Here is a 57671-nt window from a genome sequence, read left to right as displayed (position 1 = left end):
TTTCAGGTCGGCGCGTTCCGCCGTACCGTCGTTGTAGCGCTGCAAGGCCTGCCGGAACAGGGGGTCGGACAGGGGGTCGGACGTCTCCACGACGTGCCAGCGTACGCGGCAGTTTGCGGAGACGCCCCTCTCGTCAGGGATAATCGGGCCGGAGAGAGGGAAGCGAGGTCGGGATGCTCACGCCCAGGCACCAGGCGCTGCTGATGACGCTGGCGGGAATGACCGTCGGCGTAGCGGTGTTCGGAACGGTCGTCGCCGTGAACGGTGGAAACCCGTTCACCGCCCACGACACGCCCGTGGGGTTCGTGAGTCCGACGCCCTCCGGCACGCCGAGCCGCGGCGACGGCCTCCAGGCCGACGGACTGCAGTACGTCGTGCAGAACTTCGGCACCGACGGCGACCCGGTGTCCGCCGAGGTCCCGGCCGGCTGGAAGAGCGCCCAGGACGGCACCCGGCCGAAGTTCCTCGACTCGACCGGTGTCTGGCAGCTCCGGTTCGACACCCGGGGCAGCAAGCAGTCGCCGGACCAGCAGGTCGCGAGCCGTGAGCGCAGCATCGACCAGCCCGGCCTGACGGTGATCAGTCGGGACAACGGCACGCTGATCTACACCTACACCGACAAGAGTCGCGGCCCCCGGATGGGCCTGTCACGCTGGATCTCGCTCGACAACGGCAAGACGTCAGCCGTCGAGATCACCGTCGGCGGCCGCCCGCAGGACGAGGCCGGCCTGCGCGCCATCCTCCAGCACGCCACCGAAACCATCAAACTCCCGGTGGCCGACGGCGACAACCGCCCGAACTAGGCCGGGAGACACGCCCTAACACTTGATGTCGGCGGCGGGTGTGTTGCCCTGTACGAGGTAGCTCTCGACGACGTTCTTCACGCAGGCGTTGCCGGACAGGTACGCCGTATGGCCGTCGCCGTCACGCGTGACCAGGATGCCGCTCTCGAGCTGGTGTGCCAGCCCGACCGCCCACTCGTACGGCGTGGCCGGGTCGCGCGTCGTCCCGAGGACCATGATCGGCTTCGCGCCGGCCGCCTTGATCTGGTGCGGCTTGTCCGTCGGCTTCACCGGCCAGTTGATGCAGGCCACCGATGACCAGGCGAGGAACTCACCGAACCGCGGCGACGCCGCCTTGAACTCCGGCACCTCCGCCTGCAACTGCGCGATCGACGCGGCATCCGGCCGGTCCGAGCAGTTGACCGCGATCTGCACCTCGTTCGAGTTGTCGGCGTACCCGGACGGCTTGCGATCCGTGTACTCGTCGGCGAGCGCGAGCAGCCGCGCCCCGTTCCCGGCGAGACCGTCGGCGACGGCGTCCTCGAGCCGCGGCCAGAAGTCCTTCAGGTACAGCGGGTAGACCAGGCCGAGGATGACCAAGGCCTGCGTGACCTGCCGCTGTCCGTCGCCGGGGAGCGGGTTCGCGTCGCTGGCCTTGATCAGCTGGTCGATCTTCGCCAGCACCTCGTTCTTGCTGCTGCCGAGCTTGCAGGAGCGCTGCGCACAGTCCTCGGCGAAGGCGTCCAGCGCCTTGTCGAAGCCCTTCGCCTGCGCCATCCCCATCTGCGCGGACGTGATCGCCGGGTCGACGGCGCCGTCCAGCACCATCCGGCCGACGTTCTTCGGGAACAGCTCGGCGTACGTCGCACCGAGATAGGTGCCGTACGACATGCCGAGATAGTAGAGCTGGGGGTCGCCGACGATGCCGCGCAGTACGTCGATGTCGCGGGCCGCGTCCTTGGTGTTCACATGCGGGAGCAGCTGGCCGGAGCGCTGCTCACAACCGGCCGCGAAGGCCTTCGCCTGCTTGTCCAGGTCGGCGATCTCGGCGGCGTCGTCCGGGCTGCCGTCCGCGGCGATCATCGCGTCCAGCTGGGCGGTGTCCAGGCACCGCACCGGCGTGGACTCGCCGACGCCGCGCGGGTCCCAGCCGATGATGTCGAACTTCCGCAGCAGCGACGACCCGAACAGCATCGGCACCTGCGCCGCGAACTCCTGCCCCGAGGCGCCGGGGCCGCCCGGGTTGATGAACAGCGTGCCGAGCCGGCCGCCGCGGTCCCGGGCCAGCACCTTCCGGGCCCGCAGCTCGATCGTCTGACCTGTGGGCTTGGTGTAGTCCAGCGGGACCTCGATGGTCGCGCACTGCTGGTTCGAACCGCAGCGCTCCCAGTCCGGCTTCTGCTGGTAGTACTTGTCCAGCCCGGCCGGGATCGGCCCTACCGGCCCGCTGGGCGGGTTGCTGCCGACACCAGGCGCCGTACCGTCGCCGGCGTCCTGCGCGCGGCTCGCGACCCCACATCCGCTCGCGAGCACCGCAAGACTTGCCACCAGTACGGTCGACCTGCGGAATCTCACTGCGCGGAATCTCCCTCGTCGTCATGGTGCAGGCGGCGCCGCCGGCGTGGTTTGCGCGCCCGCCGCTCCGCACGGGACTCGGCGCGCTCTTCGGTTACGTCGTGTGGCGGCGCCGGCGTTTCCTTCGTTTCCGGCGTTTCCCTCGTTTGCGGCATTTCCGGGGTTTCCGGGGTTTCCGGTACGGCGGGTGGTGCGTCCGGGGTCGTCGTACCGGAGGCTTCGTACTGCTGCCGCGGCGAGCAGACGTCCGCCCGGCTGCACGCGCACCGCCGTCCCGACGCCGCCAGCCGCACGACGACCGTGTCGCTCGGCACGTTGTGCCCGACCACCACTCCATCACCCGCGGGGGTCTCCACCGCGGACCCGACCGCGGGCGCCTTCGCGTTGAACTCCTGGTACAGCGGGTGCTCGTACTTCAGGCAGCACATCAACCGGCCGCAGGCGCCGGAGATCTTCAACGGGTTCAGCGGCAGGTCCTGGTCCTTCGCCATCCGCACGCTGACCGGCTCGAAATCCTTCAGGAACGTCGCACAGCACAGGTCCCGCCCGCACGGCCCGATCCCGCCCTGCAACCGCGCCTCGTCGCGCGCACCGACCTGCCGCAGCTCGATCCGCGCCCGCAGCGCACGGGCCAGATCCCGCACCAACTCACGGAAATCCACCCGGTGCGGCGCGGAGAAATAGACGATCACGAGCTGGTCCACATCCGGCCGCCGGTCGACGAAATCGATCCCGACCACCTTCATCGGCAGCCCGTGCTCCCGGATCGTCCGCTTCGCAATCACCCGCGCGTCCGCCCGCCGCTGCCGGTTCTTCTCGTCCCGATCCAGGTCGTCACCGGTCGCGATCCCGGCGCACAACGGCAGCCCGCCGACGTCCTCGGTCACGTACTGCGGCGCCCACACACACTCCGCAACCTCAGGCCCGTCGTCGGTAGGCACCAACACCTTGTCCCCCACCCGGGGCCGCAGTTCACCCGGATCAAGGTAGTAAAGCCGCCCATACCGCTCGAACGACACCGCCATCACCATACCCACGCCGTCAGAGTACTTCCCACCAGTCACCCGGGCGCCCCACACGGCCGCTTCACGCGCTCCCACCTGCCGTTGACCGGCCGGCGAGCCACGGCTCTCGCCGTCACCGTTGACCCCGCCGGGGCGAAACCACAGCTTCCGCCGCCACGCTCAACCCCACCGCGGAGCGAACCACCGCTCCCACCGCCACGGTTGAGCTGCCGAGGGGCGGCGGGCTTGTACTCGCACGCGAGCGGCAGCTCGCAACAAGTCGGCGACAGCCGGCAACCCGCGGCGCCAGCCGCAACTCGCCGGCGTAGCCGGGATTCGCCGGCGTAGCCGGGAGTTGATGCTCCGGGCGGTAGCCCGGGGTGGGTAGGAGCGCGCGGAGCGGGTGCGTTGAGGAGCGGAGCGACGAAGGAAGCGCTCGCGTAGCACGCGTGGGCTCGCCGTACTCCAGCCCGTACTCCTAGCGGTGGCTGTTCTTGACGGTTTTGGTGAGGGGTTCGTCGTCGGGGCCGTAGGCGGCGCAGACGACCAGTCTGTCCTCGTCGTTCCAGAGTTGCTTGGTGGGGGTCCAGAAGTACGGTTCGAGTTCGGAGGCCGACGGGGGCTTGCCGACGTAGTTGGTGAACAGGGGCGTGCAGGCGCGGTCGGCGGCCTTGTCGATGCCGTCCTCGCCGGGCCACGGGCCGTCGGGGAGGGTGGCGTTGCCGATGATCTCGCCGTCGTGGTCGGTGGTGCACGGCTGGCGGATGACCTCGTCCTCGTCGCGGCCGGCGTCGTCGAAGCACTCGCCGACGGCCAGGTCGTCGACCGTGACGATCGGGTCGTTCGAGTACGACGGCACCGGGTCGGGCGTGCCGTAGTCGTCGTCGGACGACGAGCCGAACGCGATCACAAGCCCGAACAGCAGCACGTACCCGATCGTCACCAGCGACCCGATCACGAGGCCGGCGATCGCCATGCCCTTGCCTTCTTGCCCGCGCCGTTTGATCTGCACCAGCGCCGCGATGCCGAGTCCGATCGCCACTGGCGCGGCCAGCCCGACGACGAGCCCGCCGAGCCCGGTGACGAGCGAGGCGGTCGCCAGCCCGTTCGTCCCACCCGAACCGCTGTACCCGTAGCCGCCGTACCCGTAGCCGTACCCGTACGGTCCCGGAGCCTGCCCGTACGCCGACGGATACTGCCCCGGCCCATAACCGGCCCCGTAAGCCGACCCCTGCTGCCCGTATCCGGTCTGCCCACCCGACGCCTGCCCGTACTGCCCGTACGCCTGCCCACCCTGCGCCGGCCCGTACGACGACTGCCCGTACCCGCTCTGCCCGCCGCCCGCCTGCCCGTACCCGCTCTGGTCGTACGGCGATTGCTGCTGACCAGGCGTCGCCCACGGCTCCCCGCCCTGCGCGCCGCCAGCACCGGCCGCACCGGCAGCACCGCCGTGCGCACCGGACGCACCATTGGCCGCGCCGGACGTCTCGCCCGGGCGCCCGTAGGTCGGGAACACCCGGGTCGGATCGTGCGGCCGGTCCTGTGGCCGTTCCGGCTCCTGGCCGTACGGTGGCTGAGTCACGCTGCTACCCCCACTGATCCCCCGCAGGCACTACCGCTGTGATCCGCGCATCGTACCCGTCAGACGGGTCCCGGGCATCCCGACCAGACACAGGACGTTGCCACTAGCAACAGCGCGGTCTTCCAGCACGACGTAGTACATGTCCAGCTCGGACTGCTCGTAGGGCTTCCCGACGAACTCCCGGAACGCGCCCGCGCACTGCTGCGTGGCGACCGTCCCGGTCTGGCCGGTGGACAGGCCGACGAGCGCCGCCTGCACCTTCGCGTACGCCTCGCCGGTGTGCGCCGCGGCGCAGTCGGCGATCCGGACCAGCCGGAGGGCCTTGGCTTCCAGGTCGGCGTCGAAGCACCGGCCGACGGCGACCTGCGAGATCGCCACGGTCCGACCGATGCCGCGCCGGTGCTCGCCGATCAGGTTGAGCGCGACCGCGACGCCGATCGCGATCACCCAGCACAGTGACACCACCAGGGCGCCGTACGCGAGCCGTTTCCCCTGCCCGCCGGCGCGCTTGATCCGCCGCAGCGCGACACCGGCCAGCACGACCGCGATCGGCACCAGCCCGGGCAGGCTGGTCGCGAACGCGGCGACGGCGTACCCGTCCTGGCGGCCCTTCGGTGCCGGGACGCCCTCCAGCCAGGACTCGGCCGACGGCAACGACGGCCGTGCCGGCTGAATCGGGGAGGACGGCTGGGTCATGGGCTTCCGTTTCGACAGGGCGCCGAGCGGTCTGCTCAGCTCGGACACCCAGTCATCGGACCCGCTGGTCTCGGTGTTACACCGTCCGCCCAGTTATCGGACGAGGTGATTCACGCCTCAGCGCGCCAGGCGCCGCGGGATCGTGAAGCCGTCGCTGCGGCCTTCGAACAGCGAGACCGTCATCGCCTCGAGCGCGACCAGCGGCGCCACGTTCGCCTCGATCGCCTCGCGGCTCGTCGCGATCGCCTCGATCCGGCGGACCGTCTGCTCGGCCGTCGTCCGCTGGCTCAACTGTTCGATGTTGCGCCGCAGCTCGGCGTTGATCAGCTCGCTGCCGGCGCCGGTCTGCACCACGAGGACGTCCCGGTAGAGGGCCATCAGGTCGACCAGTGATCGGTCGAGCACATCCCGCTCCCACCGTTTGGCGCGGGCTTTCTGCTGGTCCTCGAGCTCCTTCAGCGCCGCGTTCGCCTCCCGCGGCCGGGCGCCCTTCGTCCCGACCCCGAGCGCCTGCTCGAGCGCGGCCCGTTCTTTCTCGTCGACCTTCTCGGCGCTGGCCTTGGCCTCTTCCTTGGCCGCCTCGACCAGCCGCTGCGCCGCCTTCAGGCAGGCGCCGAGGTCACGCAGCGCGAACGGCACCTCGAGCACCTTGTTCCGCCGCTCGCGCACCGCCTCGTCGCGGGCCAGCGCCCGCGCCCGGCCGATGTGCCCCTGCGCGGCCCGCGCCGCGAACCAGGCCAGGTCCGCGTCCACGCCCACCTTCGCGCTCAGCATCTCCGCGATCGCGGCGACCGGCGGCGTCCGCAGCACCAGCAGGCGGCAGCGCGACCGGATCGTCGGTACGACGTCCTCGACGGTCGGCGCGCACAGCACCCACACGGTCCGCGGCGCCGGCTCCTCGATGCTCTTCAGCAGCGCGTCCGCGGCCTGCTCGGTCAGCCGGTCCGCGTCCTCGACGACCATCACCTGCCACCGGCCCTGCGTCGGGCTCATCGCCGCCCGGCGGACCAGCTCGCGCACCTCGCTGACCCGGATCGACAGCAGCTCGGTGCGGATCAGCGACACGTCTGGATGCGCGCCGGTGAGCGCCGTACGGCACTCGTTGCACTCGCCGCAGCCCTCGTTGGCGCACTGCAACGCGGCCGCGAACGCCCGGCCCGCGTTCGACCGGCCGGATCCCGGCGGGCCGGTGATCAGCCAGGCGTGGGTCATCCCGGCGACCGCGGCGCCCGTCTCGCCCCGCAGTACGGCGGCGGCGCCTCCGACGGCCTTGCGCAGTACGGCGACCGCGGGCTCCTGCCCGACCAGGTCGTCCCAAACACTCATAGGCCCACCTTCGGCAGCATCGGTTCCAGTCGGGCGCGGATCTGTTGCGCGATGGCCTCGCGGTCCTGCGTCGCGTCGAGGACCAGGTAGTGCTGCGGCTCGGCCGCGGCCAACTCGAGGAACGCGTTCCGCACCCGCTCGTGGAAGTCGTCGGCCTGCGCCTCGATCCGGTCCCGCTCCGTGAACCGGCCGAGACCGCCCTTCGGTGGCATGTCGAGCAGGACGGTGAGGTTCGGCCGCAGATCGTTGGTCGCCCAACGGTTCACCCGCTCGACGTCGGACAGGTCCAGGTCCCGCCCGGAGCCCTGGTAGGCCAGCGCGGAGTCGACGTACCGGTCGGTGATCACGACCGCGCCGGCCTTCAGCGCGGGTTTGATCACCGAGTCGACGTGCTCCGCCTTGTCCGCGGCGTACAGCAGGGCCTCGGTGCGGTGCGAGATGTCGCCGGTCGCCGGGTCGAGGACGATCTGGCGCAGGGTCTTGCCGATCTCGGTCGCGCCGGGCTCCCGGGTGAGCAGGACCTGCTGGCCCTGCTCCTCCAGCCACTTCACCAGCAGCGCGGACTGGGTCGACTTGCCGGCGCCGTCGCCGCCTTCGAGCGCGATGAACAGACCGGTCGTCGGATAGTCGCCACGGGTCTTGCCGAAGCTGCGCCGCACATCGCGCCAGAACGGCACCCCGGGGCGGTCGTCCATCTGCCGCCAGGCGAGCAGGCCGATCACGCCGGCCAGGATCGCGGCCGCGACCATCGTCATCGAGGCGCCGTTGTACGTCACCGAACGGCCGGCGATCGTCCAGGTCTGCCGGCCGATCGCGCCCGCGGCGAACGGCGCGATCGCCAGCGTGACCGCGAGCACCGTCCGGACCGCCGACTGCACGAACGCGAACGTCCGCCCGCGGACCGCGTCCGGCACCTCGAGCCCGAGCAGTGTGTACCCCGAGACCCACGAGCCGCCGGCGCAGAACCCGAGCAGGATCGCGATCATCGTGGCGATCTCGATCTGCTGGATCAGCGCCAGCCCGGCCAGGCAGATCCCCGAGCCGACCAGCCCGGCCGCGAACAACCGGCGCCGGGACAGCCCGGAGAAGATCCGCGGCGCGAACCCCATCCCGAGCGCCAGCCCGCCGAACACGGCCCCGAAGAGCAGGCCGTACCCGGGGTCGCCGGCGCCGAGGTCCTCGACGTACGTCCGGCCGAGTCCGATCACGACCGCGCCCGCCGCGAACGCCCCGGAGATACCGACCACCAGACCACGGACCACCGGCGTGCCGGTGACGTAGGACCAGCCCTCGACCATGGTCCGCCACAGCGTCGGGTGCTCGTCGTGCTCGTGCACCGCGCGGCCGATCTCGGCGACCGACACGATCGCGAACGCCGAGATCACGAAGGTCGCCGCGTTCACGTAGACGGCCAGGTCGATCGAGAAGTCCCCGGCCCAGCGGGTGACCAGCGTGATCGCGGTGAAGATCACCGCGGCCGGGAGGGCCGAGCCGTACGTCGTGATCAGGCTGAGCTGGTTGGCCGCCTCGAGCCGGTGCCGGGGCACCAGGTTCGGCACGCTGGCGTCCTTGGCCGGGCCCCAGATCAGGCTGACGATCTCGATCAGCACGGTCGCGACGAGCAGCCAGGTGAGCGTGCCGACGAGCGGGATCGTCACGAAGAACGCGGCCCGGACCAGGTCGCCGACGATCATCGTCCAGCGCCGGTCGAGCCGGTCCGCGATCCAGCCGGCCACCGGACCCATCACGAGCGCCGGCAGCACCCGCAGGAACAGCACCCCGCCGATCGCGAAGTTCGCCAGCTGGTAGTCGTCGCCCGCGAACGACTTCGCCATCGCGGTCAGCGCCAGCAGCCCGATCCAGTCCCCGAGGCTCGACAGCCCGAACGCGATCCACAGCCGCCGGAACGCCCGGATGCGCAACACCGCGCGCACATCGTGCGCCGGTGCAGGATCGGTCAACGGGTCATGAACCTCCGGCACACCGCAAGCCTAGTGGGCGGCGTGGACAGCCTCGCGCAGCGCATCCAGCGCCGCCTTGAGCTCCTCCTGCGGCAAGAACCCGAACCCGAGCCGGAAGACCCGCGGCTCATCCCCGAACCAGTCTCCGTCCGCCAGCCGCACCCCCAGCTCACCCGCCGTACGCCGGAACTCGGCCAGGTCCACCTGCGGCCGCAACCGAACCACGCACAAAGCCCCGGCAGAGGGACGAACCCACTCCACAACGTCACCGTTCGCCTGCACCCAGTCCTGGGTGATCAGGAGGTTCTGCTCGAGCCAGGTCCTGCGCTCGGCGAGGATGCGGGGCTCCTGCTCGAAGACCCGCACCGCGAGCGCCTCCGCCACCGGAGACGCGGAGACAACCGTGCTGAACTTCGCCGTCGTCAGCCGCTCGACGAGCCCTGCGTCCGTGCTGATCACCCATCCGATCCGCAACCCGGCCGCCCCGTGGCACTTGGACAACGACGCCACGGACACCACCTTCGGCCCCAGTCCGAGTGCCGTGCCCGCCACCGGATCATCGCCGTACGACGCGGTGCGGTACGTCTCGTCGACCATCAGGTACGCCTCCGGGCAGACCTCACTCATCGCGTCGGCAATCTCGCTCAGGGTCTCCCGCGGAACGGCGACGCCGGACGGGTTCTGCGGCGTCGCCAGGCTGACCAGCCTGGTCTCGGGCGTCAGCTGCGCACGTACGGCGCCCGCAGTCACCCGATAGCCGTCGTCGAAGCTCAGCGGAACAACCCGCACCGACGCCCCGACCGTCTCGAACGCGTTCCGGGTCATCGGGAACTCCGGCGCGGTCGTGACGACCTGACCACCCTGATCCGCCAGCAGGTACGCGAGCAGGAAGATCCCGTGCATGCCGCCGACGGTGATCACCACGTCCTCCGGCCGTACGCCGTGCCGGTCCGCGATCGCCGTCCGGAGCTGAAGGCCTCCGGCGGCGGTGCCGTAGCCGAGTTCGAGGTCGGCCAACTCCGGGGTGAGCAGGTCCGCGAGCCGGAGGTCCGGCCCGTAGCTCTCACCGAGGTCGTGCCGGGGTTTCGACGCGGTCAGGGACATGATCTCGTTGCGCGGGAAAGTGGCCATACCGCCATCGTTCTGGGCGACGGCTGGTCACCCCAGAGCCAATCCGGCAGAATTGGTTCGCGGATGAGACCAATCGAGGTGGTTGACCGGTTGGGCCGCTGGTCGTCCGGCCGCGGCCCGCTCTACGTGCTGCTCGCGGCCCGCCTGCGGCAGCTGATCGACGACGGCGAGCTGCCGCCGGGCGTGCTGCTCCCGCCCGACCGCACGCTGGCCGGAGCCCTCGCGGTCGGGCGTACGACGGTGGTCGCCGCGTACGACCTGCTCCGGGCCGAGGGACGGATCGCCCGCCGCCAGGGCAGCGGGACCCGTGTCGCCGGCGTTCCGTCGGACGTACCGGCCGAGGACGCACCGGTCGATCCGATCTTCCTGGACTCGTTGGAGGCGCGCGACGACGACGTACTGCTCGCCGTCTGTGCCGCGCCGGGTGATCCGCCGCCGCAGCTCGCGGACGCGTTCGCCGCGATCGCGCCGGAGCTCGGCCGGATCACCGACGACATCGGCTACTACCCGTACGGCCACCCGGAGCTCCGTGCCGCGCTCGCGGACCGCTACACGGCTCGCGGCGTACCCACGGCGTACGAGCAGATCCTTGTGACCAATGGCGGTCAACAGGCGCTCTCGCTGCTCGCACATGCCCTGTTGTCGCCCGGTGACCAGGTGCTCGTCGAGGCGCCGACGTACCCGGGCGCGCTGGAGGTGTTCCGTGAGGAGGGCGCCGTCCTGCGCGGATTACCGGTGGGACTCGAGGGCATCGAGGCGGCGGTGCGGGAGCGGCGTCCGGCGCTCGCCTACGTCATCCCGACGTACCAGAACCCGACCGGCGCGGTGATGTCCACGCTCGCGCGGCAGCGGGTGGCCGGCGCCGGGATCCCGGTGATCGAGGACGAGGTGCCGGCCGACCTCGGGTTTCCCGGTGCGGAGCAGCCCGTGCCGATGGCGGCGTACGGCGACTCGGTGATCTCGATCGGCTCGCTCAGCAAGAGCATCTGGGGCGGGCTGCGGATCGGCTGGATCCGCGCGGCGCCCCCGCTGATCAACCGGCTGGCCCGGCTCCGCGCTGTTCGCGACCTGGGCGGCAACGTCCCCAGCCAGCTGGCCGCCGTACACCTACTCCCGCTCCTGGACGGCCCTGACCTCTCTCGCACACTCAAGGCAGGACACGACCACCTGTACGGTCTGCTCACCGAGGCGCTCCCCACCTGGGAGATCCCGACCGTGGCCGGCGGCCAGTGCCTCTGGGTCCGCCTCCCGCACGGCGACGGCGTCTCCTTCGCCCAAACGGCCCTCCGCCACGGCCTGGCAGTGCTGCCCGGCGCGGGCCTCGACGTCACCGGCGCGGGCGACCCCTACATCCGCCTCCACTTCAGAGCCCGCCCCACCGACCTCACCGAAGCAGTCCACCGCCTGAAATCAGCCTGGACCGACTACCGCCCCTCAACCACCCGCCAGCACCCCCGCCCCACCATCGCGATCTGACGGGCTGGTGTAGAACATAACGTTCTACACTGGTCCGCATGGACAGCATCCCCGTACGCGAGCTCAACCAACACACCAGCGCCGTACTGGCGCGGGTCGCCAGTGGCGAGACTCTCGAGATCACCGTCAGCGGCCGCCCCGCGGCGCGCATCGTGCCGATCGACGCTGCCGAGTCCACGGTTGCGGAGCTGGTGCGCCGAGGTCGGCTGATCCCGGCGAGCGATCCGACGCCATTTGCCCTGCCGACGGGGCCGACCGACGTGACGATCGACTCCACGGACGTCGTCTCCGACCTGCGCGAGGAGCGCCTGTGATCTACCTGGACTCCGCCGCGATCGTCAAGCTGATCCGGCCGGAGAAGGAGACCGGGGCTCTCCACGCCTGGTTGGCCGGCGAGCACGACAAGACCCTGGTCGCCTCGTCGCTGGTGACGACCGAGGTGCCCCGTGCGCTCCTCAGGGCCGACCCCGGCCGCCTTGTGGCGGTACCGACGATCCTGGCCAAGCTGAACCGCGTGCCCATCGACGACACCGTGCTCGCGACTGCAGCCGCGTATCCGGACCCGATGCTCCGCACGCTGGACGCCATCCACCTCGCGAGCGCCCAGACGCTCGTGCTCGAAGGCATCCCCCTCACGGCGTTGGTGACTTACGACAAGCGCCTGCTGGCTGCGGCGGCGGAGGCTGGCCTACCGACCGCCGCTCCCGGGGCGATCTGAAAGCGGACGTGAGGCACTCACCAACCCGGTCGTCGGGGCGCGACCGGGTTGGTGATGAGCGTGGGATCAACCGGTTGGTGAGTGCCTCAGGTCCGCTCAGGCGGTGGTGAAGCGGAGGGTCAGTGCGGCCGGGGCCGTCTTGAGCTTGTCGCGGTCCGGGAGGGCGGGGCCGCAGGCGGCGGTGCCGACGCCGGTCTGGGCGAGGTCGAGGGTGACGTAGGTGGTGTCGCCCGGGACCAGGTCCGCGGTGTGCTTCGCGTTCTCCAGGTCGGCCGACGTCCAGTCGCGGACGGTGAGGCCGAAGAGCTGGTCGACGGCCTCGATCCGCAAGCCGTCGAGCTGGGCCCAGCGGGTGTCGATGCGGTGGCCGTTCTCCTGGGGGCGGACGTACGGCGTCTGCAGCTCGGCGACCGTGGCGGCGTACTTGCCCACCGCGGCAGCTTCGCGCGTGTCGACGTACGCCTCGTTGGGGCCGGTGCCGAACCACTCGACCTGCTGGACCTTCGGCAGCTCGAACGTGATGCCGAGCCGCGGCAGCACCTCCGGGAACAGCCCTTCCGGTACGACGCTCAGCTCCAGAACAACTCCGCCGTCCACAGCGGTCCAGCGCCAGGTGCTGCGCAGACCCCACTGCAGCGCCGGCGGCGCGGTCCGAGTGACGACCTCCCAGGCACCGTCGCGCTCGCCCTGCGACACGACGCGGTGCTGCACCCGGTGCAGCCCGTCCTCACGCCAGCCCGCCGCGACCCCCGGAATCGCGTCGTTGTCGATCGGCGCCCGCCAAACATCCAGCCGAGCGTTCTGCACGCCGGCCACGCTGATCCCAGCAATACCGGCGTCACCGACGGCCGGTGCACCGCTGACCACGCCATCGGCAGCAGCCGGCTCGTCCAGGCGAATCTGGCCCCAAGCGATGCGGTGTCCTGCATCGGCCCAGGACGTCGCCTCGCTGAGCTCAGCGGTGACCGTCACCCAGGTCTCGGGCTTCGAGGCATCCACCGACGGCAGATCGACCGTGACGGTCTCCCCGGCCGCGATCACCGGAACCGTCAGCGTCCCGGAGTCCACCTGCGAACCCTCGGTCTCCACCGCGTAGCGGAAGGTCAGGTGACCGGTGTCGAGGACCTCGTAGCGATTGCTGATCGACACCCGGTTGCCGTCGGCAACGATACGCAGCGGCTCGATCACCTTGATGTACTCGTGCATACCCGGCGACGGCGTCCGGTCCGGGAACAGCAGGCCGTCGCAGACGAAGTTGCCGTCGTGGATCGTCTCGCCGAAGTCCCCGCCGTACGCGTAGACCTCACGCCCGTCGATGGTGGTCCGCAACCCGTGGTCGATGAACTCCCAGATGAACCCGCCCTGGCAGCGCGGGTACTTCTCGAACACCTCGCGGTAGTCGACGAGCCCGCCCGGACCGTTGCCCATCGCGTGGCCGTACTCGCACAGGATGAAGGGGATCCCGCGGTAGAGCGAGCTGTCCGCGCCGATCTCCGCGCAGCCCTCGGGCGAGGTGTACATCCGTGAGTAGATGTCGACCCACTCAGCCTCGGTGTCGCGCTCGTAGTGCACCGGCCGCGACGGGTCGAGCTCCTTGACCAGGTCGTACATCGCCTTGAGGTTGTCACCCATGCCGCACTCGTTGCCGAGCGACCAGATCACGATCGACGGGTGGTTCTTGTCCCGGTGCACGGTGCGCCGCATCCGGTCGACCAGGTCGTCGCGGAAGCGCTCGTCCATCACCGGGTTCGGCAGCTTCGGCGGCTGCGGCTCGTACCCGAACCCGTGGGTCTCCAGGTCGCACTCGTCGATGACGTACAACCCGTACTCGTCGCACAGCGACAGGAAGTGCGGGTGCGGCGGGTAGTGGCTGGTCCGGACCGCGTTGATCCCGGCCCGCTTCATGATCAGGACGTCGTCCAGCATGTCCTGCTCGGTCAGCGAGCGACCCCGGTCGGGGTGGAACTCGTGCCGGTTGACGCCGTTGAACAGCACCCGGTTGCCGTTGACCGTGAAGATCCCGTCGACGATCGCGACCGTCCGGAACCCGATCCGCAGCCGCACCTCGCCGCCCGCGGTCCGCAGTACGGCGTCGTACAGCCGCGGCGCCTCGGCGCTCCACGGCTGCACGCCCTGCACCCGGGTGTGCTCGCCGGTCGGCAGCTCCAGCCCGAGCTCGGGGACGGTCACGGTGCCCGGTACGTCGGACTCGACGAGCAGCGTGCCGGCGCCGTCGACGTGGTCCCACGCGGCCTTGACGAAGACGTCGGTCGGCGCGTCCGGGCGCAGCGCGAGCAGGTTGACCTCGCGGAAGATCCCGGACAGCCACCACATGTCCTGGTCCTCGACGTACGAACCGGTCGACCACTGGTGCACCCGCACCGCGATCCGCGCTTCCTTGCCCGGGGCAACCAGGTCGGTGACGTCGAACTCCGACGCCAGCCGGGAGCCGGACGACCAGCCGACCCACTCGCCGTTCACGTACACCGCGAACCGCGAGTCCACGCCCTCGAACCGCAGCACGACCTTGGCGCCCGCGAAGTCCGCCGGCACCGTCACGGTCCGGACGTAGTCGCCGGTCGGGTTCTCGGTCGGCACGTACGGCGGCTCGAGCGGGAACGGGTAGACGATGTTCGTGTACGCCGGCGCGCCGTACCCGTTCAGCTGCCAGTGGCCCGGGACCGCGAGCGTGTCCCAGCCGGAGGTGTCCGGGTCCTTCAGGTCGTCCGGCGCGTCCGCCACGGTCGGGGACAGCCGGAAACTCCAGTCACCCGACAGCGGCAGCCGCCCGGAGTCGTCGTCCAGCCAGGCGCGCGGGGGCAGGACGTTGGCGCCGGAAGCAAAGTCCTCGACGTAGCTGTGGTCATGAGTCACAACTCAGGAGCCTAAGCCCTCCCTGTTCATGAATCCACACCGATCAACAGATATGGACAGCCCTGACCTGATCAGGCCAGGGCTGTCCGGGACTCTCCTAGCCGGTGGTGGCGCTGAAGATGTCGTTGTTGCCGAACGTTGCCGGGCAGTCTCCGAGCGGCCACGGCGCCGGCAGCACGACCTGGCCGGCCGTGGCGGACGCCTGACGCCATGCGTCGATCGCGGGGCAGTCGGCGGTACGGCGGACATCGGTCCACACGCCGGCCCCATAGGTGCGAGTGGCGATGGCGTACACGTAGTCGCCGAGGAACTCGTTGTACAGGATCCGGCCCTGCGACGTCCCGCGGGCGTCACCGTCCGGCCCCGAGTAGTCCGTCGTCCAGACACCTGGCGCACCACCTGCCCCGACCGCTGCACTCTGCAGCACTCCGTGCTCCGGCCGCGGGTTGGCCGTGGTCGTCTGGAACGGCTGCGTGAACGCCTGGGACACGACGTAGATCCGCGCGCCGTTCGGGCTGATGGCCGGAGCGGCGTACGACGTGATGTCGCCGGGCGGCGAGATCGGCACCGCTGGACTGAACGAGTTCGCGCCGTTGGTCGAGTAGGCGAGGAACGCGTGCTCGTGGTCCGGGCCGTCGCGGCCGTCGACCCAGACGTCGACGATCTCGTTGGTCGCGTCCGCCCCGGTCGGCGCCCCGTTGGCGATGTCGACGCTCGGCATCGCGGCCAGGTCCGTGCGGGCACCGGCGACACCGTCGATGACGCACCGCCCGCTCACCGGGTCGGTGTGGAAGCACGGATCCGTGATCCGCACGACGTCTCGCGGCTGCCGCCAGGTCTGGCCACCGTCGTACGAGCTGATCACGGTGTGGAACCCGGACAGGCTGGTCCCGCCGAAGTGCGTGAAGAACACGTGGACGACGCCGTGGCTGTCGGTCCGGACGGTGCAGCCGTCGTACGCCCCCTGCTTCGCGTTGGCGATCGCCGGTGCGACCTGGTGCTGCTTCCAGGTGACGCCGCCGTCACGCGACGTCGACACCATCGGCTTCAGCGGGAACGCGTTGCCGCCGCTGAAACTGTGGAAGTCGGAGTAACAGACGTAGACGTTGCCGAAGAACGGGCTCGAGGATGCGTTGTCCGCCCAGACCTGCTCCTTGTCGAGGCCGGAGCTGAACGCCGCGTGCGGCGCCGCGAAGTACGGCTGCGACCAGTTGCGCTGATCGGCGATCCGGGCCGGTGTGACGTTGTCGATGTGCGACACGTTCACCCCGAAGAAGCCGTTCTGGCTCGCGCCGGTGTTGCGCATCACGGTATCGGTCAGGTTGGTCGACAGGCTCGAGAAGTACAGCCGGTCACCGTTGGCCCAGGAGAACCCGTTCGGCCCGGGCGCCGGACCGAAGGCGACGCCGGTGTCGCTGCGCGAGCGCAGTCCGTTCTCGTAGTAGTTCGGCACCGTGTGGATCGGTCCGAGGTGCGGGACACACGGCTCGATCGTGGGACTGCAGTCGGCCGCCGTCAGGCCGCGGTACGTCGGCTGGATCCAGGTGTGTCCGCGGTCGAACGAGAAGTGCACCCCGGACAGGCCGACGCCCAGGTTGAAGGTACCCAGCGGGAACGAGCAGGCCGCGTGCTCGGTGGCCGCGAGCCGCGAGCAGGGCTGCATGTCGACCAGGTCGTTGGACCCGGCGGCGAGCACGTCCGCCCGGATCGCGCTGACCGCCAGGGACGGCTCGTTGGACGAGTTCCGCGGGTGAAGGTTGGTGGGACTGGCGACGCTGACGAGAGCGTCCACAGCCGGGGCGGAGTTGGCTGCCGGTACTCCGATCGCGCCGAGTGCCAGAGCAGCTGCCAGGATCAGACATCGTCGCAGGGAACGCACGGGGGACTCCTCTCCGCGCGGCCCAGGTCCGGGCAAGCGGAGCGTTCACCACAGGTTTGGCCTGGGCCGTGACAAACGTGTCCGGCGCCAGCGTAAATCCGCGACGGCCCCGCCGCGAAGAGGTCGCTCAGGTGTTCTTGGCGCAGTTCTGGCACACGCCGATCAGGGCCACCTGTTCGGGGGCGAGCTGGAAACCCAGCTCGCGGGCGACCTTCTTGCGGGCGGACTCGAGGATGTCGCCGGGAGCGTCGTACACCGTGCCGCACTCGGAGCAGCGCAGGTGGAGGTGCCGCGGCGCGAGGTCGCCGGCCAGGTGGTACGTCGTCCCCGCCCGGCCGAGATGCACGTGCGTGACCAGGCCGAACTCGCCCAGCGCGTCGAGCGCCCGGTAGACGGTGGCGCGGTGGATGCCCGGCCGGAGTTGCTCCGCCCGCTCGCCGATCTGCTCGGCGCTCAGGTGCTCCTCGGTCCCGGCCAGCACCTCCACGACCGCGAGCCGGGCAGGCGTGACCCGCTCGCCCCGCTCCCGCAACCGCTGCGCGCTGACCTCGACCGCACTCGTCATGGGCGCCGCTCCCTCAGGACCTCTTGGCTGCCGTCTTCTTGGCCGCCGTCTTCTTCGCAGCGGTCTTCTTCGCGGCCGTGGTCTTCTTGGTGGTCGTCTTCTTGGCGGCGGTCTTCTTGGCCGCCGTCTTCTTCGCGGCCTTCTTGGCGGTCTTCTTCACCGGGCCGCGGGCGCGCTTCTCCGCGAGCAGCTCGGCCGCGCGCAGCAGCGAGATGGTTTCCACCGAGTCGTCCTTGCGGAGCGTCGCGTTGGTCTCCCCGTCGGTGACGTACGGACCGAAGCGGCCCTCCTTCACCACGACCGGCTTCTTGGACTCCGGGTCCTCGCCCAGCTCCTTCAGCGGCGGGGCCGCAGCCCGGCGACCGCGCTGCTTCGGCTCGGAGTAGATCTTCAGCGCCTCTTCGAGGGTGATGTCGAACATCTGCTCCTCGGACGACAGCGACCGCGAGTCCGTGCCCTTCTTCAGGTACGGCCCGTAGCGCCCGTTCTGCGCGGTGATCTCGTCACCGGACTCCGGGTCCTTGCCGACCACACGCGGCAGCGACAGCAGCTTCATCGCGTCGTCGAGCCCGACCGACTCCAGCGTCATCGACTTCAGCAGCGACCCGGTCCGCGGCTTGGCGCCCTTCGGCGCGTCCTCCGGCAGCACCTCGGTCACGTACGGCCCGAACCGGCCCGCCTTCGCGACCACCTTCAGGCCGGTGTCCGGCGCGTTGCCGAGCTCGTGCTCGACACCCGACGGCTGCGCGAGCAGCTCGTGCGCCTTGTCGACGGTCAGCTCGTCCGGCGGCAGGTCCTCCGGTACGTTCGCGCGGCGCTCGTCCTTGTCCTCGACGTACGGCCCGTAGCGCCCGACGCGCACCACGATGCCGCTGTCGTCGCCGCCGACAGCGAACGTCGACATCTCCCGGGCGTCGATGTCGCCGAGGTCGGTGACCATCGACTTCAGGCCCTCGAGGTCGTCGTCGCCGAAGTAGAACCGGGACAGCACGCCCTCGCGCTGCAGGTCACCGGCCGCGACCTCGTCGAGCACGTCCTCCATCGTCGCGGTGAACGCGTAGTCCACCAGCCGGGTGAAGTGCTCCTCGAGCAGCCGGACGACCGCGAACGCCAGCCAGGCCGGCACCAGCGCCTGGCCCTTCTTGTAGATGTACTTGCGGGCCTGGATCGTGCCGATGATCGAGGCGTACGTCGACGGCCGCCCGATCTCCCGCTCCTCCAGCTCCCGGATCAGCGTCGCTTCCGTGAACCGCGCCGGCGGCTTCGTCTCGTGCCCCGAGGCCAGCACCTCGAGAGCGGGCAGGACGTCGCCCTCCTCGACGTTCGGCAGCCGGGTCTCCTGGTCGTCGGTGCCCGCGGACGGGTCGTCCGCGCCCTCGACGTACGCCTTCAGGAACCCGTGGAACGTGATCACCCGGCCGGACGAGGTGAACTCGCACTGCTCGCCGGTCGACGCGGTCGCGTCGATCCGGATCGAGACGCTGTTCCCCGCGGCGTCCTTCATCTGGGACGCGATCGTCCGCATCCAGATCAGCTCGTAGAGCCGGAACTCGGCGCCGCTCAGACCGGTCTGCGCCGGAGTCTGGAAGGTCTCACCGGCGGGGCGGATCGCCTCGTGCGCCTCCTGCGCGTTCTTCACCTTCGAGGTGTAGACGCGCGGCTTGTCCGGCAGGTACGACGCGCCGTACAGCTCCCGGACCTGGGCTCGGGCGGCGGTGATCGCGGTGTCCGACAGCGTGACGCTGTCGGTACGCATATAGGTGATGTTGCCGTTCTCGTAGAGCCGCTGGGCGACCTGCATGGTCTGCGACGCGGACATGCCGAGCTTGCGGCCGGCCTCCTGCTGCAGCGTGGTCGTCCGGAACGGCGCATACGGCTTGCGGGTGTACGGCTTGGACTCGATCGACCGGACCGTGAACTGCGAGTCGCGCAGGGCGCCGGCCAGCGCGGTCGCGGTCTCTTCGTTCAGATGGACGGTGTTGGCGCCCTTGAGCTCACCCGTCGAGCTGAAGTCGCGGCCCTGCGCCACCCGCTTGCTGTCCACCGAGACCAGGCGGGAACCGAACTGCCGCGGCGTCCGGCTCTCGCCGGCGTCCAGGGTTGCGTCGAGGTCCCAGTACGACGCGCTGCGGAAGGCGATCCGCTCGCGCTCGCGGTCCACCACCATCCGGATCGCGACGGACTGCACCCGGCCCGCCGACAGCCTCGGCATGACCTTCTTCCACAGCACCGGGGAAACCTCGTACCCGTACAGCCGGTCCAGGATCCGGCGCGCCTCCTGGGCGTCGACGAGCGCCTCGTCGATGTCCCGGGCGTTGCCGACCGCGTCCTGGATCGCCTTCGGGGTGATCTCGTGGAACACCATCCGGCGGACCGGGACCTTCGGCTTCAGCTCCTCCAGCAGGTGCCAGGCGATAGCCTCGCCCTCGCGGTCCTCATCGGTCGCCAGGAAGAGCTCGTCGGCGCCCTTGAGCAGGTCCTTGAGCTTGCGGATCTGCGCCTTCTTGTCGGCGGGCACGACGTACAGCGGGTCGAAGTGGTCCTCGACGTTGACGCCGAGCCGGGCCCACGGAAGGCCCTTGTACTTGGCGGGGATCTCGTCCGCCCCGCTCGGCAGGTCGCGGATGTGGCCGAAGCTGGACTCCACCACGTACCCGGACCCGAGGAAGCCGGCGATCATCCGCGCCTTCTTCGGCGACTCGACGATCACCAGGCGGGTCCCTGCCGCTGTCTTCGTCCCTGCTGCCCCTGCCACTGCGCTCCCTACTCTCGTCCTGCCGACAACGTCTCGTCCGCGACGTCTGTTCCCCCGAGCACAGACCGACCCTGCCCGAGGACAGGGTAAGGCCGACGGCAACGCGTTTTCTCAACGCACGGTAACCGCTGACGGCCCCTGCATACCTCCGAGGGTGCCAGAAAGTGTCGAACACCCCACCGTCACCGCGCGTTGCCACACCGCCACAGTGTGCCCCGGGCGACGGCTACGAGCGTACGCCGTCTCAGCGGGCGAAGCGCACTTCCGGGAATTTCGGCGACTCGCCGCGGAGCAGCAGCGCGGGGCGGCGGCGCAGCGTCTGGTCGAAGAACGCGGCCAGGTACTCGCGCTGGGCGAGAACGCTGCGCGCCGGTTTCGCGCTGCCGACGAGGGCCTTCATGACCGAGGTGATGATCGGGTCCTCGCCGTAGATGTCGTGGAACAGCTGGGAGAAGACGAACTGGTAGTCGGTGAACGCCTTCTGCTTGGTGCTCAGCAGGGTCAGGTTCAGCTTGCCGCCGCGCTGGGCCTCCCAGAAGGTGGCCCATGACTTGTCGTAATGGTCCTTGCCCGGATCGGTCCGCTGCGTCTCGGCCGAGCCGAACAAGAGGAACGGCCGATCCAGTCCGCGCTCCGCGACCTCGCCGAGCGGCCCCTCGAGCCGGTCGTCCTGCAGCGTGCCGTCCAGGTCGACGCCGGCCAGGAACCGCTCGTCCTCGAGCATCGTGGTCGCGGCCGCGTATCCCCCGAGCCCGAACCCGAAGATGCCGGTCTTCCGGAGGTCCAGCGCCGCGGCCAGCCCGCCCGGCAGGTCGGCGCCGTCGGCATCGACGTTCTGGCCGCCGGCGATCCGCTCGAGCTGGTCCAGCACGAACCGCGCGTCCGCGGTCCGGGTCGCGACCGCCTTCCGGATCGCCTCCGGATCGGCCGGCTCGGGCGCCGGCGCCCCCGGCAGGAACCGTCCGCCCGGGAACTCGACCGGCGTCTCGTGCGTGTGGTCCATCGTCACCACGACGTACCCACGGCCGGCCAGGTCCTCGACCTGCGCGGTGTTCACGAACCGGCTGTACTGATAGCCCGGCGAGAACAGGACGACGGGATGCCGCAGCCGCTGCACCGGTACGCCGACCCGCGCGTGCGTCTCGGTGTTCGCGAAGTCGAACGACCCGCTGGGCAGCGCGAGCCCGTACTCACCGGTCCACGCGGCGTCCACCTCGACCGCCGTCTTCGGCGGCAGGTACATCGCGAGCGGCGCCGCGCCGAACATCCCCGCCGGGTACCAGAGGCTGATCATCAACTCCCGCTGCCCGCTGGGCATGCTCGGGTCCGGGCGCGACCGGTCGACCAGGTGGATCGCGGTCGTCCCGAGCGCCTTGCGCCCGGTCAGCTGCGGCAGCCGGAAGCGCACCGGGTGGAAATCCGGGTCGCCCTGCGGGCCAAGGCCGCCTGGGTTGAGACGGTGGGCGGCACCGTCGTCCGGGTAGATCGGCGAGGCCTCTGCCAGGCCCGGGACTGCCGCTGCTGCACCCGCGGCCAGCGCGGCCGTCAGGCCGGCCCGCAGGACGTGCCGCCTGGTGAGGCCGTGACTGCTGTGGCTGATGGGACGCGAGTTCGCCATGCGCTCATCGTCATCGGCCCGATTCACCCCGTGATCGCGACACCGTCTCAACTTGATGAAGCTGACCTGATGACAATCCCGATCAGGTGAGCTTCAATGTGCCCATCTTTGTTCATTGATGCGTGAAGTGAGGCAGTCGTGAGCATCTTTGTCCGCATGAAACGTTCAGTAGTCACCTTGGCCTTACTAGCAGGTGCACTTGTGCACACGGCCGGTTCCGCACAGGCCGCCGGCACCACGCTGGGTGACGTCACCGGCTTCACCGCCGACCAGGCGACGTACACCCTCAGCGCCGGGACCGCGAAGGTCCGGGTCGTCTTTCTCGAGGACGACGTGTTCCGGCTGTGGATGGCGCCGGACGGGAACTTCACCGACCCCGCGACCACCGGCGAGGGCTCGAAGATCGTCACCAAGACCGACTACGGCACCCCGCGGACGTCGTGGCGGGATCGTGGCTCCTACTACTCGCTGACGACCGGCAAGATCGAGGTCCGGGCGCAGAAGCAGCCGCTGAAGTTCTCGCTGTACCGCTCGAACGGCCAGCTGGTGTGGTCCGAGGCCGCGCCGCTGTCCTGGACCGACACCTCCACCACGCAGACCCTCGGCCGCGGCGCCGACGAGCAGTTCTTCGGCGGCGGCATGCAGAACGGCCGCTTCTCGCACCGCGACCAGACGATCAAGATCTCCCGGGACTTCAACTGGGAGGACGGCGGCAATCCGAACGCCTCGCCGTACTACATGAGCACGGCCGGGTACGGCGTACTCCGCAACACGTTCAGCCCGGGCAGCTACGACTTCAGCAGCCCGGTGGCGACAACGCACGACGAGAAGCGGTTCGACGCGTACTACTTCGTCGGCGACCTCAAGACCTCACTCGACCGCTACACCGAGCTCACAGGCCGGCCGTTCATGCCGCCGATCTACGGGCTCGAGTACGGCGACTCGGACTGCTACAACCGCGGTCACTACGCGACGGACCCGGACCCCAGCAACGACTGGAAGGTCAACCCGGACAAGGTGACGACGCTGGACGCGGTCAAGGTCGCGCAGCGGTTCAAGGACGAAGACATGCCGGGCGGGTGGATGCTCGTCAACGACGACTACGGCTGCGGCTACTCCGACAACACCGAATCCGAGCAGGTCGACGGCACCTGGTGGGGCAAGCGGGACATCCCCGCGCTGAAGCAGGCCGGCGACGAACTGCGGGCGCGGAACATCCAGATGGGCTTGTGGACGCAGTCCAACCTGGACCGGCAGCCGGCCGAGGTCGGCGACGCCGGGGTCCGGGTGCGGAAGCTCGATGTCGCGTGGGTCGGCCCGGGGTACCGGTACGCACTGACTGCCTGCGACACCGCGCACGACGGGATCGAGCAGTACAGCAACGCCCGCGGGTTCGCGTGGATGGTCGAGGGCTGGGCCGGCGCGCAGCGCTGCGCGGTTCAGTGGACGGGCGACCACAGCGGCTCGCTCGACGCCATCAAGTGGCAGATCCCGGCGATCACCGGCTCCGGCAACTCCGGGATCGCCTACAGCGCGGGCGACGTGGACGGCATCTTCGGCGGATCGGCGACGTCGTACGTCCGGGACCTGCAGTGGAAGGTGTTCAACCCGGCGTTCATGAGCATGTCCGGCTGGTCGACCCCGGCGTACAAGCAGCCGTGGGCGTACGGCGACCCGTACACGTCGATCAACCGCAAGTACCTGAAGCTCCGCGAGCGGCTGCTGCCGTACTTCTACAGCTACGCCGCCGAGGCGCACCGGACCGGCGCACCGCTGAACCGGTCGCTGGTGCTCGAATACCCGACCGACCCGAAGACATGGGACGACACGACCAAGTACGAGTTCCTGGCCGGTAAGGAGTTCTTGGTCGCGCCGATGTACGGCGCGGACGAGGTGAAGAACGGGATCTACCTGCCCGCGGGCCGGTGGATCGACTACTGGACGGGCCGGGTGTACCAGGGCCCGACGACCGTGAACGGGTACCACGCGCCGCTCGACACCCTGCCCCTGTTCGTGAAGGCGGGCGCGGTGGTGCCGATGTGGAAGTCCGGGATCAACACCGCCGCCGAGCAGCGGCCCGGTGACCCGATCGGCGTCGACATCTACCCGTCCGGCAAGTCGTCGTTCAGCATGTACGAGGACGACCGCGTGACCCGGTCGCCCAAGTCCGCCACGCAGACGTTCGCGGTGGACGCGCCGACCACGGGCCGCGGCGACATCACGGTCACCATCGGCGCCAGCGTCGGCTCGTACGACGGCAAGCCGACGGCCCGCCCGTACGACCTCACGCTCCACACGGGCAGCGCTCCGCACAACGTCTCTGTCGACGGCAAGCCGGTCAAGTGGACGTACGCGGACGGAATCATCCGCATCCAGACCGCGGCGATTTCCACTGCACGCAACGCCGTCGTCCAGATCAGCGGCACGTCCGCAGTCGGCGGCCCCGACGTGACGAACACCTTCGGTACACCTGAGCTCAGCACGCCGTCGCTCTGGAACGCTCCGGGCCAGCCGACCGAGGTGACCGCGACCTTCCGCAACGGCACCGCGACGACCGTGCGCAACGTCCGGCTGGACGTCCAGGTGCCGTCCGGGTGGAGCGTCGCGGGCGCGAACACCTTCGCCTCGGTCGATCCCGGCCGGACCGTGACGACCAAGCTGCAGGTCACCCCCGGCGCGGACGTGAAACCGGCGAGCTTCACATTGACGTTGAAGGCGTCATACGTTGCTCAGGGCAATAACTACGCGACCACCGCGACGGGGACGGCGCAGTTGCCGTACGCATCGGTGTCGCAGGCCGCGAACGTGGTCGGCGTGAGCGACGCGTCGACGTACAAGCAGGGCAACTTCGACGGGTCGGGCAACAGCTTCAACGGTGAGGCTCTTGCGGCGGCCGGATACACGCCGGGCGCGACCGTGAACGTGCAGGGCGCCGACTTCACCTGGCCGAGCGGCGCACCCGGTACGCCGAACCTGGTCAAGAACCAGTCGGCGCCGATCCTCGTGTCCGGCACCGGATCGCATCTCGCTCTGCTGGGTGCGGGCGCCAGCCTGAACGCCCGTGGGACTGTGACGATCATCTACACCGACGGGTCGACGTCCGAGGGGACGTTCCAGCTGCCGAACTGGTGCTGCCAGGACCCGACCACGGGCGGCGCGAAGCTGGCCGTCTCGGTCAAGGGCCGGTACACCGCGGCCGGATTGAGCAACACGACGATGGACTACCGGGTGTTCTACACCGCCGTACCGCTCGATCCCGGGAAGACCGTGAAGGCGATCAAGCTGCCCGGCGGCGGGCTGGGCTTCTTCGCTGCGACGATCGCCGACAAGCCGTTGCCGCCGGCACCTACCGGGGAGAACTGGGTCAGCGACCTGGAGTTCCTCGACTCCACCAACGGGTGGGGGCCGGTCGAGCGTGACCACAGCAACGGCGAGGACGCGGCCGGCGACGGCGGGCCGATCACGCTCGACGGCGTCCAGTACGCGAAGGGGCTGGGCGCTCATGCACCGTCGTCGGTCAGTGTCCGGCTGGGCGGCAACTGCACGAGCTTCACCAGCAAACTGGGCATCGACGACGAGATGGAGGACCGCGGCAAGGTCACCTTCAAGGTCCTGACCGACGGCACCGCCAAGTACACGTCGGACCAGCTCACCGGTACGTCCCCGACCGCCACCACGACGGTCGACGTCACCGGCGCCCAGACCCTCACCCTGCAGGTCACCGACGGCGGCGACGGCAACACGAGCGATCACGGCGACTGGGCCGACGCCAAACTCACCTGCAACCCGTAGTGGAGAGAAAGAAAAGGAAAGAGAAGAAGGATATCAAGAGAAAGAACTGAAGGGAGATAACAGAAAAGATAGAGAGAGAATTGAATTAGATTGGTGGCTGGGTCGGCCTACAGGTCACCTTCGAGAACCGACAGGGACTGGCGTGGACGTCGCAACGGCGTTCGCGCCAGTCCGTGACGGCGGCCGATCCCACTGTCACCTGATGGTTTCCCAGGGAGCAGGGCCCACAGCGGCGTACGTGGCCAACTCCTCGGTTTCCTCGGTGCGATAGTCAGGAGGTACAGAATCCAACAGATCGCGCACGCCGAGGCCGACGACACGCATGGTTGTGCGGAGACTCGGGCCCAAGCTCCGGGCGGCATCCAAGCCAACTCGAATGCCATCTGCAACGTCGCCGGAACGCACCAACGCACGTCCGTACGAGATGCTCGCATCGGCATGCCACACAGGCAGCGAACGCGTCACGTCATCTGCCTCGGCAAACGCGGCATCGGCTGCAACGCGGGAGCCGATACGGCATTCCAGATCGCTGCCCAAAGGCACGAAGCTGACGGTCTACTGGCCCGGAGGCCATAAGGTCTACCGTGGCAACGGGAAAGGGACAGGATGAGCGTTCTGGAAGCCACTTACGACTACGAAACTCTGCAGGTCAACTCTGTGGATGACCTGTCCGCGCTGCTCGACACGGTGGCATCGTTGCCGCTGCCAACGTGGCTGGAGCTGGCAACGCCACAGGGCGACGTTCTCCTCATCGGACTCGGAGCGGATTTCAGTTCGCTGCGCTTCACCGAGGCGCGCGATGACGGGCGGACCTACCACTCATCCGCGACACTGGACTCACCCCAGGACGCCGAGTTCCAGTTCGGCACGGTGCCGACGGCGATGGACACCGGCAGCGCCCTGACCGTGACTGAGGCGCGGGCTGCGGCGGCCGAGTTCCTGCAGACCGCACGGCGACCGGAGCGAGTTGCGTGGAAACTCGTTGACGGACATACCTGAAGTCCACCGAGCCATTCGCGTGGGACGAGTCCTTCGACTAGCAGTTGCGGCGGCCGTGGATGCCGGTGCATTTGGCTCCGTGAGGACCTCCACACTCATCAGAATTGTCGATTCGGGTGCGAGAATGCGTCCATGCACGAGCTGACGGGGAACGCGGCGGAGATGTTGCGGACAGCGTTCGAGTCCGCCGGGTACACCGTAGAGGGAGTGGCCGAGCGGCTCGGGGCGCAAGCGGGCGCGGCACTTGATCGGAACGAGACTGTCCCGGCAGCAAGCCGTACCCACTCCGGGGATGCCCTGGACACAATGATCCAACTGTTCCGCCTGCAGCAAACGATCCCGGAAAACGCCGTGAACAGGGCGATTCCGGGGGTCGACCTGATTGCCCTGGGCATCGCCGAACGCAGTGGCGGCGATGTCAAAGCGGCCCTCGACATTCGGCCGTTCGCGGAGGACGGGCGGGAGTGGTGGGTGGTTGCCGACCTCACGCCGGGGCTCGACGGGCGCCGGGAAGCGATGCGGTCGGACTATGTGCTGGGGATCGCGCCGGCCAGCCTGAGCCTCATCCAGCTCACCGTCCCGATCAAGGCCGAGCGGGCTCTCGACATCGGCACCGGGTGCGGTATCCAGTCGCTGCACCTGGCGGATCACGTCAACCAGCTGACAGCCACCGACGTCAACCCGCGCGCGCTCCAGCTGGCGCGTGCGACGGCGGCCCTCAACCACCTCGACCTCGACATCCGCGACGGCAGCCTGTACGAGCCGGTCCGCGATGAGCGATTCGACCTGATCGTCAGCAACCCGCCGTACGTGATCTCACCGCCCGGCGGCGACCTCACCTACCGCGAGACCGGATTCAGCGGCGACGCCGTGGTCGAGCAGCTCGTCCGCCAGGCGCCGGACCACCTGACCGACGGCGGCTGGTGCCAGCTGCTCGCCAACTGGACCTGCGTACGCGGCCAGGACTGGCAGGACCGCATCGCCTCCTGGACCGCCGACCGCTCCGCCTGGGCGGTGCAGCGCGAACAGCTCGACCCGTCCGAGTACGTCGAGCTGTGGCTCCGCGACGCCGGCCTGCACGGCTCGCCGCAGTACACGACCCGGTACGACGCGTGGATGCGCTACCTGGACGAGCACGACGTCGAGGCGATCGGCATGGGCTGGATCACCCTGCACAACGTCGAAGGATCGCTGCACGCGGAGTCCTGGCCGTACGAGATCGAGCGCCCGATCGGCCCGCACGTCCTGCACCGCTTCGAGCGCCTCGAAGGCCTTCCGGCCGACCTCACCGCGCTGCACCTGCGCGTCGCCGACGACGTCGTGCAGGAGACCGCCGGGCAACCGGGAGCCGAGGACCCGGCGACGATCGTGCTCCGGCGGCAGCGGGGCATGCGCAGAGCCGAGCAGGTCGACACCGTGCTGGCCGGCTTCGTCGGCGCCTGCGACGGCGACCTGAGCACCGGCCAGATCCTCGCCGCCCTGGCCGACCTGATGGACCGCCCGGTGGTCGACGTCCTGTCGGACTACCTGCCCCAGGTCAGGCACCTGGTCGTGGAAGGCTTCCTGGACTACTGAGCGCCCGCCGGCGCCGGCGCTTCTCGGCGTACATGCGCCGATCGGCCTCGGTCAGCAGCTCGGCGACCGGCGTACCGTCGGTGCTGCTCGCCTGCCCGACGCTCAGCCGCAGCATCGCGAACCACGGCTGCTCCGCGCGTGCCGCCTCGCGATCGGCCGCGCCCTTGATCCGCTCGACCAGCTCGGGCGCACCGCGCTCGTCGGGGTTGTCGAGGACGACGACGAACTCGTCCCCGCCCGCCCGCGCCACGACGTCCTCCGCGCGGCACTGCTCGGTCAGCAGCGTGCCGACCCGGCGCAGGACGTCGTCGCCGCTGGCATGACCGTAGCTGTCGTTGATCACCTTCAGGTTGTCCACGTCGATCGCGAGCACCGCGATCGAGCGGCCGGAGTCCTGCGCCACCGACATCCGCTCGTCGAGCGCGCGCCGGTTGCCCACGCCGGTCAGCGGATCCTCCCGCGCCGCCCGCCATTCGGCGTCGTGCCGGATCGACAGCTCGTGGCTGGCCAGCGCGCTCCGGACGGCGTACAGCCCGCGCAGCCGCTCCGCCCACCATCCGCGACTGATCGCCCGCGCGTACTGCAGCCCGGTCACCGCGCCGGGGTCACCGGACTCCGCAATGATCTGGACGGCGGTGTGCCGGATCAGCGCCTCCACCGGCGGATCGGACGTCGGCGGCAGGTCGCTCGCGGCCCGGTCCGCCGCGTCCATCGCGTCCCCGTCCCGGCCGAGCGTCAGATACGCCTTGGCCAGGTAGGTGCCCGCGATCGCGGCCAGCTCCAGGTCGCCGAGCTTGGCCAGCTGGTCCCGGCAGTCCTTCAGGATCACCGCCGCCTCGTCGGCCTCCGCGGCGTCGTTGCTCGCCGCGAGCCACATCCGTCCGGCGATCGGCCAGTACCCGAGCAGGTCGGCGGCGAGGATCACGTCGACCGCCGCACCCGCCCAGCGGTGCGCCTCCCGGCGGCGTTGCCGGATCTCCTCGTCGTACGACGTGTCGCCGAGCCGCTCGAGCTCGTGCGCCCAGCGCAGATTCGACTCGGCCAGGTTCAGCCGGTTGATCGCCGGCGCCTCGGACAGGCCGAGCGGGTCGTGGTCACCGTCGGCGGCGAGCTCGAAGTGCGGGATGCACAGCTCGTACAGCCGGAGCAGGTCGTAGGCGTAGCCGAGACCGGTGTGCGCCCAGCCGGCCAGGCCGAGGTCCCGGGTCCGCGACAGCGCGTTCTCCGCGGCGACCAGGTCGGCGACCGAGTCACCGCCCTCGCCGGTGCGGATCAGCGTGACGATCCGCAGCGCGATCGCGTTCGCCTCCCAGCCCGGTTCGTCGATCGCGCGGGCGACCCGGATACAGCCGTCGACGGCGTCCAGCGCCTCGACGGAGTCGGTGGCGTGATGCGCCGCGACGGCCCGGACGTACTCCGCGGCGGCCCGCTCGTGACTCGGCTCCGGGCCGAGCTCGGTGAGCAGCGCGTTCAGCTCCAGCGCCGCCTCGGCCGGACTGCCCGACTGCGCCCGCGTCATCGCGTCCGCGATCCGCGTCGTCACCCCCGACGTCTCCCGCACCACACCGCCCGCCCTTCGTCACTTCTTGCGGCGCTTCTCCTCGTACAGACGCTGGTCCGCCCGGGAGATCAACTGCTCCACACCGATTCCTTCGGCCGTCGCGGCGTACCCGATGCTCACCCCGAGCCGACGCAGCCACGGCCTGTCCGTCGTCGCCGCGATCGCGTCGAGGGCGATCCGGATCCGCTCGGCCAGCTGCGCGCCGCCCTTGGCGTCGGGCTGGTCGAGGACCACGAAGAACTCGTCGCCACCCGATCGAACCACGGCATCGGTGGCCCGCGCCTGTTCTACCAGGAGATTTGCCACAACCTGCAGCAATTCGTCCCCGCAGGCGTGCCCGAACGTGTCGTTGACGAGCTTCAGTCCGTCGACGTCGAGCGCGAGCAGCGTCACCGCCCGGCCCGAGTCGCGCGCCGCCGTCAACCGCTCGTCCAGCGCCCGGCGATTGCCCAGGCCGGTCAGCGGATCCTGCCGTGCCGCGTGCCATTCGGCGTCGTGCCGGGCCGGCAGATCGTGCACGGCAAGCGCATGCCGTACGGCGTTCAGCGCGCGCTGCCGCTCCTTCCACCAGCTCCGCGCGACCGATCGGGCGTAGGCCAGGCCGGCCACCGCTCCCGGCGTACCGCCCGCCGCCTCGATCTCCGAACGGGTCTGCAGGACCAGCACGTGGGTCGATGGATCGGCCAACGGAATCAAGTCGTCGGCAGCCCGGTCCGCGGCAGCCTTGGCCTCGTCGGGTTTCCCCTGCGCCCGCAGGGCCCGGGCGAGGTAGGCGCCGGCGATCGCGAGCCGCTCGGTCTCCCCCAGCTTGCTGATCTCGTCGCGCAGCTGGGTCAGGTCGTCGACCGCGTGGGCCGGGTCCTCGGCAGTCACGGCCGCGGCCAGCCAGAGCCGGGCGCTGAGTCTCCAGAACTCCTGGGTCTCGTCGTCGACCAGAACGTCTTCGGCCTCCCGCGCCCAGTACGCGGCGGACGCCAGGCGGTCTTCGATCTCCTTTGTATACAAGGGATCGCCGAGCCGCTCGAGTTCGTGCGCCCAGCGCAGGTAGGTCTCGGCGAGGTTCAGGCGGTCGATGGCGAGCGACTCGGCCAGCTCGAACACGTCGTCGTCCAGGCGGGTGGCGAGCTCGTAATGCGGAATGCACAGCTCGAAGAGCCGCAGGACGTCGTACGCGTAGCCGAGACCGGTGTGCGCCCAGGCGGTGAGGCCCGGGTCGTCGGTGCGGTTCAACGCCGCTTCGGCCGCGACCAGGTCGTTGACCGTGTCACCGCCGCGGCCGCTGCGGGCGAGGTTGATGATGCGGATCGGCAGTGCGTTGGCTTCCCAGCCCGGTTCGTCGATCGCGCGGGCGATGTCGATGCAGGCGTCGACCGCCCGGAGCGCTTCGTCCGCGTCACTGGCGTGGTGCGCCGTCACTCCCCGGACGTACTCCGCGGCGGCCGCCTGGTAGCTCGGCACCCCGCCCAGCTCGGCCCGGATCGTGTCGATCTCCGCGGCCGCCGTCGCATGCCCGCCCGACTGGGCCGCCGTCATGGCAGCGGCGATCCGAACGGTCAGCGGGTCGTCCGCCGCCATCTCGCCATTGCCCATACCGCCGACGGCCCTTCCCTGATCCGTCACCCGCACCTCGGGCCGGACCGCCCATTGTGACCACCTACACCACATCCTGTCACGACCCGATCAGGCCAACGGCCACCTAGTGCCACCCGGACCGTACTCGGCGTATCGCTTTTCACTTGCTGTCATCGCCGCGGCACTGGCCCGAGGACCTGCGTCACCTTAGGGTGAGCAGTCGGGTGCCGAGCGTTCTGGGGGACGCGTTGGAAGATCACATGCGCAGGCTGGACGAACTGGCGGCGGCCGATGCTCGACGAGGCGGCGAGCGGATCGCCTTCGATCGGGAGTGGGACGAGCTGCTGGCGGAGATCCGGCGCATCGACGGCTTCTCGGGCTTCCTCCGGCCACCGGGCCTGGACGAGCTGCGGCGGGCCGCGATCGGTGGGCCGGTCGTGGTGGTCACGGTCGGCCGGCTGCGGTCCGACGCCGTGATCGTGGCGGCGGACGGCGTCGAGCGGGTGATCCAGCTGCCGGCGACGTACGACGACACCGTCGAGGAGGCGCTGCGCTACCTGCAGACCGTTCACGACTTGGAGGTCGCGCGGCAGGTTGCGGCCGAGGCCCAGCGCCCCTTCCTGGACGGCGACCGGTCGCTCGCGTCCATCCAGGCGTTCCACGCCGCGGCGGCACAGTTGCACGCCGAGCGGATCCGCGGGGAAGGAACCATCCTCGAGGTCCTCGACTGGCTCTGGACAGCGATCGCGGAGCCGGTCCTCAGGGCCCTCGGACACACGACAACCCCCGAGGGCGACACCTGGCCGCGGCTGTGGTGGTGCCCGTCCGGCCTGCTCACCGCGATGCCGCTGCACGCCGCCGGGCGGTACGCCGCGGACGCCACCGGCGACACCGTGCTCGACCGGGTCGTCCCGTCGTACACGCCGACCGTCCGGGCGTTGCTCGAGGCAACGAAATCGCCGGTCGGCACGGTCGATCCGGGGCTCCTGGTGGTCGCGGCCCCCGACGTTCCCGGCCAGACTCCGCTCCCCAACGTCGAGCGCGAGGTCGAGCTCCTGACCCGCCTCTTCGCAGGCAGCAGCACGGTCCTGTACGGCGAGGCGGCCACCACCACCGCCGTACGGGCCGAGCTGGGCCGCCATCCCTGGGTGCACTTCAGCTGCCACGGGAACCAGGACGTCACCGACCCGTCGAACGGCGGCCTGATCCTGCACGACGGCACCTTGACCGTGCACAGCATCACCGGCGGCACCTATCAGGGCGAGCTGGCGTTCCTGTCGGCCTGCAAGACGGCGACCGGTGGAGTCGAGCTGCCGGACGAGGTCATCACGCTGGCGGCCGCCATCCACTACGCCGGCTACCGCCAGGTCATCGCCACTCTCTGGTCCGTCTACGACCCGACCGCCGCGGATGTCGTCGAGGCGGTCTACACCGAACTCGCGGGCAACGGCGGCCGGCCGGACAGCACCCGTGCCGCACAGGCTCTGTACCGCGTGGTCCGCCGCTTGCGTGACCGCTACCCGACCAGCCCGAGCGTGTGGATGCCGTTCATCCATCTCGGGCCCTGACCGATCAGCGGCGAAGGAGAGACCGTGACGACAGACGACGCCGTGCGGAACGGACCCGTTCCGTATCGCGAGGTGAGCGAGCCCGGATACGCCGAGCAGGCCGCCGGGACGTTCGTCATCGAGAACTTCGGAGTCGGTACGTCGCTGCTCGGCGGCCGCTGCCCGCGCTGCGACGCCTCGATCGAGATCCCGTTGCTCGACGACGTCTTCCGCGGTGATCTCGGCAGCCGGCCGGGCGGCGGGACCGGTGCACCCGGCGGCATCCGCTCGGTGCCGATCATCTGTACCTGCGCCGAGGCGCACCCGGGCCGGCCCGCGGACCGGGTCGGCTGCGGCGCGTACTGGATCTTCGACGTCCCGGCCGGCTCATGACCGACCGTCCGGCCGCCGGCCGCGCGGCCACACCGGCCGATCTCCGGCGGGCCCAGCAGCTCGACGCGATGCGCCGTACCGAGCTCCTGCGGGTCCGGACAGCGGCGACCCAGTGGCGCAACGGCCTTGCCGGCCTGCTCGTCGCACTGATCGGCTTCAGCCTGGTGAAGGGCCGCTCGGATATCAGCGAGCTCGCCTCCGGGGCAGCCGTCGCAGTCGGCCTGCTGCTCCTGCTCGCCCTGGCGGCCGGTGCCTCCGGTGCGCTCTACCTGCTCCGGGCGGCCAACGGTCGGCCATCGGTCGTGCAGGTCAGTACGCTGCCGCCCGGCCCGATCGCGGACCATCGCGAGGCCCAGGACGCCGCACGCGCACTGCGCCGCGGCATCGCGCTCAGCCTGACCTGTGCGGCGCTGCTGACCGCCGCGGTCGCTACAACCTGGTACGGCCCGGCCAAGGACCAGCCGATGGTCGAACTCACGACCGACAGCGCTGTGCTCTGCGGTGCGGTGATCCGGATCGACGACGGCCAGGTCACGCTCCGGACCAGTGCGGGTGAGCGGCTGATCGAGCTGGGCAAGCTCCGGGCGATGCGGGCGGTGGGCTCATGTCCCGGCAGCTGATCGACGCGCTGCTCGCACGGGTGGCGCGGTGGGAGCGGGATCCGGCCAGTGACGCCGTACTCGGCCCTGCGGTCGACGACGAGCTGGAGCGGCTGACCGCGCTCCCCGGCTTCCCGCAGGACCTCGAGGCCCGGTACGCGGTCGGACTGGTGCTCTGGTGCCGCTGCGTCGCGCTGGGCCCGGACGGCGAATTCGCCCTCAGCAAGGCCGTCGACATGCTCGCACCGATCGCTCATCAGCTGCCGTACGCCCTGCCGGAGGAGCTGCGGCACTGGGTGCGGATCCGCGAACAGGCCGTCGCGGAAAGTGTCGAGGCGATGCAGGAGGTCGACCGGTACTACGAGTCCAGGAACCTCGAGACCCTCGACCGGGCGATCACCCTGCTCACCAACGCCGCGCATCGGCTCGACGACACCAGACCCGCCACGGCGACGTTCCTGTTCGACCTCGGGAACCTGTTCTGGATCCGCTATCAGCACACCGGTCTTCCGATCGACCTGTTCATCACGGCCGATGCGATTACCAAGGCGACCGCGGCCGACGAATCGGGGTACCTGCTCGGGCGCGACGGGCTGCTCAACGATCAGGCCTCCCAGGTCTATGCGGTGTGGGAGCGGGACGGCTCACTGGAAACCCTGCAGGCCGCGGTCGACCTGCAACGCTGCGCGTTCCGGCTCGCCACGACGGACCGGCCGTCCCAGGCCGCATCCCTGGCGTATCTGGTGCAGATGGGGTACGAACGCACCGGCCGGCGGGAACTGCTCGACGACGCGATCGCCACGTCCCGGTGGGCGGTGGCTCAGGAGCCGGCGAACGGATCCGCGCTGCTCAACCTCGCCTATGCCCTGACTCATCGCGCCCGCGCCGACCAGGACAGAGCGGTCGCGCACGAGGCCGTCGACCACGCACGGCGGGCGGTCGGCGCCGTCCCCGCCGCCCACCGTGGACGCGCGCTGCAGATCCTCGGGAACGCCCAACGCGTCGTCCACACGCTCGCGCCCGATCCCGCTGTGCTCGCCGAGGCCGTGGAGACGCTGCGGCAGGCGGTCGCCGAGACCGATCCGGAGGACCCGGACCACGTTCGGCGGCTGATGGCGCTCGCCGACGCGCTGCGGGCAGCGGCAAGCGACGAGTCCGAAGCTGCGGAGGCGGTGGCACTGGCACGACGTGTTGTCGCTGCGACGGCCCCGTCCGCACCGGAATTCCACGTCCGGCGCGCGATCGTCGTCACGGCCCTCGTCAAGCAGCACGAGCTGACGAGGGACGCTGCGGTCCTGGCCGAAGCGGTCAGCGAAGGCCGCGCGGCGCTCGAGGTCACGCCCTCTGACTCGGTCGAGCTGCCCTCGGTCGTCCGCGCTCTCGTCAGAGCGCTCGGCTCCGGCCGGGTCACCGCCGACCGCTCCGCCGTACTCCAGGAAGCCGTCGACCTCGTCCGCGACTGCATCGGCCGGATCGCGCCGTCGCACCCGGAGGCCGACGCGCTGGCCGGTGATCTGGCTGCCCTGGAGGCCGACCACGCCGACGCCCAGTTGCTGCGGTACGTCGAGACGCCCGACGACGCCGCCCTCGACCGGATCATCGCCTCGGCGGAAGCCGGTACGGCGGCAACCAGCACCGCACTGACGACGCTGTGCGAGGCGCTGCGCCTGCGGTTCGAGGCGTACAGCGAGGTCACCGACCTGGACCGATCCATCGAAGCCGGTCTGCGGGCGATCGACGAGCTCACCGACCAGCCGGAGCCGCTGAGTCGTGCGCAGGTCGCCGTTGGTTTCAGCCTGCGGCTGCGCTACGAGCGGACCGGGCACCTCGCCAGCCTGGACGACGCGATCGAGCTGCTGCGCCGGTCAGCGGCGGCCGCCGAGGCGCAGCCCGGCAGCGCGTTCCTGGCCGCACGGCTCAACATGCTCGGCAACGCGCGGTGGGAGCGGAGTATGCGCGCCCAGGACGCCGGGCTCCTGGAGAGCGCGATCGCCGACCTCCGACGCTCGGTGGAGCTCGGGAGTGCGGCCGGTGCCGTCGATCCCGGCCACCTCAGCAACCTCGCGCTCGCCGTGCGAACCCAGTACGAAACGACCCACGAGCCGGCGCTGGTGGACGAGCTGGTCGAGATTCTCCAGCGCGCGGTGCGGGAATCCAGGCCGGACAACAACCGGCTGCCGGTGTTCCGGTCGAACCTCGCGATCGCGTTGACCGACCGCTACGGGCGCGACGGGGATCTCGCGGATCTCGACGCCGCGATCGCCGTCCATCACGAAGTCCTCGCCGCACCGACGGCCGGGCCGGCGTTCCGGGCGGGGAGCCGGACGAACCTGGCGCACAGTCTGGTCCAGCGGTACCGGCGTACCGGGGACCGCGCGACGCTGGGATCGGCGTTCGCCGAGTACCGCGCCATCGTCGGCGAGACGTCGCACCCGCCGATCGGGCGCTGCCAGGCGGCCTTCGCGTGGGGTGCGCTGGCGGCCGAGGTGCAGGACTGGGCGGAGGCGCTGGAAGCGTACGCGGCGGCGATCGCCCAGCTTCCGCTCGTGGCTCCACGCTCGCTGGATCGCGCCGACCAGGAACACGGTCTTCGCCAATTCACCACGCTCGGCCCGGACGCCGCAGCCGCCGCCCTCCAGCTGGCCGACGCGGCGAGCGATCCGGCAGTCGCCGGCGAGCTTCGCGCCCGCGCCGTCGAGCTCCTCGACCAAAGCCGCGGCATCCTGCTCACACACCAACTCGAATCCCGCAGCGACCTCTCCCGCCTCCGCACCCACGCCCCCACCCTCGCCACCCGCTTCGAGAAACTGCTGGCGCTGCGCAATGAGGTCACCTGACGCGCTTGCCGTGCTCGCAGAGTACGACCACGCCCTCCTGGGCCGCTTCGACCGCGGCCTCGAGACGGTCCGCGAGCAACGGCTTGCCGAGCGTGCGAACCTCGGCCGGCGTGTACAGGCCGGCCGACAGGATCTCGCCGTCGGCGAAGCTGAAGGCCGCGACGTCGGCGTCCGTCACGACACCGCCGTCGAAGACGAAGATCATCCCGTCGGGTCTGCCGTCGTACGCGTGCACGTGATCGACGACCAGCAGCCTCCCCACCGGGCGCTCGCTGCCGAGCTCCTCGCGCAGCTCGCGCGCCGCCCCGGCCCACGGCGACTCGTCGGCCTCGACGATCCCGCCGGGGATCTCCCAGTTCGGCTTGTACGACGGCTCGACCAGCAGGACCCGTCCGTCCACCGCCCGGAACAGGACCCCGGCCGCCATCCGCTTCTTCGGCAGGTCCACGAAGGCCCTGACGCCGTCAGCCGGCGGCTTGTTCGGTGGTGGCGCGGTGTAGCTGGACCGGGAGGGACTCGACGCCGTAGACGATGGAGAAGTCGCGGAAGCGGAGCTGCTCCTCGGGAACGGCCAGGGCCAGGTCGGGGAAGCGGTGTGCGAGCGCGGTGAACGCGGCGCGGAGCTCCATCCGGGCGAGTTCGGCGCCGACGCAGCGGTGCATGCCGTGGCCGAAGGCGAGATGCGCGGCGGACACCGTACGACGGGGGTAGAAGTCCTCGGCGTCCGACCCGAAGACCACCTTGTCCCGGTCCGCGCCGGACAGCGACACCGCGACCAGGTCGCCCTTCTTCACCGGGTGCCCGAACAGCTCGTGGTCGTGCCGGGCGAACCGCGGGAACGCGACCTGCACCACGGTCAGGTACCGCAGCAGCTCCTCGACGATCCCGTCGACGGCGCCCGGCTCGTTGCGGATCCGCTCGAAGTTCTCCGGATCACGCAGCAGCACCAGCGTCCCGAGCGCGAGCATGCTGGCCGACGTCTCGTACCCGCCGAGGAACACACCGTCGGCCAGTCCGCCGAGCTCCACGTCGTCGAGCGCGTCGCCCTGGGCGCGGATGATCGACCCGATCAGCCCGTCGCCGGGGTTCACCCGCTGCTTCCGGACGATCTCGAACAGGAACTCCCGCGACTCCGAAGCCGACCCGAACAGCCCGATACCGCCGCCGGACATGTCGAACCGGGCCGGACCGAGCGCCCGGAACCGGTCGCGGTCCTGCTCCTCGACGCCGAGCAGGTCCGCGATCAGCAGGAACGGCACGTTGAAGGCGAAGTCGGAGACGATGTCGGCGACCGGCCCCTTGGCCTCCATCAGGTCCAGCTGGTCGTTGACGATCTTCTCGATCGCCGGCTCCAGCCGCGCCAGCCGGCGCTTGGTGAACTCCGGCGTCAGCAGCTTCCGCAGCCGGGTGTGGTCCGGCGGGTCGGTGAAGCCGAGGCCGCCGATCCCCTCCGACGGCTTGTTCGGGTCCGAGCCGACCAGCGGCCGGATGTCGTGGCTGTAGTCCTCTTCGTTGGACAGCACGTACTTCGCCTCGGCGTGCCCGCTGACCACCCAAACGTTCAGCCCGAACAGGTGCGCCAGCTTGTGCACCGGCTCGGTCTCCCGGACCGCGGCCAGCTCCGGCACCGGGTTCACCCCGTGCCGGCGCAGCGGCATCGAGACCGCACTGGGGAACATCCGCATCTTCGACAGGTCGAGACCACCCTTGCGGGTGGACCTGTTGAGGATCCGGCTGCCGACCCAACGCTTCAGGTATGTCGCAACCATGACTTCTACGCGCCCTCTCTCAACTGCGCCCCCAGGCTCTTGTCGGTAAAAGCTAACCTCGCGGGGGGACCAGATCTGATGGTGTTGGCACTACTCCGGTAGTGGCGTTGGCACCACCATGGGAGGGGGCCACGGCATGCCAGCAGAGACATTGTCATGCACAGAGGCTCCGTTGCCACCGGAACCCACCTGTACTGCGCCCCGGACTGTGACATGGCGTCGCTCAGGGAGTTTTCAGGGAAACCAGCGACGAAAGTCGGATGCGCGATCCGTCCGCAGATCGTTGCCTGGACGCTCAGAGGTAGTACGGAGTCACGATCCGGAGTACGTCGGCCAGCTTTGTCTTGACCTGCTCGCGTTGCGGGACCTGTGTGAGTTTCTTCGCATCGCCCACCCGCAGACCGTGATCGGCCAGGACGTACACCACCCGCAGCGTCCGGATGGTGTTCGTCACCTCGGGTGTGATGCCTTCGGCCGGCGGGTTCGACAGCGCCCGGATCGCCGGGTCCAGCCAGTCCGTGGCGTCGCTGCCGCTCAGGTCGGAGCGGGTCAGCGTGGCCGCGAGCGCGTACCCGAGGCGGTCGTCCTCCATGTCGCGCAGCACGTACGACGTCGGCGTCAGCAGCCGCCCGATCCCGAGCCGCAGCATCTGCACCGGCTCGACCGCCTCGTGCAGCCCGAGCGTCCCGAGCAGGTCCGCACCGTGTGCGACCGCGTGCAGCCAGCCGAGCTTCTCGTCGTACCCGCGCAGGTCCTCCTCGCCGACGTACCAGCGCTCGAAGGGCGGCACCCAGCTCGGCTCGAAGACCCCGGCCGCCACGATCGAGTCCAGGATCAGCGGAGCGAACGTCCGCGCCTGGATCTCCGGGTCGCCGAACCGCGGCACCATCAGGTCGCCGAGCGCCCGCAACTCGTCCGCGGACAGCACGCCACGCCCGATCCAGGTCGCCAGGACGGCGTACGCGTGCCGGTCCCGGACGACGGGATCCGGCGACCGCAGCATCCCGGCCAGCTCGGCCACCAACTCGCCCAGCGGCCGTCCTTCGGGAACCGCGTCATCGGTGTCGCGCACCTGAGCCCAATCGGTCATGCGCGGCACGGTAGACGTTTGCCGGGCCACCGGCCACCCCAGGACCGGAAAGGGAAACGGCCCGCGGTCCATCCGGAGACCGGATGTACCACGGGCCGTCGCGGCCAGGACCCCTCAGCCCGGCCGGGCCCCTGCCCCGGTCAAGGGCCCCTCAACCTCCGACCGGGGTGGACTTGTCAGGCGTCGCGCTTGCTCGCCGAGAACAACGCGATCGCCATCAGCGCCGCGGCCCAGGCCGCGAAGTACAGCAGCGCCCACCACGGACCCATCGCGTACTGCGCGTCGGCCGGCGGACCGTTGACGCCGAAGTCCTGGCCCTGGTTCAGGAACGAACCGGCGTTCTGGAACGGGGACCAGCGCGACATGTCGTCGCCGACCTTCGGGATCAGGTTGAACAGGTTCTCGACCAGCAGCGGCCACAGGATCAGGATCGCGATCGCACCGGCGCTCTGCCGGATCAGGATGCCGACCGCCACCGCGATCACCGCCGACAGCGCGAACACCAGACCCTGGCCGGCCAGCAGCCGCCATTCACCGGCGGTGTTGATGGACAGGTCCGCGCCGTCCTTGAAGATGTTGCCGATCCCCCAGGCGCCGAACGACGCGATCAGCCCGACGAGAGCGGACAGCGCGGCGACCACGGCGGTCTTGCCGAGCAGCAGCGCCGCGCGCTGCGGCACGGCCTGGAAGCTGGTCCGGATGGTGCCGAACCGGTACTCGGTCGTCACCGCCAGCGCGGCCATCACCATCATCACCATCTGGCTGAGCTGCGCTCCGCCCTGGGTGAGGCCGATGGTCACCGGGCCCTCGGAGAAGCCCGCGGCCAGCGCCGCCAGACCGAGCGTCAGCACTGCGGCGACGACCATGCACCACCACGGTGAGCGGGTGGAGAAGAGCTTGATGCGCTCGACTGCGATCACCGACATGTCAGTTGTCCTCCTTCGGACCCGCGGCCACCTCGGCGGCGTCGGGGGCGTCGAGCGAGGTCACAGCGGCGATCTCCTCGTGCGCGTGGTACTCGACCGAGTCACCGGTCATCTGCATGAATGCCTGCTCCAGCGAACCGCGCTGCAGCGTCAGCTCGTGCAGCACGATGCCGTGCGCGGCGGCGGCCTCGCCGATCTGGTCGGTGGTCAGGTCGCCTTCGACGAACAGCACCTTGCCCTGGTCCTCGACGTCCTCGATGCGGGTGGCCAGCTGCTGCTGGCTCAGGACGGCGGCGAACTGGTCGAGCTGCGGCGTCCGCACCTTCACCGTCGTACCGCTGGCGCGGTCGACGAACTCCTGGGTGCTGCTCTGCGCGATCAGCTTGCCGCGGCCGATGACGACCAGTTCCTCGGCGGTGAGCGCCATCTCGGACAGCAGGTGGCTGGAGACCAGCACGGTCCGGCCCTCGTCGGCCAGTCGGTGCATGAAGGTCCGGATCCAGACGATGCCCTCCGGGTCGAGACCGTTCACCGGCTCGTCGAACAGCAGCACCTCCGGGTCGCCGAGCAGCGCGCCGGCGATGCCGAGCCGCTGCGACATGCCCAGCGAGAAGGCCCCGGCCCGCTTGTTCGCGACCGAGGTCAGGCCGACCATCTCGAGCACCTTGTCGACCGATGACTTCGGCAACTTGTTGGACGCGGCCATCCAGGTCAGGTGGGCGCGCGCCGAGCGGTTCGGGTGCACCCACTTGGCGTCCAGCAGCGCGCCGACCTTGGTCAGCGGCCGGTGCAGGTCCCGGTACCGCTGCCCGTCGATCGTGACCTCGCCGGACGTCGGCGTGTCGAGCCCGAGGATCATCCGCATGGTGGTCGACTTGCCGGCCCCGTTCGGGCCGAGGAAGCCGGTCACCTTGCCGGGTTTCACCTCGAAAGACAGGTTGTCAACGGCAACTGTAGTGCCGTATCGCTTGGTGAGGCCCTTTGCCTCGATCATCGCCGTGCTCCTCGTCAGATGGCGTGAAATCGTCCCCGGTCGGGCGGGATGTGTCGTGATGAGATCAGTATCGAGGCCCACACGGTGCTGAGCATCGGACCCCGGGCGGATCCGGTGTGTCCACCCGTGGGTTGATTCTGCCGTCGGCACCCGAACGACTGCTATCGGTTAACTCCCTGACCACGACCCCGACGATCCCCCATCCCGCGGGGGAGCACATCAGCCGAAAGTCGACGGCGGGCGTACTTCGGTCGACCGTTGCTGGAAGTGACTACCAAAAGATCAGTCGACCGGCACGCCGTAGAGCACCAGGTTCTGGCTGTAGCGGTGCGCCGCACGGTCGTACGAACCGGTGCAGGTCACGAGCGCCAGCCGGGGCTTCGCCGCGCCCTGGAACAGGTCGGCGGGCAAGGCCTCCTGCTTGTACGTACGGCGCGCCACGATGCGGTACCAGTGCTCCTCGCCGTCGCCGCTCGTCACGCCGACGGTGGCCCCGACCGGCACCTCGGACAGCGCCGCGAACACACCACGCCCGCGGGTGGTGTCCACATGTCCTGCGAGCAGCACGGTGCCGCCGTCAGCGCCCGGCGCCGCACCCGCGGCCCACCAGCCGACGTCTGCGCTCGACGTGGGCACCTGAAGCTGGCCGTCGGCTCCGGTCCCGACCGGCCGCACCGACGCCTCCAGGACACCGGGCAGCTTCAACCGGACAGGCGGTACGGCGGCCTCGCGCTCCGCGGCGGTCTTGCCGGCCGCCGGGACCTTGCCGGTGTTGGCGGGCTGGCCACCGAACAGCATGACCAAACCGGCTCCCAGTGCGATGACTCCGGCCAGGCGTCGCCGTACGGAGATCGACTTGCCGATGAAAAGCAGCACCGCTCCGATGCCGAGCAGGATCACCGCTGCCCGGGCACGGGCCTTCTCCGCGTCCGCGTGCTGGCCGCCGTCGCCGGTCGGCACTACTGGGGTGACGGACGTGGTCTTGCAGGTGCCTGCCACCAGACGCTGATGCATCTGGAGCACTGGCTTGGCACCCTCCGCCAGTGACTCGACGGCCGGTGACGCGCTGATCGGCAGCTCGCCGTTGACCAGCGCCAGGTACTGCTGATGCTCCTGGCGCTGCAGGGCCAGCCAGGCAGCGTCGTACCCGGCTGTCCCGGCTTTGGCCGCGACAGCGTTGAGTTGCTGGCGCTGCGTCGCAGAGGGCTCTGTCGGCAGCAGGATGTTGAGGCGCGTGGCGACGTCGAGCTCCTGCGCCGAGAGCTTGCTGTGGTCGCGCTCGAGCTGCGCGGCGGCCCGTCGTACGCAGGCGGTCTTGCCCTTGGTCGTCGCGGCGTGCGCGGACTCGATGATCGTGAGGTTGATCTGGTGCGCGGCGTTGAGGTACGCGACATCCGGTTGCGGCGTTGCGGCGTTCGCCGGCTGCAGCGCGCCGAGCACGCCCACCGCAACCAGGAGCAGCAGCGCGGGCACCCGGGCGATCCTCACAGGACGACAGTAGAAGAGTCGACGGCCCCGGGTCCAGACATGCGAAACGGCCCGCCGGACAGGCCGGCGGGCCGCTTCGGAAGGTACCGCGAATCAGGCGGCGGCGTTCACCTCGGCCGGCGTGTCGGCGATGACCGACTCCCGGCGCTTGGAGACGAACACGGCGGCGGCCAGGATCACCACGGCCACGACCGCGATGATGATCCGCAGCGCGGTGTTGGTGTCGTCGCCGATCGCCGACATCCCGACGACCGCCGGAGCGATCAGCACCGAGACCAGGTTCATCACCTTGATCAGCGGGTTGATGGCCGGACCGGCGGTGTCCTTGAACGGGTCACCGACGGTGTCACCGATGACGGTGGCCTCGTGCGCGGGCGAACCCTTGCCGCCGTGGTTGCCGTCCTCGACCAGCTTCTTGGCGTTGTCCCAGGCACCACCGGAGTTGGCCAGGAAGACCGCCATCAGGGTGCCGGCGCCGATCGCACCGGCCAGGTAGCCGGCCAGCGCCGAGGCGCCGAGGCCGAAGCCGACGGCGATCGGCGCGGTCAGCGCCAGCAGACCCGGGGTGGCCAGCTCCCGCAGCGAGTCGCGGGTGCAGATGTCCACGACCTTGCCGTACTCCGGCTTGCCCGTGCCCTCCATGATCCCGGGGATGTCGCGGAACTGGCGACGGACCTCGTAGACGACCGCACCGGCGGCGCGACCGACGGCGTTGATGGCCAGACCCGAGAACATGAACACGACCGCGGCGCCGAGGATCAGACCGACCAGCGTGCCCGGGTTGAACACCAGGGCGTCGGCCTCGAACTTGGCGTACTGGTCGCCCAGCGAGGACCGGATCGCGTCGGTGTAGGAACCGAACAGCGCGGTCGCGGCCAGCACGGCGGTGGCGATCGCGATGCCCTTGGTGATCGCCTTGGTGGTGTTGCCGACGGCGTCCAGCTCGGTGAGGATCTGGGCCGCCTCGCCGTCAACGTCACCGGACATCTCGGCGATGCCCTGCGCGTTGTCGGAGACCGGGCCGAAGGTGTCCATCGCGACGATGACGCCGACGGTTGTGAGCAGACCGCAGCCGGCCAGCGCGATCGCGAACAGCGCGACCACACCGGAGCCGCCGACCAGGAAGGCGCCGTACACGGCCGCCGCGATCACCACGGCGGTGTAGACGGCGGACTCGAAGCCGACCGAGATACCGGACAGGATCACCGTGGCGGCACCGGTCAGCGACGACTTGCCGACGTCCTTGACCGGCTTGTCCTCGGTGCCGGTGAAGTACCCGGTCAGCGCCAGGATGACGGCCGCCAGGACGATACCGATGATGACCGAGATGGTCGCGATCAGCCGCGGGTCGCCGTCGGTCGCGGCGATCGACTCGCTCGCGCCGGTCAGGTCCTTGAAGCTGCTCGGCAGGTAGACGAACGCCGCCACCGCACACAGCACACCGGAGATCAGCGCGGAGATGTAGAACGCCCGGTTGATCGTGCGCAGGCCGTTCTCGCCGGTCCGCGGACGGGTCAGGAAGACGCCGACGACGGCGGTGAGCGCGCCGATGGCCGGCACGATCAGCGGGAAGATCAGGCCCTGCTCGCCGAACGCGGCCTTGCCCAGGATCAGCGAGGCCACCAGCATCACGGCGTACGACTCGAACAGGTCGGCCGCCATACCGGCGCAGTCGCCGACGTTGTCACCGACGTTGTCGGCGATCGTCGCCGCGTTCCGCGGGTCGTCCTCAGGGATGTTCTGCTCGACCTTGCCGACCAGGTCGGCGCCGACGTCGGCGGCCTTGGTGAAGATACCGCCGCCGACCCGCATGAACATCGCGAGCATCGCGGCGCCGAAACCGAAGCCCTCGAGCACGGTCGGGGCGTCACCCTTGAACAGCAGCACGACGAGCGCGGCGCCGAACAGGCCGAAGCCCACGGTCGCCATGCCGACGGTGCCGCCGGTGCGGAACGCGACCCGCATCGCCGGGTTGCGGCCCTCGTCCCGGGCGGCCGCGGCGACCCGGACGTTGGCGCGCGTCGCGAGCCACATGCCCAGGTAGCCGATCGCGGCGGAGAAGCCCGCGCCGACCAGGAAGAACACCGAGCGGAAGATCTTCAGCGTGGTCTCGTTGCCGCCGTCGGTGTGGGCCGGCAGCAGGAACAGCAACAGGAACGCGACCACGGCGAAGATCGACAATGTCCGGAACTGCCGGTTCAGGTACGCCGAGGCGCCTTCCTGAACCGCCGCGGCGATCGTCTTCATGTTCTCGGTGCCATCGTTCGCGGCAAGCACCTGGCCCCGGAAGACCATCGCGATGACGACCGCGAGAATCGCGATCACCCCGACAACGATCACCAGTGTGGTGTTGCTCGACGAAAGATCCACCGCTTGTGGAGCAAGCAGCGCGGACATCCGTCCTCCTTGTAGGCAACCCATCCAGGCTTGACGGCCCCCGTCTGCCGCAACCGAAGGGTTGGGGAAATACGACACAGCGCCAATGGGCTGGCGCGGTGGGTTACTCTAACGGGTTCCCGACCAGACCTGACGACAGGGTGGTCTACGCCATACCGGGTCGGCCCGGCAAGACCCCTGCCGGAACCTGGGCGGAACAATCACCGAAAGTAGCGAGGCGGACACCGTTTCGCTTCATCAGATCGCCGAGGCGACGTCCGGGTGGATGTCGAAGACCTTGGTCAGGCCGGTGATCCGGAAGATCTTCAGCAGCCGTTCCTGGGTGCAGACCAGGGACAGGGATCCGTCGTGGGTGCGCACGCGTTTCAGGCCGCCGACGAGGACGCCGAGACCGGTGGAGTCCAGGAACTCCACGCGTTCCAGGTCGATGACGATGTCGTAGACGCCTTCTTCGACGAGCGTGGCGATCTTCTCCCTGAGCTTCGGTGCGGTGTAGACGTCGATCTCCCCCGCAACCTCGATGACGGTTCGCCCGCCCTCGGCGCGCGCGGTCAGCGACAGATCCACTTCAGCCTCCGATCCCATGAACTGCTGCATTCAACCATGTACGGACCGTGAGAAGACCCGTTGCCGAAAACTCTTTCATCTCACCCACCCGAAGTCGATTCCCCTCCGGAAAAAGCCGCGTGCATCCGCGCGTGCATTCTCAGCGGACTCTCAGCGGCAAGCCCTTGTCCGTGCAGGGCACTACGCTCACCGTATGCGTGCAGGTGGTGAGGCGGCTGCCGTCCTGAAGCGCCTGGCCGCCGGTCGTGACGACCGGTTGACGCATGTCGAGGCGGTGCCGCCGCGGCTGGGACAAACGTGTGATTGGCCGCGGTGGGTTCCGTCCGAGGTGCTCGACCAGTTGCGGGACTCCGGCATCACGGCCCCCTGGACCCATCAGGTCGCGACCGCCGAGGCGGCGTATTCGGGCAGGCACGTCGTCGTGGCGACCGGGACGGCATCCGGCAAGTCGCTCGGGTACCTGCTGCCGGCCTTCGCCACGTTGAGCATCGCGCAGGCCGCGTCGCCACACCGTCGTACGGCGTCGGTGCTCTACCTGTCTCCGACCAAGGCGCTCGCCCACGACCAGTTGCGCGCGGTCTCGGCGTACACCGTGCCGGGTCTGCGGGCCACGACGCTGGACGGCGACTCGGAGCGGACCGAGCGGGACTGGGCGCGCGACCACGCGACTTACGTGCTCAGCAACCCGGACATGCTGCACCGGTCGGTCCTGCCGAACCATCAACGCTGGGCGCGGTTCCTGGGCTGCCTGCAGTACGTCGTGGTCGACGAGTGTCACCACTACCGCGGCGTCTTCGGTGCGCACGTCGCCGGCGTACTGCGGCGGCTGCGGCGGGTCTGCGCGCAGTACGGCGCCAATCCGATCTTTGTCTGCGCCTCGGCGACAGTGGCCGAGCCGGCGCTGTCAGGTGAGCGCCTGACCGGGCTGCCGATGGTGGAGGTGGTCGAGGACGGCTCTCCACGCGGCGGCATCGCCTTCGGCCTCTGGGAGCCGCCACTGACGGCCCTGCACGGCGAGAACGGCGCACCGGTACGACGGTCCGCCACAGCCGAGGTGGCCGACCTGCTGACCGACCTGGTGGTCACAGGTGTCCGCACGGTCGCGTTCGTCCGCTCGCGGCGTGGAGCCGAGACGGTGGCGATGACAGCCCGGGACAACCTGGCCGAGGTCGACCCGGCGCTGACAGACCAGGTGTCGGCGTACCGGGCCGGGTATCTACCGGAAGAGCGGCGGCGGCTCGAGGGCATGTTGCAGAGCGGCGAGCTCACCGGCGTCGCGGCGACGAACGCTCTCGAGCTGGGCATCGACATCGCCGGACTGGACGCCGTGCTGCTGTCAGGATGGCCCGGCACCCGCGCCTCACTGTGGCAGCAGGCCGGTCGCGCCGGGCGCGCCGGCGGGGACGCGGTGGCGCTCCTGATCGCGCGGGACGACCCACTGGACACCTACCTGGTGCGCCACCCGGGCGCCATCTTCGGCCGCCCGGTCGAAGCCACCGTGTTCAACCCGGAGAACCCGTACGTGCTCGGGCCCCAACTGTGCGCCGCCGCCCAGGAGCTACCGCTGACGCCCGACGATTTCGAGATCTTCGGCGCGACGACAGCGCAGGTGATCGCGCAACTCGTACGGCAGGGTGCGCTGCGCGAGCGGCCGCACGGGTGGTTCTGGACGCGCCGGGAGCGCGCCGTCGACGCCATCGACATCCGGTCCGCCGGCGGCAAGACGGTGCAGATCGTGGAGGACCGGACCGGTCGCCTGCTCGGCACGGTCGACGGCGGCTCGGCGCATGCGTCGGTGCACGAGGGCGCCGTCTACGTGCACGCGGGCGAGTCGTACCTGGTGCGGTCGCTGGACCTCGAGGAGCACGCCGCGGTCGTCGAGCCCGCCTCGCCCGACTACACGACCTTCGCCCGGGACGTGACCGAGATCAGCATCCTGGCGACCGAGGAGACGTGCACCTGGGGGACGGCGGAGTTGTCGCGCGGCTGGGTCCAGGTGACGAGTCAGGTCATCTCGTACCAGCGCAAGCTGATCGCGACCGGCGACGTACTCGACGAGCAGCCGCTGGATCTGCCCGAGCGCACCCTGCGGACCAAGGCGGTGTGGTGGACGATGCCCGACGCCGCCGTCGAGGCGCTCGGGCTGGCCGACGTACCGGGTGCGGCCCACGCGGCCGAGCACGCGTCGATCGGCCTCCTTCCGCTGTTCGCCACCTGCGACCGCTGGGACATCGGCGGCGTCTCCACCGCCCGGCACGCCGACACCGGCCGGCTCACGGTCTTCGTGTACGACGGCCACCCCGGCGGAGCCGGATTCGCCGAACACGGGTACGCCGCGGCGCGCGAGTGGTTGACTGCGACACGCGAGGCGATTGCACACTGTGAATGTACGGACGGATGCCCTTCGTGCGTACAGTCGCCCAAGTGTGGGAACCAGAACAACCCACTCGACAAGAGCGGCGCGGTGGCGTTGCTCTCCGCATTACTGAGCAGTGAGGCCTGACGAGTCCGGCGGTCTCCGGACGGAGAGGCAGCGTGCCATGGTCGTCCTCGGAGTTGTTCTGATCGTTCTGGCCGTGCTGTTCGGCCTGGGTGTCTCGGTGTCGTCCACCGCCTCGACGACGATGGAGGTGTTCGGCGTCGACTTCGGTGTCTCGGTGCCGACGATCTTCTTCCTCGGCGCGGTGACCGGTGCCGCGCTGATCGCCGGCCTGTGGCTGACGAAGAAGGGACTCGGTCGCGGCTGGCGGCGCCGCAAGGAGATGCGCGAGCTGCGCGCCCAGGCGGCGAGCACGCCGAGTAACACCGTCGGCGGAGAGATCACGGAAAGTGACGCCGCTGCCGATGTCCCGCCGCGCCTCGAGGGTTCGCCGGAAGCGCCCGCCGACGAGCGCCTGGCGACCGAGCAGGAGCTCGCGCCGGACCCCGGGGACACCAAACAGCCCCACTGACAACTCTGTTGCCTACGGCATCTTCCAACGCAGTGCACTACCGGAATCGCAGCGGATTGCCGTAAGATCTCGAACAGTTCACAACAGCGGAACAGCAGCCTCGCATCCCGATGTAGATGCCTTGCGCAACGACTCCCGCCTGGCAGTTAGTTGCCATTGGCATCAAGTTTCGCGAGATCGGCATAACCTCCTCGGTCGCTCCTGTGCCTTACTTGTTGTGGCGTCAACGTCGCGCTGAGTCACTGCCGGCGTTCCGGCTCGCGCCACGGGGTCCCGACGACCTGACGCCAAGCGATGGCACGACCTCTGGAGGTTGTCTTGATCATCCGAAAGCTGTTCAGTCGCACCGGCGTGGTGGTGCTCGCGGTCAGCGTGGCGATCGCCACCGCCGTACCGGCCCAGGCCGCGAACCCGGCACCCCGCGGTTCGGCGGCACCCGGCGTCACCGTGGGCGTGGCACAACAGATCGCCACCCGCTCCGACACCCGCTACTGCCTGACGTTCGTCGCGGCCGACAAGGTCCCGATGGCGGTCATGATGGCGTGTGCGCCGGGCAAGGAAGGCAAGACCCAGGAGTGGATCTACACCGAGTCCGGCCAGCTGCAGGTCGCGATGAGCAAGAGCGTCGGTGGCGCCCTTGCCGCGACCGGAGCCTGCCTGGACAGCGGTGCGGACCTGGCCAAGGTTCCGGCGTCGGCCCCACTGCTGGTCCTGCCTTGCCGTGACGGCGACGGCCAGAAGTGGAACTACGACGAGGACACCGGCACGTTCGTGAACGCCGCCAGTGGGCTCGCCCTGACGTCGCTGCTTGGCAAGGGGAAGGCCAAGCAGGCGCAGCCGACCGGCACGATGAGCGCCGCGGGCACGCCGATCCAGGCCTGGAGCGGCCTTCCGGTGCCGAGCCTGGACATCCTGGGCGCGGTGCTGGCACTCGTGAACGCGCTGCTGGCGTCGCTGGGCCTGGCCCTGCCGCTGCCGATCGCGGGCGCGGCCGCCAGCTTGCTGTCGCTGCTCAGGCCGCAGGTCCCGATCCCGGCCCAGATGACGGTGCTGCCGAAGCAGATGATGCAACTGGCCCAGAGCTGAGCCGAGGAGGACACCAGCCACCAGCCAACGAGAGGACGGCCGGCCCCGACATCGTCGGGGCCGGCCGTTTCTCTCTCCTTGTCTCTCGTGCCGTCGCTCTCGGTCGGCCAGGCGGTGCTCGGGGATGAGTTCCGGGATGCCCGCTGCTTGCGCGTCAGCGGGAGCCCGGCGTCGTCACCGCGCGGCCCTCGGTCACCACCAGCACCAGCAGTGGCAGAGCAGGTCGTCGACAAGGCAAGCGACTCCGTGGAGCAGTCTCACGTCTTTCACCTCCGATCCGCTGAACCGAACGGCAAGACAGTAGCTCCACTGATCACCCTCTGTATCTACTCAACTACCTGTTGCCACACAACCTTGAGCATCCTTTAACTCTTCCGCAACGACTGCCACGGGATCCCGACTTGACAGTTCGCGGTTGGTTGCCTCCAGCCCCTGACAACGTTCGCCTCCGGGTTGGGAAAAAGTCTTCACATAGTCGCCGGAGAGTGCCAATGTTTGACCGGCACGCTGCTGGACCACTTCTGCTAGGAGCCCTGATGCGATCTCTCTCGCGGTTGACCACCGCCGGCGTCCTCGGCGCCGCGGCCCTCGCCCTGCTCACCGGATGCCTCGGCTCGTCCGACTCCGGCAGCGGCGACCAGGACGCGAACCGGAACGCCGACGCCAAGAAGGTCGAGCTGACCTTCGGTTCGAACTCGGTCAAGGGCGGCAAGAGCAGCGCCGGCGCGACCTTCGTCGAGGACGTGCTGATCCCGAAGTTCGTCGCCGACCAGAAGGGCAAGGGCGTCGACGTCACGGTCAAGTTCCAGGGCGACGGCTCCGACGACGAGGTCTACAAGCAGAAGCTGTCCCTCGACCTGTCGAACAAGTCCGGGCCGGACCTGTTCCAGATCGACGGCATCTGGGTCGGCGAGTTCGCCCAGGCCAACTACATCAAGCCGCTCACCGACACGGTCGGCGACGCCGCCAAGGTGGACGACTGGGACGGCTGGAAGCAGATCCCGGAGTCGGTCCAGGCGCTCGGCAGCTACAACGGCCAGCGGTACGGCGTACCCGGCGGCACCGACGGCCGCGTGCTGTACTTCAACAAGAAGCTCTTCCAGCAGGCCGGACTGCCCGCGGACTGGCAGCCGAAGTCCTGGGCCGACATCATCTCCGCAGGTCAGGCGCTGAAGAAGATCGCCGGTGTGACGCCGATCCAGATCAACGCCGGGACCGCGATGGGCGAGGCGACCACCATGCAGGGCGTGCTGCCGCTGCTGGTGGGCACCGGCGCGACCGTGAACTCCGACGGCAAGTGGCTCGGCAACAACGAGCAGCTGCGGCAGGTGCTCGACTTCTACCACCAGGTGTACTCGACGGGTCTCGGCGACCCGGTGCTGCAGCGCGAGGCGAAGGGCCGGGACAAGTCGTTCGCCGAGTTCGCGGCGAACAAGATCGGCATTCTGCTCGAGGGTGACTACTTCTGGCGCAGCGTCGTCGAGCCGAAGGAAGGCGTCGCCAAGATGGCCGACCGCGACACGGCCGTCGGCTACGCGCTGATCCCGGCCCGGCAGCCGGGCGCGGGCGTGAAGGGCCAGGACTTCGTCTCGATGTCCGGCGGCGGCGCGACCGTGATCAACCCGAACACCAAGTTCCCGCAGCAGGCGTGGGAGTTCCTGCAGTTCATGAACTCCGCCGAGATGGTGAAGGAGTCGCTGGCCGGCGCGGCCAAGATCACCCAGCGGTCGGACGTCAACAGCGAGGTGCTGAAGGACGACCCGATGCTGAGCTTCGTCGCCGAGAAGGTGCTGCCGGTCACGCAGTACCGTCCGGGCCGGGCCGAGTACCCGAAGATTTCGGCGGCGCTGCAGCAGGCGACCGCGGACGTGCTCGGCGGTAAGAGCACCGACGCCGCCGCGGCGGCGTACGGGAAGGCCGTCGAGACGGCGGCCGGGGGCAAGGACAAGGTCAACAGCAACTGATGACTTCCGCTTCCGCACCTCCCGTGCCCGCCGAGCCGGTGCCGGGACGTGGATCGGGCCGTCGATCAGGCGGTGGCCGGGGACCCGCGCGCGACGTCGCGGGCCTCGGCGTCGGCCGGGCGCTCGGCTTCGTCGCGCCCGCGATGCTGCTGATCGGCGCGTTCCTGATCTTCCCCGCGCTCTGGACCATCTACATCGGCGTCACGAACTACCGGCTGACCGGCGTCGAGGCCGTGTCGCCGTCGATCGTGGGCTTGTCGAACTACACGAAGGCGTTGAACGACGCCCTGTTCCACAACGCGTTGTGGCTGACGCTGCTGTTCGTGCTCGGCTCCGCGATCATCGGGCAGAACGTGCTCGGCTTCACGCTCGCGTGGGTGATGCGCCGCACGCGTCCCGCCGTACGCCGGACCGTCGAGGCGTTCGTCCTGCTCGCCTGGATCCTGCCGTCGACCGTGGTCGCGTACCTGTGGGTCGCGTTCTACGACCGCGACGGCGGCACCTTGAACAGTCTGCTGGGCACGCCGGGGACCGCGTGGCTGATCGACTACCCGATGGCGTGCCTCGTGGTCTTCAACACGTGGCGCGGTACGGCGTTCTCGATGATGCTCTACTCGTCGGCGCTGCAGGCCGTGCCGCCGTCGCAGCTCGAGTCGGCGCGGATGGTCGGGGCGTCGGGCTGGCAGACGCTGCGGGACGTGGTGTTCCCGCACATCCGCGGGCACGTGCTGACCAACACGCTGCTGATCTCGCTGTGGACGGCGAACGACTTCTCGCCGTTCCTGCTCACCAAGGGCGGACCGAACCACGAGTCCGAGACGGTGCCGGTCTACATCTACAACGTGGCGTTGCAGGGCGGCGAGCTCGGGTACTCGTCGGCCATCTCGTTCCTGCTACTGATCGCGAACCTGCTGGTCTCACTGGTCTATCTGCGGCTGTTGCGGAGGCGCTCGTGACGACGTCCTTTGTGCTGCGCCGGATCGGCTTCTACGTGCTGATCTGCGCGATCACGCTGTTCTTCGCCGTACCGATGCTGTGGATCGCGTCGGCGCCGTTCGACGCGTCGCCGGGCCTCGGGGTGCACTGGCCGGACTGGACGCTGGAGAACGTCCGGAAAACGCTGGACCACCCGTACGCGATGCACTCGATGGTCAACTCGTTGCTGATCTGCGTGACGACCGCCGTCGCGGTGACCGCGTTCGCGGCGCTGGCGTCGTACGCGCTGTCCCGGGTCCGCATCCCGGGACGCGACGCCCTGCTGTACGGGTTGCTGCTGCTGTCCTCGGTCGTCACCGGGACGGCGGCGATGGTGCCGATCTTCGTGATGATGTTCCAGCTCGGGCTGATCGACTCCCGGTTCGGCGTCGCGCTGGTGATGACCGGCGGGCTGTTGCCGGCGGCCATCTTCATCCTGAAGGACTTCGTCGACGCGGTGCCGAAGTCGTACGAGGAGTCGGCGCGGGTCTTCGGTGCGTCCACCGGCCAGATCCTGCGCGACGTGGTCCTTCCGGTCGCCCGCCCCGGGCTGGCGACCATCATGGTCTGGGCGTTCGTCAACTCCTGGGGCAACTTCCTGGTGCCCTTCCTGCTCATCCGGTCGATCGACAAGCAGCCTGGTGCGGTGCTGATGCAGACCCTCACCGACGAAGGCGGCAGCGTGAACCTGCAGGTGCTGCCGGTCTTCTCGCTGCTGTTCTCGATCCCGGTCGTCGTGCTGTACCTGCTGGTGAACTCGCGTTACGGGTTCCGTTTCCACGGAGGGATCAAGAGCTGATGGCGGGCATCGACATCGAAGGCCTCGCAACCGTCTACCCGAACGGCGTCCGCGCCGTCGACGGGCTGGACCTGCACGTGGCCGACGGCGAGTTCTTCGCCCTCCTCGGCCCGTCCGGTTGCGGCAAGACCACGCTGCTGCGGACGATCGCCGGCCTGGAGACCGCGACCGAGGGGACGGTGCGGATCGACGCGGCGGATGTGACTCGCGTGGAGCCAGGCAAGCGCGGCGTGGCGATGGTGTTCCAGGACTACGCGCTCTTCCCGCACATGAGCGTGTCCGAGAACATCACCTATCCCTTGAAGGTCCGCCGGGTCGCCGCGGCCACGCGCGCCGATGTCGCGTCGCGCACCGCGGGCGAACTGTCGCTGGACGGGCTCCTCGAGCGCAAGCCCGGGCAGCTGTCCGGCGGTCAGCAGCAGCGCGTCGCGCTGGCCCGCGCGATCGCGTCCGAAGGCAAGGTCCTGCTGCTCGACGAACCGCTGTCGAACCTCGACGCGCGGCTCCGGCTCGAGGCGCGGACGTTCCTGAAGAAGCTCCAGCGCGACCTCGGCATCACCACCGTCTTCGTCACCCACGACCAGGCCGAAGCGCTGGCGCTCGCCGACCGCATCGCCGTCATGGAGTCGGGCAAGCTTCGGCAGCTCGGATCTCCTCGTGAGGTCTTCGCCCGTCCCGTCAACACCTTCGTGGCGAACTTCATCGGTTCGACGCCGATGAACCTGCTCCCGGGCAAAGTGCTCGGCGACGGCACCGTGTCGGTAGCCGGCGGATCGTTGCCTGCGGCCACCTCGTCGACCCCGACGGATGCCGAGGTCACGGTCGGCATCCGGCCCGAGTACCTGACGCTGTCCACCGGCGACGTCAACGGGCCCGCCCTGCGCGGCGAGGTCGTCGTCGCCGAGAACCTCGGTACCCAGTCACTCGTCACCGTCGACTGTGCCGGCACCCTCATCGGCGTGACGGTCCCCGAGGAGACCGAGCCGACACCCGGCGCGCCCGTCGCGCTGACCGCGCCGGCATCTCGTGTCCTGCTCTACATCCAGGACACCGGCGAGCTCCTGGCCGCCGAGCAAGCCTCCGTCGTCTGATGCTGCCGCACAGCTCGTTCGAGAGCAGGGAGATCGCCTGATGGCCGTCACGTCGTACCGCCGGCGATGGACACTCGACGACCGCGCCGAGTCGGTGTGGCATTCGCTGCCCGTCGACATCCCGGCCGACTGCCCCGGCCTGCTCGTCACGCTCACCATCCCGCCGGTCGAGGGCGCCGTCATCGACATCGGCTGCGAGGGCGCGGCCGGCTGGCGCGGCTGGTCCGGCGGTGCCCGCACCACCTTCGCGATCACACCGTCGGCCGCCACGCCCGGCTACGTTCCCGGCGAGCTCGAACCAGGCACCTGGTGGGTCGTCCTCGGCCTCCACCGAGTACCAGCCGAAGGCGTCGAACTCCTCGTCGAGGCAGTCACCGGCCCGGTCGACACCATTCCCGGTCTCACCGAGTACGCCGAGGCCTCGGCCGCGATCGCCGTACCGCCGCGACCACCTCGCCGTACGCTGCCCGCCTCGTCCGGCCTGAAATGGATCGCCGGCGACTTCCACGCGCACTCCCTGCACTCCGACGGCTCGACACCGATCGCCAACCTCGCCGCCCTCGGTGTGTCGGCCGGACTCGACGTCCTCGCAGTCACCGACCACAACACCGTCGCCCACCACCCCGAACTCCCGTCGCTCAGCAAGCGCTTCGGCATCGGCCTCATCCCCGGCCAGGAAGTCACCACCGACACCGGCCACGCGAACGCGTTCGGCGAGATCGGCCCGATCGACTTCCGCCGGCCAGCCGCCACCTGGGTCTCGGAAGTCGCCCGGCGCGGCGGTCTCCTCTCCATCAACCACCCGCTGGGCGGCGACTGCTCCTGGCGCCACCCACTCCCCGAACACCCACCACTCGCCGAGATCTGGCACTCGTCCTGGCTCGACCAGACCTGGGGCGGCCCCGTCGCCTGGTGGCAGGCGTGGGGCCTCGAGAACACCACCCCCATCGGCGGCAGCGACTGGCACAACCCCACGTCCCTCATGCCCCCCGGCTCCCCCACCACCTGGATCGCCGTAGACGCCAACGCCGAAGGCCCCGCCGAACTCCCCACCGCCACCCTGCAAGCCCTAGCCGCCGGCCGCACCGCCCTCTCCTGGTCCTACACCGCCCCCGTCCTCATCCGAGCCGACGACGAACTCATCGCTCTGGACGCCCCCAACACCCTCGTCATCTCCCCCGACGGCACCCGCCACCCCGTCCCCACCCCCAAAACCCACCTCCCCGCCACCCCCGGCCCCCACCTCCTCATAACCCACACCGGCCAACTCCTCTCCGCCTGCGCCTAAGCGCCACTCGCCAACTCAGACAGGTCGGCAGACGCGCGCAGCACACGCGACCGAGCAGGGCGGCCCGGCGCACAGGGCGGCACGACATCGCGGCACCAACAGCCAGACACACCAGCCACGCGACGCACCCGCAGCCCGCCACAAACGAACGGCCTGGGCCCGCAGCTCAGGCGGGCGAGCGACACACGCAGCTCGGGCACAGCGACACACGCGAGCCGGCACAACCGGCCCCGCACACGCCCACCTGGAAGGCCCAACACAGGGCCGACCAACCACGCAGGTTTGGCAGAGCAGCCCGGCACATACGCCAAACCAGGCAAGTCGGCGCAGCCCAGCCGGCGCAGGTAGGACGGCGCAGGCATGACGAGGCAAGCCCACACCCGCAGGACCGCGCCGACACATGCACCCAATCCAGGCGTGCTGGCGCAGCCCAGTCAGCACAGGTACGACGGCGCAGGTACGACGAGGCAAGCCCACACCCGCAGGGCCACGCCGGCACATGTACCCAATCCAGGCGGGTCGCACGGTCAGGTCAGCGCGGGTACGACGACAGGCACGACCGCACCGGCACCACCGCATGCGCAGGCCCGCACACGCGGCGCAGCACATGCGGTGCGGCACACGCGGTGCGGCACACGCGGTGCGGCACACGCGGTGCGGCACATGCCATGCGGAGCATGTGTATGCGGCGGCGGTGATGTCAGGTCGGCTACGGGTTTGGTGCTTGCGTGACGCAGTGGTCGACCTGACGAATCCAACCGAGGCCGCACAGAGTAATTCCCCTTCTGCTGGAGCAGCTCGACCTGCGCCTATTCGTGCGCAGGCCGGTTTGCCACGGCGAGGTCGTGGCTTGTGTCGCGCCAGATTGTTGCCGCACGCATGAATGCCGGCGACCGGCGTACGAGCGGTCCCGGCCAGCTACTCGGGTAGCGCGTCCAGCTGATCGAGGAGCCAGCGCGGACCGGTGGTACCCGCGCCGGTGGGTTCGACACGTTGCCGGAGCTCGCGGTCTGCTGTGACGACGGTGACCGCCGGGTGATGCGCCTGCCCGACGACCTCCGCGGTAACGCTCAGGATCGTGTCGTCCCCGGACCCCGAAGCAAGCACCACCCGAACCCGCCCCGTATCCGGCGCACCGTCCCCAGACACCGCCCGGCAGGCGGCCCCCTCCAACACCACAACCACGTCGGTGTCCGGCAACTCCTCCTGCAAGGCAGCGAGGCGCGTCAACAGCCGCCGAGCGGCGCCGACCCGATCCCGCCACCATCCGTCCGGCCGCGACCCAACCACGTTCGCAGCATCGACCACGACAACTCGGCTCCGACCGACATCCACCACCCCAGTCTGCCCGTCCCCGCAGACCATCGACGATCAACTAGGTCGTGTCTGTTAATTGGTGATGCGGTGGTGGGTGACTATGGCGGCGAGGAGTACGCCACCGAGGTAGGTGAGGGCGTACTTGTCGTAGC

Annotated in this window: 44 protein-coding genes (1 of these 44 running past the window's edge); 19 read left to right on the top strand and 25 right to left on the bottom strand. The window is 69.8% G+C overall.

Annotated features, from left to right (window positions below; genetic code table 11):
- Nucleotides 1-90 carry the 5' portion of a sterol carrier family protein gene (locus tag AB0I12_RS32730; protein ID WP_359936975.1) on the bottom strand. The gene continues 267 nt to the left of window position 1, outside the view, so only the first 90 of its 357 coding nucleotides appear in the window; it begins with the start codon at nt 88-90; the stop codon falls past the left edge of the window.
- Between the two features lie 83 nt (nt 91-173).
- Between AB0I12_RS32730 and AB0I12_RS32725 the strand changes: the two genes are divergently transcribed.
- Nucleotides 174-803 carry a hypothetical protein gene (locus AB0I12_RS32725; protein WP_359936972.1) on the top strand — a complete coding sequence of 210 codons (630 nt, stop codon included), beginning with the start codon at nt 174-176 and terminating at the stop codon, nt 801-803.
- A gap of 15 nt (nt 804-818) precedes the next feature.
- Here AB0I12_RS32725 and AB0I12_RS32720 read toward each other — a convergent pair whose 3' ends face one another.
- The 7 genes from AB0I12_RS32720 to AB0I12_RS32690 all read right to left on the bottom strand — a co-directional run bounded on the left by AB0I12_RS32720 (nt 819) and on the right by AB0I12_RS32690 (nt 10057).
- Nucleotides 819-2357: an alpha/beta hydrolase gene (locus AB0I12_RS32720; protein ID WP_359936969.1), complete on the bottom strand. Its 1539-nt coding sequence runs from the start codon at nt 2355-2357 to the stop codon at nt 819-821.
- The gene (ricT, locus tag AB0I12_RS32715) at nt 2354-3388 is read right to left on the bottom strand and encodes a regulatory iron-sulfur-containing complex subunit RicT (protein ID WP_359937483.1); all 1035 of its coding nucleotides are present in this window, start codon (nt 3386-3388) and stop codon (nt 2354-2356) included. Before ricT ends, AB0I12_RS32720 begins: the two co-directional genes overlap by 4 nt.
- A 451-nt stretch (nt 3389-3839) precedes the next feature.
- On the bottom strand, nt 3840-4943 hold the full coding sequence (locus AB0I12_RS32710; RefSeq protein WP_359936966.1) for a DUF4190 domain-containing protein: 1104 nt from the start codon (nt 4941-4943) through the stop codon (nt 3840-3842).
- Between the two features lie 30 nt (nt 4944-4973).
- Entirely contained in the window at nt 4974-5639 is a 666-nt protein-coding gene (locus tag AB0I12_RS32705; protein ID WP_359936963.1) for a DUF4190 domain-containing protein, read from the bottom strand.
- Between the two features lie 117 nt (nt 5640-5756).
- Nucleotides 5757-6965, bottom strand: coding sequence for a DNA polymerase III subunit delta' (locus AB0I12_RS32700; protein WP_359936961.1), 1209 nt, complete (start codon nt 6963-6965; stop codon nt 5757-5759).
- Complete coding sequence (tmk, locus tag AB0I12_RS32695; RefSeq protein ID WP_359936958.1) at nt 6962-8947, bottom strand: dTMP kinase; 1986 nt, start codon at nt 8945-8947, stop codon at nt 6962-6964. Before tmk ends, AB0I12_RS32700 begins: the two co-directional genes overlap by 4 nt.
- 9 nt (nt 8948-8956) lie before the next feature.
- Nucleotides 8957-10057 (bottom strand): pyridoxal phosphate-dependent aminotransferase, encoded by a 1101-nt coding sequence (locus tag AB0I12_RS32690; protein ID WP_359936955.1) that lies wholly within the window; start codon nt 10055-10057, stop codon nt 8957-8959.
- Between the two features lie 63 nt (nt 10058-10120).
- Here AB0I12_RS32690 and AB0I12_RS32685 point away from each other — a divergent pair, with 63 nt between their 5' ends.
- Genes AB0I12_RS32685 through AB0I12_RS32675 form a run of 3 tightly spaced genes read left to right on the top strand, consistent with a single transcriptional unit; the run spans nt 10121 to nt 12251 of the window.
- Nucleotides 10121-11533 (top strand): PLP-dependent aminotransferase family protein, encoded by a 1413-nt coding sequence (locus tag AB0I12_RS32685; protein ID WP_359936952.1) that lies wholly within the window; start codon nt 10121-10123, stop codon nt 11531-11533.
- Between the two features lie 38 nt (nt 11534-11571).
- Entirely contained in the window at nt 11572-11847 is a 276-nt protein-coding gene (locus tag AB0I12_RS32680) for a type II toxin-antitoxin system prevent-host-death family antitoxin (RefSeq protein WP_359936949.1), read from the top strand.
- Complete coding sequence (locus AB0I12_RS32675) at nt 11844-12251, top strand: type II toxin-antitoxin system VapC family toxin (RefSeq protein WP_359936947.1); 408 nt, start codon at nt 11844-11846, stop codon at nt 12249-12251. Before AB0I12_RS32680 ends, AB0I12_RS32675 begins: the two co-directional genes overlap by 4 nt.
- A gap of 96 nt (nt 12252-12347) precedes the next feature.
- Here the strand turns inward: AB0I12_RS32675 and AB0I12_RS32670 are convergent, their stop codons facing one another.
- From AB0I12_RS32670 to AB0I12_RS32650, 5 genes are all read right to left on the bottom strand, one after another.
- Complete coding sequence (locus AB0I12_RS32670) at nt 12348-15125, bottom strand: glycoside hydrolase family 2 TIM barrel-domain containing protein (RefSeq protein ID WP_359936944.1); 2778 nt, start codon at nt 15123-15125, stop codon at nt 12348-12350.
- A 97-nt stretch (nt 15126-15222) separates the two neighbouring features.
- Nucleotides 15223-17004 carry a sialidase family protein gene (locus AB0I12_RS32665; protein ID WP_359936941.1) on the bottom strand — a complete coding sequence of 594 codons (1782 nt, stop codon included), beginning with the start codon at nt 17002-17004 and terminating at the stop codon, nt 15223-15225.
- 127 nt (nt 17005-17131) lie between these two features.
- Nucleotides 17132-17569: a Fur family transcriptional regulator gene (locus AB0I12_RS32660; protein ID WP_359936938.1), complete on the bottom strand. Its 438-nt coding sequence runs from the start codon at nt 17567-17569 to the stop codon at nt 17132-17134.
- Nucleotides 17570-17582: 13 nt separating this feature from the next.
- Nucleotides 17583-20324, bottom strand: coding sequence for a type I DNA topoisomerase (gene topA, locus AB0I12_RS32655; RefSeq protein ID WP_359936935.1), 2742 nt, complete (start codon nt 20322-20324; stop codon nt 17583-17585).
- Nucleotides 20325-20568: 244 nt separating this feature from the next.
- Nucleotides 20569-21942, bottom strand: a complete 1374-nt coding sequence (locus AB0I12_RS32650) for a hypothetical protein (RefSeq protein WP_359936932.1) — start codon at nt 21940-21942, stop codon at nt 20569-20571.
- 201 nt (nt 21943-22143) lie between these two features.
- Between AB0I12_RS32650 and AB0I12_RS32645 the strand changes: the two genes are divergently transcribed.
- The gene (locus AB0I12_RS32645; protein WP_359936929.1) at nt 22144-25734 is read left to right on the top strand and encodes an NPCBM/NEW2 domain-containing protein; all 3591 of its coding nucleotides are present in this window, start codon (nt 22144-22146) and stop codon (nt 25732-25734) included.
- 195 nt (nt 25735-25929) lie between these two features.
- On the opposite strand, the gene AB0I12_RS32640 is transcribed toward AB0I12_RS32645, so the two are convergent.
- Nucleotides 25930-26271, bottom strand: a complete 342-nt coding sequence (locus AB0I12_RS32640) for a hypothetical protein (protein ID WP_359936926.1) — start codon at nt 26269-26271, stop codon at nt 25930-25932.
- Between the two features lie 69 nt (nt 26272-26340).
- On the opposite strand from AB0I12_RS32640, the gene AB0I12_RS32635 reads away from it, so the two are divergent.
- On the top strand, nt 26341-26733 hold the full coding sequence (locus AB0I12_RS32635; protein ID WP_359936923.1) for an Imm1 family immunity protein: 393 nt from the start codon (nt 26341-26343) through the stop codon (nt 26731-26733).
- 132 nt (nt 26734-26865) lie between these two features.
- Nucleotides 26866-28308, top strand: a complete 1443-nt coding sequence (locus tag AB0I12_RS32630; protein WP_359936920.1) for a class I SAM-dependent methyltransferase — start codon at nt 26866-26868, stop codon at nt 28306-28308.
- Here the strand turns inward: AB0I12_RS32630 and AB0I12_RS32625 are convergent.
- Nucleotides 28271-29851: a GGDEF domain-containing protein gene (locus AB0I12_RS32625; protein ID WP_359936918.1), complete on the bottom strand. Its 1581-nt coding sequence runs from the start codon at nt 29849-29851 to the stop codon at nt 28271-28273. The genes AB0I12_RS32630 and AB0I12_RS32625 overlap by 38 nt on opposite strands.
- A gap of 36 nt (nt 29852-29887) precedes the next feature.
- Nucleotides 29888-31489: a GGDEF domain-containing protein gene (locus AB0I12_RS32620; RefSeq protein WP_359936915.1), complete on the bottom strand. Its 1602-nt coding sequence runs from the start codon at nt 31487-31489 to the stop codon at nt 29888-29890.
- Nucleotides 31490-31701: 212 nt separating this feature from the next.
- Between AB0I12_RS32620 and AB0I12_RS32615 the strand changes: the two genes are divergently transcribed.
- The 4 genes from AB0I12_RS32615 to AB0I12_RS32600 are packed head-to-tail and all read left to right on the top strand — an operon-like array spanning nt 31702 to nt 36817.
- Complete coding sequence (locus AB0I12_RS32615) at nt 31702-33009, top strand: CHAT domain-containing protein (protein ID WP_359936912.1); 1308 nt, start codon at nt 31702-31704, stop codon at nt 33007-33009.
- 24 nt (nt 33010-33033) lie between these two features.
- Nucleotides 33034-33381 carry a hypothetical protein gene (locus AB0I12_RS32610; RefSeq protein ID WP_359936909.1) on the top strand — a complete coding sequence of 116 codons (348 nt, stop codon included), beginning with the start codon at nt 33034-33036 and terminating at the stop codon, nt 33379-33381.
- The gene (locus AB0I12_RS32605) at nt 33378-34001 is read left to right on the top strand and encodes a hypothetical protein (protein WP_359936907.1); all 624 of its coding nucleotides are present in this window, start codon (nt 33378-33380) and stop codon (nt 33999-34001) included. Before AB0I12_RS32610 ends, AB0I12_RS32605 begins: the two co-directional genes overlap by 4 nt.
- A complete protein-coding gene (locus AB0I12_RS32600) occupies nt 33986-36817 on the top strand; it encodes a hypothetical protein (RefSeq protein ID WP_359936904.1) in 2832 nt (943 codons plus the stop codon). The genes AB0I12_RS32605 and AB0I12_RS32600 overlap by 16 nt, the downstream gene beginning before the upstream one ends.
- On the opposite strand, the gene AB0I12_RS32595 is transcribed toward AB0I12_RS32600, so the two are convergent.
- The 8 genes from AB0I12_RS32595 to AB0I12_RS32560 form a co-directional block, all read right to left on the bottom strand.
- Nucleotides 36810-37265 carry an NUDIX hydrolase gene (locus tag AB0I12_RS32595; RefSeq protein WP_359936902.1) on the bottom strand — a complete coding sequence of 152 codons (456 nt, stop codon included), beginning with the start codon at nt 37263-37265 and terminating at the stop codon, nt 36810-36812. The two genes, AB0I12_RS32600 and AB0I12_RS32595, sit on opposite strands and share 8 nt — an antisense overlap.
- 16 nt (nt 37266-37281) lie before the next feature.
- Entirely contained in the window at nt 37282-38586 is a 1305-nt protein-coding gene (locus AB0I12_RS32590) for a cytochrome P450 (protein ID WP_359936899.1), read from the bottom strand.
- A 295-nt stretch (nt 38587-38881) separates the two neighbouring features.
- Nucleotides 38882-39676: a DUF2785 domain-containing protein gene (locus AB0I12_RS32585; RefSeq protein ID WP_359936896.1), complete on the bottom strand. Its 795-nt coding sequence runs from the start codon at nt 39674-39676 to the stop codon at nt 38882-38884.
- A gap of 176 nt (nt 39677-39852) precedes the next feature.
- Nucleotides 39853-40602: a hypothetical protein gene (locus AB0I12_RS32580; RefSeq protein WP_359936893.1), complete on the bottom strand. Its 750-nt coding sequence runs from the start codon at nt 40600-40602 to the stop codon at nt 39853-39855.
- Nucleotide 40603: 1 nt separating this feature from the next.
- On the bottom strand, nt 40604-41596 hold the full coding sequence (locus AB0I12_RS32575) for an ABC transporter ATP-binding protein (protein ID WP_359936890.1): 993 nt from the start codon (nt 41594-41596) through the stop codon (nt 40604-40606).
- Nucleotides 41597-41878: 282 nt separating this feature from the next.
- Nucleotides 41879-43084: a DUF4142 domain-containing protein gene (locus AB0I12_RS32570; protein WP_359936887.1), complete on the bottom strand. Its 1206-nt coding sequence runs from the start codon at nt 43082-43084 to the stop codon at nt 41879-41881.
- Nucleotides 43085-43177: 93 nt separating this feature from the next.
- Entirely contained in the window at nt 43178-45481 is a 2304-nt protein-coding gene (locus AB0I12_RS32565; protein ID WP_359936884.1) for a sodium-translocating pyrophosphatase, read from the bottom strand.
- 237 nt (nt 45482-45718) lie between these two features.
- Nucleotides 45719-46048 (bottom strand): STAS domain-containing protein, encoded by a 330-nt coding sequence (locus AB0I12_RS32560; protein WP_355475853.1) that lies wholly within the window; start codon nt 46046-46048, stop codon nt 45719-45721.
- Between the two features lie 193 nt (nt 46049-46241).
- Between AB0I12_RS32560 and AB0I12_RS32555 the strand changes: the two genes are divergently transcribed.
- From AB0I12_RS32555 to AB0I12_RS32520, 8 genes are all read left to right on the top strand, one after another.
- The gene (locus AB0I12_RS32555; RefSeq protein ID WP_359936881.1) at nt 46242-48551 is read left to right on the top strand and encodes a DEAD/DEAH box helicase; all 2310 of its coding nucleotides are present in this window, start codon (nt 46242-46244) and stop codon (nt 48549-48551) included.
- Between the two features lie 37 nt (nt 48552-48588).
- Nucleotides 48589-48999 (top strand): hypothetical protein, encoded by a 411-nt coding sequence (locus AB0I12_RS32550; protein ID WP_359936878.1) that lies wholly within the window; start codon nt 48589-48591, stop codon nt 48997-48999.
- A gap of 318 nt (nt 49000-49317) precedes the next feature.
- Nucleotides 49318-50085: a hypothetical protein gene (locus AB0I12_RS32545; RefSeq protein WP_359936876.1), complete on the top strand. Its 768-nt coding sequence runs from the start codon at nt 49318-49320 to the stop codon at nt 50083-50085.
- A 536-nt stretch (nt 50086-50621) separates the two neighbouring features.
- Nucleotides 50622-52049, top strand: a complete 1428-nt coding sequence (locus AB0I12_RS32540; protein WP_359936873.1) for an extracellular solute-binding protein — start codon at nt 50622-50624, stop codon at nt 52047-52049.
- A complete protein-coding gene (locus AB0I12_RS32535; protein WP_359936870.1) occupies nt 52049-53005 on the top strand; it encodes a sugar ABC transporter permease in 957 nt (318 codons plus the stop codon). Before AB0I12_RS32540 ends, AB0I12_RS32535 begins: the two co-directional genes overlap by 1 nt.
- On the top strand, nt 53002-53823 hold the full coding sequence (locus AB0I12_RS32530; protein ID WP_355474981.1) for a carbohydrate ABC transporter permease: 822 nt from the start codon (nt 53002-53004) through the stop codon (nt 53821-53823). The genes AB0I12_RS32535 and AB0I12_RS32530 overlap by 4 nt, the downstream gene beginning before the upstream one ends.
- Nucleotides 53823-54914 (top strand): ABC transporter ATP-binding protein, encoded by a 1092-nt coding sequence (locus tag AB0I12_RS32525; protein WP_359936867.1) that lies wholly within the window; start codon nt 53823-53825, stop codon nt 54912-54914. The genes AB0I12_RS32530 and AB0I12_RS32525 overlap by 1 nt, the downstream gene beginning before the upstream one ends.
- Nucleotides 54915-54954: 40 nt before the next feature.
- Nucleotides 54955-56202, top strand: coding sequence for a CehA/McbA family metallohydrolase (locus AB0I12_RS32520; RefSeq protein ID WP_359936865.1), 1248 nt, complete (start codon nt 54955-54957; stop codon nt 56200-56202).
- Between the two features lie 918 nt (nt 56203-57120).
- Here the strand turns inward: AB0I12_RS32520 and AB0I12_RS32515 are convergent.
- Nucleotides 57121-57309 (bottom strand): hypothetical protein, encoded by a 189-nt coding sequence (locus AB0I12_RS32515; RefSeq protein WP_359936862.1) that lies wholly within the window; start codon nt 57307-57309, stop codon nt 57121-57123.
- Between the last annotated feature and the right edge of the window lie 362 nt (nt 57310-57671).

Origin of the sequence: Kribbella sp. NPDC050459, assembly GCF_040655315.1 — a bacterium.
Taxonomy (GTDB): domain Bacteria; phylum Actinomycetota; class Actinomycetes; order Propionibacteriales; family Kribbellaceae; genus Kribbella.
The sequence above is the reverse complement of the archived record's forward strand: the minus strand, read 5'-3'. Positions and strand labels throughout refer to the sequence as shown.

Bases quoted from the DNA above. Each gene is read 5' to 3' on its own strand.
- AB0I12_RS32725 (WP_359936972.1), top strand. From the start codon at position 174: ATGCTCACGCCCAGGCACCAGGCGCTGCTGATGACGCTGGCGGGAATG.
- ricT (WP_359937483.1), bottom strand. From the start codon at position 3,388: ATGGTGATGGCGGTGTCGTTCGAGCGGTATGGGCGGCTTTACTACCTT.
- AB0I12_RS32705 (WP_359936963.1), bottom strand. From the start codon at position 5,639: ATGACCCAGCCGTCCTCCCCGATTCAGCCGGCACGGCCGTCGTTGCCG.
- AB0I12_RS32700 (WP_359936961.1), bottom strand. From the start codon at position 6,965: ATGAGTGTTTGGGACGACCTGGTCGGGCAGGAGCCCGCGGTCGCCGTA.
- AB0I12_RS32690 (WP_359936955.1), bottom strand. From the start codon at position 10,057: ATGGCCACTTTCCCGCGCAACGAGATCATGTCCCTGACCGCGTCGAAA.
- AB0I12_RS32685 (WP_359936952.1), top strand. From the start codon at position 10,121: ATGAGACCAATCGAGGTGGTTGACCGGTTGGGCCGCTGGTCGTCCGGC.
- AB0I12_RS32680 (WP_359936949.1), top strand. From the start codon at position 11,572: ATGGACAGCATCCCCGTACGCGAGCTCAACCAACACACCAGCGCCGTA.
- AB0I12_RS32660 (WP_359936938.1), bottom strand. From the start codon at position 17,569: ATGACGAGTGCGGTCGAGGTCAGCGCGCAGCGGTTGCGGGAGCGGGGC.
- AB0I12_RS32650 (WP_359936932.1), bottom strand. From the start codon at position 21,942: ATGGCGAACTCGCGTCCCATCAGCCACAGCAGTCACGGCCTCACCAGG.
- AB0I12_RS32635 (WP_359936923.1), top strand. From the start codon at position 26,341: ATGAGCGTTCTGGAAGCCACTTACGACTACGAAACTCTGCAGGTCAAC.
- AB0I12_RS32630 (WP_359936920.1), top strand. From the start codon at position 26,866: ATGCACGAGCTGACGGGGAACGCGGCGGAGATGTTGCGGACAGCGTTC.
- AB0I12_RS32615 (WP_359936912.1), top strand. From the start codon at position 31,702: ATGCGCAGGCTGGACGAACTGGCGGCGGCCGATGCTCGACGAGGCGGC.
- AB0I12_RS32605 (WP_359936907.1), top strand. From the start codon at position 33,378: ATGACCGACCGTCCGGCCGCCGGCCGCGCGGCCACACCGGCCGATCTC.
- AB0I12_RS32600 (WP_359936904.1), top strand. From the start codon at position 33,986: ATGTCCCGGCAGCTGATCGACGCGCTGCTCGCACGGGTGGCGCGGTGG.
- AB0I12_RS32590 (WP_359936899.1), bottom strand. From the start codon at position 38,586: ATGGTTGCGACATACCTGAAGCGTTGGGTCGGCAGCCGGATCCTCAAC.
- AB0I12_RS32585 (WP_359936896.1), bottom strand. From the start codon at position 39,676: ATGACCGATTGGGCTCAGGTGCGCGACACCGATGACGCGGTTCCCGAA.
- AB0I12_RS32580 (WP_359936893.1), bottom strand. From the start codon at position 40,602: ATGTCGGTGATCGCAGTCGAGCGCATCAAGCTCTTCTCCACCCGCTCA.
- AB0I12_RS32575 (WP_359936890.1), bottom strand. From the start codon at position 41,596: ATGATCGAGGCAAAGGGCCTCACCAAGCGATACGGCACTACAGTTGCC.
- AB0I12_RS32565 (WP_359936884.1), bottom strand. From the start codon at position 45,481: ATGTCCGCGCTGCTTGCTCCACAAGCGGTGGATCTTTCGTCGAGCAAC.
- AB0I12_RS32555 (WP_359936881.1), top strand. From the start codon at position 46,242: ATGCGTGCAGGTGGTGAGGCGGCTGCCGTCCTGAAGCGCCTGGCCGCC.
- AB0I12_RS32550 (WP_359936878.1), top strand. From the start codon at position 48,589: ATGGTCGTCCTCGGAGTTGTTCTGATCGTTCTGGCCGTGCTGTTCGGC.
- AB0I12_RS32540 (WP_359936873.1), top strand. From the start codon at position 50,622: ATGCGATCTCTCTCGCGGTTGACCACCGCCGGCGTCCTCGGCGCCGCG.
- AB0I12_RS32535 (WP_359936870.1), top strand. From the start codon at position 52,049: ATGACTTCCGCTTCCGCACCTCCCGTGCCCGCCGAGCCGGTGCCGGGA.
- AB0I12_RS32525 (WP_359936867.1), top strand. From the start codon at position 53,823: ATGGCGGGCATCGACATCGAAGGCCTCGCAACCGTCTACCCGAACGGC.
- AB0I12_RS32520 (WP_359936865.1), top strand. From the start codon at position 54,955: ATGGCCGTCACGTCGTACCGCCGGCGATGGACACTCGACGACCGCGCC.